This window comes from Streptomyces sp. NPDC003327 (assembly GCF_053589515.1).
Genome location: NZ_JBSFSA010000008.1, coordinates 1 through 57671 on the forward strand (window position 1 = coordinate 1; position 57671 = coordinate 57671).

General features: G+C 73.2%; 42 protein-coding genes, 1 tRNA gene and 1 pseudogene (1 of these 44 running past the window's edge). 19 read left to right on the top strand and 25 right to left on the bottom strand.

Translation table 11 applies throughout. The features are described from left to right. The 7 genes from ACWDVG_RS09625 to ACWDVG_RS09655 all read right to left on the bottom strand — a co-directional run. A partial coding sequence (locus tag ACWDVG_RS09625; protein WP_451697852.1) for an AMP-binding protein occupies nucleotides 1–474 on the bottom strand: 474 nt, incomplete at its 3' end. Nucleotides 475–611: 137 nt separating this feature from the next. Further along, on the bottom strand, nucleotides 612–1169 hold the full coding sequence (locus ACWDVG_RS09630; protein WP_451697853.1) for a SigE family RNA polymerase sigma factor: 558 nt from the start codon (nucleotides 1167–1169) through the stop codon (nucleotides 612–614). Between the two features lie 328 nt (nucleotides 1170–1497). Continuing rightward, a complete protein-coding gene (locus ACWDVG_RS09635) occupies nucleotides 1498–1803 on the bottom strand; it encodes a hypothetical protein (RefSeq protein WP_451697855.1) in 306 nt (101 codons plus the stop codon). 241 nt (nucleotides 1804–2044) lie between these two features. Beyond that, a complete protein-coding gene (locus ACWDVG_RS09640; RefSeq protein WP_451697857.1) occupies nucleotides 2045–2581 on the bottom strand; it encodes an O-acetyl-ADP-ribose deacetylase in 537 nt (178 codons plus the stop codon). Between the two features lie 156 nt (nucleotides 2582–2737). Next, the gene (locus ACWDVG_RS09645; RefSeq protein WP_451697859.1) at nucleotides 2738–2953 is read right to left on the bottom strand and encodes an antitoxin; all 216 of its coding nucleotides are present in this window, start codon (nucleotides 2951–2953) and stop codon (nucleotides 2738–2740) included. 157 nt (nucleotides 2954–3110) lie between these two features. After that, nucleotides 3111–3195: transfer RNA gene (locus ACWDVG_RS09650), tRNA-Ser, on the bottom strand. Nucleotides 3196–3250: 55 nt separating this feature from the next. Beyond that, entirely contained in the window at nucleotides 3251–4684 is a 1434-nt protein-coding gene (locus ACWDVG_RS09655; protein WP_451697860.1) for a S1C family serine protease, read from the bottom strand. Nucleotides 4685–4903: 219 nt separating this feature from the next. Here ACWDVG_RS09655 and ACWDVG_RS09660 point away from each other — a divergent pair, with 219 nt between their 5' ends. The 3 genes from ACWDVG_RS09660 (at nucleotide 4904) to ACWDVG_RS09670 (ending at nucleotide 7575) form a co-directional block, all read left to right on the top strand. Next, nucleotides 4904–5722 (top strand): glycerophosphodiester phosphodiesterase, encoded by an 819-nt coding sequence (locus tag ACWDVG_RS09660; RefSeq protein WP_451697862.1) that lies wholly within the window; start codon nucleotides 4904–4906, stop codon nucleotides 5720–5722. Nucleotides 5723–5923: 201 nt separating this feature from the next. Then, a complete protein-coding gene (locus ACWDVG_RS09665) occupies nucleotides 5924–6445 on the top strand; it encodes an ATP-binding protein (RefSeq protein WP_451697864.1) in 522 nt (173 codons plus the stop codon). Between the two features lie 152 nt (nucleotides 6446–6597). Continuing rightward, entirely contained in the window at nucleotides 6598–7575 is a 978-nt protein-coding gene (locus tag ACWDVG_RS09670) for a DUF5926 family protein (protein WP_451697865.1), read from the top strand. 220 nt (nucleotides 7576–7795) lie between these two features. On the opposite strand, the gene ACWDVG_RS09675 is transcribed toward ACWDVG_RS09670, so the two are convergent. Then, nucleotides 7796–8164 carry a hypothetical protein gene (locus ACWDVG_RS09675; RefSeq protein ID WP_451697866.1) on the bottom strand — a complete coding sequence of 123 codons (369 nt, stop codon included), beginning with the start codon at nucleotides 8162–8164 and terminating at the stop codon, nucleotides 7796–7798. Nucleotides 8165–8674: 510 nt separating this feature from the next. Next, on the bottom strand, nucleotides 8675–9400 hold the full coding sequence (locus tag ACWDVG_RS09680; RefSeq protein ID WP_451697868.1) for a bifunctional DNA primase/polymerase: 726 nt from the start codon (nucleotides 9398–9400) through the stop codon (nucleotides 8675–8677). A 503-nt stretch (nucleotides 9401–9903) separates the two neighbouring features. Here ACWDVG_RS09680 and ACWDVG_RS09685 point away from each other — a divergent pair. Together ACWDVG_RS09685 and ACWDVG_RS09690 are read left to right on the top strand one after the other, a co-directional pair. Further along, nucleotides 9904–11496 (top strand): PP2C family protein-serine/threonine phosphatase, encoded by a 1593-nt coding sequence (locus ACWDVG_RS09685; RefSeq protein WP_451697870.1) that lies wholly within the window; start codon nucleotides 9904–9906, stop codon nucleotides 11494–11496. Between the two features lie 249 nt (nucleotides 11497–11745). Beyond that, nucleotides 11746–13218, top strand: a complete 1473-nt coding sequence (locus tag ACWDVG_RS09690) for an aminopeptidase P family protein (RefSeq protein ID WP_451697872.1) — start codon at nucleotides 11746–11748, stop codon at nucleotides 13216–13218. Between the two features lie 113 nt (nucleotides 13219–13331). Here ACWDVG_RS09690 and ACWDVG_RS09695 read toward each other — a convergent pair whose 3' ends face one another. Continuing rightward, the gene (locus ACWDVG_RS09695) at nucleotides 13332–13805 is read right to left on the bottom strand and encodes an ATP-binding protein (RefSeq protein ID WP_451697874.1); all 474 of its coding nucleotides are present in this window, start codon (nucleotides 13803–13805) and stop codon (nucleotides 13332–13334) included. A gap of 273 nt (nucleotides 13806–14078) precedes the next feature. Between ACWDVG_RS09695 and ACWDVG_RS09700 the strand changes: the two genes are divergently transcribed. The 9 genes from ACWDVG_RS09700 (at nucleotide 14079) to ACWDVG_RS09740 (ending at nucleotide 23950) form a co-directional block, all read left to right on the top strand. Next, complete coding sequence (locus ACWDVG_RS09700; RefSeq protein ID WP_451697876.1) at nucleotides 14079–14885, top strand: hypothetical protein; 807 nt, start codon at nucleotides 14079–14081, stop codon at nucleotides 14883–14885. A gap of 117 nt (nucleotides 14886–15002) precedes the next feature. After that, nucleotides 15003–15815, top strand: coding sequence for a YcnI family copper-binding membrane protein (locus tag ACWDVG_RS09705; protein WP_451697878.1), 813 nt, complete (start codon nucleotides 15003–15005; stop codon nucleotides 15813–15815). A 39-nt stretch (nucleotides 15816–15854) separates the two neighbouring features. Then, nucleotides 15855–16610 carry an SCO family protein gene (locus tag ACWDVG_RS09710; RefSeq protein ID WP_451697880.1) on the top strand — a complete coding sequence of 252 codons (756 nt, stop codon included), beginning with the start codon at nucleotides 15855–15857 and terminating at the stop codon, nucleotides 16608–16610. After that, nucleotides 16607–17074, top strand: a complete 468-nt coding sequence (locus ACWDVG_RS09715) for a copper chaperone PCu(A)C (RefSeq protein WP_451697882.1) — start codon at nucleotides 16607–16609, stop codon at nucleotides 17072–17074. The genes ACWDVG_RS09710 and ACWDVG_RS09715 overlap by 4 nt, the downstream gene beginning before the upstream one ends. A 24-nt stretch (nucleotides 17075–17098) precedes the next feature. After that, entirely contained in the window at nucleotides 17099–19117 is a 2019-nt protein-coding gene (locus tag ACWDVG_RS09720; protein WP_451697884.1) for a copper resistance CopC/CopD family protein, read from the top strand. 4 nt (nucleotides 19118–19121) lie between these two features. Further along, nucleotides 19122–20405 (top strand): iron uptake transporter deferrochelatase/peroxidase subunit, encoded by a 1284-nt coding sequence (gene efeB, locus ACWDVG_RS09725; protein WP_451697886.1) that lies wholly within the window; start codon nucleotides 19122–19124, stop codon nucleotides 20403–20405. A 30-nt stretch (nucleotides 20406–20435) separates the two neighbouring features. Further along, nucleotides 20436–21371, top strand: coding sequence for a prephenate dehydratase (gene pheA, locus ACWDVG_RS09730; RefSeq protein WP_451697888.1), 936 nt, complete (start codon nucleotides 20436–20438; stop codon nucleotides 21369–21371). 486 nt (nucleotides 21372–21857) lie between these two features. Beyond that, nucleotides 21858–23147: a serine--tRNA ligase gene (gene serS, locus ACWDVG_RS09735; RefSeq protein WP_451697890.1), complete on the top strand. Its 1290-nt coding sequence runs from the start codon at nucleotides 21858–21860 to the stop codon at nucleotides 23145–23147. Next, nucleotides 23144–23950: an HAD family hydrolase gene (locus ACWDVG_RS09740; protein WP_451697892.1), complete on the top strand. Its 807-nt coding sequence runs from the start codon at nucleotides 23144–23146 to the stop codon at nucleotides 23948–23950. The genes serS and ACWDVG_RS09740 overlap by 4 nt, the downstream gene beginning before the upstream one ends. 179 nt (nucleotides 23951–24129) lie before the next feature. On the opposite strand, the gene ACWDVG_RS09745 is transcribed toward ACWDVG_RS09740, so the two are convergent. From ACWDVG_RS09745 to ACWDVG_RS09770, 6 genes are all read right to left on the bottom strand, one after another. After that, nucleotides 24130–24837 (bottom strand): rhomboid-like protein, encoded by a 708-nt coding sequence (locus ACWDVG_RS09745; RefSeq protein ID WP_451697894.1) that lies wholly within the window; start codon nucleotides 24835–24837, stop codon nucleotides 24130–24132. A 99-nt stretch (nucleotides 24838–24936) separates the two neighbouring features. Further along, nucleotides 24937–26340: a dihydrolipoyl dehydrogenase gene (lpdA, locus tag ACWDVG_RS09750; protein ID WP_451697896.1), complete on the bottom strand. Its 1404-nt coding sequence runs from the start codon at nucleotides 26338–26340 to the stop codon at nucleotides 24937–24939. Nucleotides 26341–26507: 167 nt separating this feature from the next. Beyond that, nucleotides 26508–27227 (bottom strand): ABC transporter permease, encoded by a 720-nt coding sequence (locus ACWDVG_RS09755; RefSeq protein WP_451697897.1) that lies wholly within the window; start codon nucleotides 27225–27227, stop codon nucleotides 26508–26510. A 14-nt stretch (nucleotides 27228–27241) separates the two neighbouring features. After that, nucleotides 27242–28153, bottom strand: coding sequence for an ABC transporter ATP-binding protein (locus ACWDVG_RS09760; RefSeq protein ID WP_451697899.1), 912 nt, complete (start codon nucleotides 28151–28153; stop codon nucleotides 27242–27244). Then, nucleotides 28150–29052 carry an ABC transporter permease gene (locus ACWDVG_RS09765; protein WP_451697901.1) on the bottom strand — a complete coding sequence of 301 codons (903 nt, stop codon included), beginning with the start codon at nucleotides 29050–29052 and terminating at the stop codon, nucleotides 28150–28152. The genes ACWDVG_RS09760 and ACWDVG_RS09765 overlap by 4 nt, the downstream gene beginning before the upstream one ends. After that, complete coding sequence (locus ACWDVG_RS09770; protein WP_451698201.1) at nucleotides 29049–30014, bottom strand: ABC transporter ATP-binding protein; 966 nt, start codon at nucleotides 30012–30014, stop codon at nucleotides 29049–29051. The genes ACWDVG_RS09765 and ACWDVG_RS09770 overlap by 4 nt, the downstream gene beginning before the upstream one ends. Before the next feature lie 252 nt (nucleotides 30015–30266). Between ACWDVG_RS09770 and ACWDVG_RS09775 the strand changes: the two are divergent. The 5 genes and pseudogenes from ACWDVG_RS09775 to ACWDVG_RS09795 all read left to right on the top strand — a co-directional run bounded on the left by ACWDVG_RS09775 (nucleotide 30267) and on the right by ACWDVG_RS09795 (nucleotide 36354). Further along, a pseudogene (locus ACWDVG_RS09775) lies at nucleotides 30267–31112 on the top strand (M24 family metallopeptidase). Beyond that, nucleotides 31112–32935 carry an SDR family oxidoreductase gene (locus ACWDVG_RS09780; RefSeq protein ID WP_451697903.1) on the top strand — a complete coding sequence of 608 codons (1824 nt, stop codon included), beginning with the start codon at nucleotides 31112–31114 and terminating at the stop codon, nucleotides 32933–32935. The pseudogene ACWDVG_RS09775 and the gene ACWDVG_RS09780 overlap by 1 nt, the downstream one beginning before the upstream one ends. Nucleotides 32936–33071: 136 nt before the next feature. Continuing rightward, nucleotides 33072–34022, top strand: coding sequence for a MerR family transcriptional regulator (locus ACWDVG_RS09785; RefSeq protein ID WP_451697905.1), 951 nt, complete (start codon nucleotides 33072–33074; stop codon nucleotides 34020–34022). Between the two features lie 138 nt (nucleotides 34023–34160). Continuing rightward, nucleotides 34161–34703 carry an RNA 2'-phosphotransferase gene (locus tag ACWDVG_RS09790; RefSeq protein ID WP_451698203.1) on the top strand — a complete coding sequence of 181 codons (543 nt, stop codon included), beginning with the start codon at nucleotides 34161–34163 and terminating at the stop codon, nucleotides 34701–34703. Nucleotides 34704–34776: 73 nt separating this feature from the next. Further along, complete coding sequence (locus ACWDVG_RS09795; protein ID WP_451697907.1) at nucleotides 34777–36354, top strand: aldehyde dehydrogenase family protein; 1578 nt, start codon at nucleotides 34777–34779, stop codon at nucleotides 36352–36354. Nucleotides 36355–36503: 149 nt separating this feature from the next. On the opposite strand, the gene ACWDVG_RS09800 is transcribed toward ACWDVG_RS09795, so the two are convergent. The 9 genes from ACWDVG_RS09800 to ACWDVG_RS09840 form a co-directional block, all read right to left on the bottom strand. Further along, nucleotides 36504–38846, bottom strand: coding sequence for a M28 family peptidase (locus ACWDVG_RS09800; protein WP_451697908.1), 2343 nt, complete (start codon nucleotides 38844–38846; stop codon nucleotides 36504–36506). A gap of 24 nt (nucleotides 38847–38870) precedes the next feature. Beyond that, nucleotides 38871–39758 (bottom strand): alpha/beta fold hydrolase, encoded by an 888-nt coding sequence (locus ACWDVG_RS09805; RefSeq protein ID WP_451697910.1) that lies wholly within the window; start codon nucleotides 39756–39758, stop codon nucleotides 38871–38873. Then, nucleotides 39755–40501 (bottom strand): thioesterase II family protein, encoded by a 747-nt coding sequence (locus ACWDVG_RS09810; protein ID WP_451697911.1) that lies wholly within the window; start codon nucleotides 40499–40501, stop codon nucleotides 39755–39757. The genes ACWDVG_RS09805 and ACWDVG_RS09810 overlap by 4 nt, the downstream gene beginning before the upstream one ends. 9 nt (nucleotides 40502–40510) lie before the next feature. Next, nucleotides 40511–40711, bottom strand: coding sequence for an MbtH family protein (locus ACWDVG_RS09815; RefSeq protein WP_451697913.1), 201 nt, complete (start codon nucleotides 40709–40711; stop codon nucleotides 40511–40513). Then, nucleotides 40708–42075: an MFS transporter gene (locus tag ACWDVG_RS09820; RefSeq protein WP_451697914.1), complete on the bottom strand. Its 1368-nt coding sequence runs from the start codon at nucleotides 42073–42075 to the stop codon at nucleotides 40708–40710. Before ACWDVG_RS09820 ends, ACWDVG_RS09815 begins: the two co-directional genes overlap by 4 nt. 2 nt (nucleotides 42076–42077) lie before the next feature. After that, nucleotides 42078–43127 carry a cupin-like domain-containing protein gene (locus ACWDVG_RS09825; RefSeq protein ID WP_451697916.1) on the bottom strand — a complete coding sequence of 350 codons (1050 nt, stop codon included), beginning with the start codon at nucleotides 43125–43127 and terminating at the stop codon, nucleotides 42078–42080. A 104-nt stretch (nucleotides 43128–43231) separates the two neighbouring features. Further along, entirely contained in the window at nucleotides 43232–44500 is a 1269-nt protein-coding gene (locus ACWDVG_RS09830; RefSeq protein WP_451697918.1) for a diaminobutyrate--2-oxoglutarate transaminase, read from the bottom strand. A gap of 5 nt (nucleotides 44501–44505) precedes the next feature. Next, the gene (locus ACWDVG_RS09835; protein WP_451697920.1) at nucleotides 44506–49332 is read right to left on the bottom strand and encodes a non-ribosomal peptide synthetase; all 4827 of its coding nucleotides are present in this window, start codon (nucleotides 49330–49332) and stop codon (nucleotides 44506–44508) included. Continuing rightward, nucleotides 49329–57671, bottom strand: partial view of an amino acid adenylation domain-containing protein gene (locus tag ACWDVG_RS09840; RefSeq protein WP_451697921.1) — the 3' portion only. 6540 nt of this gene lie beyond the right edge of the window; only the last 8343 of its 14883 coding nucleotides appear in the window; its start codon lies off the right edge, out of view — the gene reads right to left on this strand; the stop codon is at nucleotides 49329–49331. The genes ACWDVG_RS09835 and ACWDVG_RS09840 overlap by 4 nt, the downstream gene beginning before the upstream one ends.

Sequence of the window (57671 nt, forward strand, 5' to 3'; positions counted from 1 at the left end):
CAAATACCAACACCCCCGCGCCGTCCGGGGGGGAGGGCGCCCGGCCCCGGCGACGACGACGTGCTCCACCGTCGGCAGGTGCGGGAGCAGCGGGGCGAGGAGCGGCAGCAGGGAGCCGTTGACGAGGACGACCCGGTCGGCGGCGTGGTTGACGATCCACACCAGCTGCTCGGGGGGAAGGCGCAGGTTGAGGGTGTGCAGGACGGCGCCCATGGAGGGGATCGCGAAGTACGCCTCGACGTGCTCGGCGTTGTTCCACATGAGGGTCGCGACACGCTGGTCGCCGGTCACGCCGAGTTCGTCGCGCAGGGCGTTGGCCAGCTGGTGCGCGCGGGCTCCCGCCTCCGCGAAGGTGCGGCGCTGCGGCTCGGCCTCCCCCGTCCAGGTGGTGATGGTGGACTTCCCGTGGATCGTCATCCCGTGCTTGAGAATCCGGCTCACGGTCAGCTGTACGTCCTGCATGGTGCTGTACACGGGGCGTCCTCCCGGTGGGCGCTACGTGGCAGTAGGGGTGTGGAGATTCTGCGCACATACCAAGCGGTATGTCACTACCCGGGAGTACGTGAATTGCCGGTGATCGCCGGCGGAGGCACCGGTCCTTCCGCCGCCGGTCAGCGGACGGGCGTCAGCTCGGGGTCCTCGCGCAGCTTCCCGAGCGCCCGGGAGACCGCGCTCTTCACCGTGCCGACCGACACCCCGAGCACCTCGGCCGTCTGCGCCTCACTGAGGTCCTCGTAGTACCTGAGGACGACCATCTGCCGCTGCCGCTCGGGCAGCTTCATCACGGCCCGCCACATCGCGTCGTGCAGCACCTCGCGCTCGGCCGGGTCAGGTACGGGCAGGCCGACGGGCTCCGGCAGCTCCTCGCACGCGAACTCGTCGACCTTGCGCTTGCGCCACTGCGACGTTCGGGTGTTCAGCAGCGCGCGGCGGACGTACCCGTCCAGGGCGCGGTGGTCCTCGATCCGTTCCCAGGCGACGAAGGTCTTGGCGAGGGCGGTCTGGAGCAGGTCCTCGGCGTCGCACGGGTTCGCGGTCAGGGAGCGGGCCGTGCGCAGCAGCACCGGACCGCGCGCCCGGACGTAGGAGGAGAACGACGGGTACGGCGCGGGGCCGGTGGCGGCCGTCGAGGCGGCGGCGCAGACGGGGCCAGAGGGTGGCGGAGTCATGACTCCACGCTAGGAGCGGCCGGCACCGGGCGGATCGGCCCCAGGTCCCGACCCGCGCTCCCCCTCAGGTTGTACGCGCGGCGGCGTCTCCACCTCCTGTGGGTGGAGCCGCCCCCACGCCCGCCCTCAGGGTCGGCCCCGGCCCGGTCGGTCCCGGCCGTCCGCGCCCGGGACCGGCCCGGGCCCCGCACGCCAGGGCCGGCGCGAGGGGTGCGCGGCGGGTCCTGGACGCGCGAAGGCCCGCGCGAGGCACCGAAGTACCGTCGCGCGGGCCGTCGTTCACACCGCGGTCACGCCCCCCGTCGGGCCGGTCGCTCCCGTGGGGGCGTCACCACCACGGGTGGAAGTTGAGGACGTTGTTCGACTGGGCGACGTGGGTGAAGGCGGAGCCGTTCACGCTCGCCGTGTTGTTCTGGTTGGAGGCACCGGTGCCGGTCGCGACCTGCTGGGTGGTGGTCGCGTTGCCGAAGTTGTCCCCGCCCACGCCGCTGCCCGCGATCGAGGCGACGCTCGTGTTCGATCCGTCGTCCGCGAAGCCGCCGTTGTCGGCCTGGGCCACCCCCGCGAAGAGCGTTGCGGCGAGGGGGAGGGCCGCGGCGACGGCGGCGATGCGGGCGGTACGGATGCTTGCCATGTGTGTTCCTCCGGGAACGTCATCTGCTGCTTGTGCTGCACGGAACTGCTGTGAACAAGGGCCGTCTCCCGGGCGGTTGGCCGACCGCCCGGGTCTTCGTGCTCGACGTCGCGCAACCAGAGTTGCCCACCGAATCCCCGTCGAACCACCCCGGAGCGGCTGTTTCCCCCGCAAGCGTGAGGACAAGCAGATAAACCCTCCCAGCCCGAGAAAGACGCAGCTCACGGGCGGGGAGGAACTTTCAGTCGGTCCGCCCCGACGGCGGGGCGGCCGCCAGAGCCGCCTCGAAGGCCGCGTACGCCTCCCCGTCGAAGAGCACGAACCGCACCTCCTCGACCTCGGTCACGGCGGACCGCACGGTCTCCACCGCGATCCGCGCCCCGTCGTCCATCGGCCAGCCGTAGACGCCGGTCGAGATCGCGGGGAAGGCGACCGTACGGTCACCCCACTCGTCCGCCACCCGCAGCGCTTCGCGGTAGCAGGACGCCAGCAGCTCCGAGCGGTCCTCGTCCCGCGACCAGACCGGGCCGACCGTGTGGATCACGTGCCGGGCCGGCAGCCGTCCCGCCGTGGTCGCCACCGCCCGCCCGGTCGGCAGGCCCTTGCCGTAGTGGGAGCGGCGCAGGTCCTGGCAGGCGGCGAGGATCTCGGGGCCGCCCCTGCGGTGGATGGCCCCGTCGACTCCCCCGCCGCCGAGCAGCGAGGAGTTCGCGGCGTTGACCACCGCGTCCACCGCCTCCGCGGTGATGTCCCCCTGCACGAGCAGGATGCGCGCCATCCCGTCACTCCTCCCGTCGCCGTACGATGCCGGGCCGCGGCTCGGGCTCTCGTCGCCGGCCGGCCCGTCCCGGACCTCATGGCCGCAGGGGCGTGGCCCCGAACCCCTTTCGGGTCCGGGGCCACGCGCACGCTCCTCGCGGCGGACGCCGCCGGGTCACTGCTGGGGCGGGCGGTGCGGCTGGGGCGGCGGCGGCTGCTCCGTCGTCCCCCCGCCCATCTGGCGCTTCAGCCTGTCCTGAGCGGTGTCGACGTGCCTGCTGTACTTGCCCTGGGTCTTCTCGTCGACGACGTCACCGGCCTTGTCGACGGCCTGCCCGGCCTTGTCCTCGTGGCCCTTGAGCATGCCCTTGAGCTTGTCCATCATCGACATGTCGTGCCCTCCTTGCGGCGGTTTCCAGCCCTTCCAGCATCCGACCGCCCGCCGCATCCCGCATCCGCTGCCCCACGCGGAAGGGGCGCCCCGTTCCGGGACGCCCCTTCCGACCAGCACGTTCAACGCTTCGCCGGCTCTTCGAAAAAACCGCACGCGGTGGGTGTGGGATTTGAACCCACGGTGACTCGCGCCACGACGGTTTTCAAGACCGTTCCCTTAGGCCGCTCGGGCAACCCACCCTCGCCCCGGACCGCCTGGAACGGAGCGGGCTCCAGCGTACCGGCTGGGGAGGGGTCAGTTGTCTCCGGTGCGTTCGCCGAGGACGACCGTGGCCGTGCGGGTCTTGCCGTCCCGCTCGTACGTGATCGAGACCGAGTCGCCGGGCTTGTGGGTCCAGATCTCGCTGATGAGGGTCGGGCCGCTGTCGATCTGGTGGCCTCCGAAGCCGGTGATCACGTCGCCGGCCTTCAGACCGGCCTTCGCCGCCGGGCCGTTCGGGGTGACGGACGGGGTGCCGCCCGTGCCCTGCGCGGCGATCGTTGCGCCCCCGGTCTGATCCGTCATGTTGACCGTCGCGCCGATCACCGGGTAGACCGGCTTGCCGGTCTTGATCAGCTGCTGCGCGACGTTCTTCGCCTGGTTGACCGGGATCGCGAAGCCGAGCCCGATCGAGCCCGCCTGGGACTGGCCGAAGCCGTTCCCGGTGGACTGGATCGCCGAGTTGATGCCGATCACCGCGCCGCTCGCGTCGAGCAGCGGGCCGCCGGAGTTGCCCGGGTTGATCGAGGCGTCGGTCTGCAGCGCGCTCATGTACGAGTTGCCGCCGCCCGCTCCGTCGCCGGAGGCCACCGGGCGGTTCTTGGCGCTGATGATGCCGGTCGTCACGGTGTTCGACAGGCCGAAGGGCGCGCCGATGGCGATCGTCGAGTCGCCGACGGCCACCTTGTCGGAGTCGCCGAGCGGCAGCGGCTTCAGGCCCTTGGGCGCGCTCTTGAGCTTGAGCACGGCCACGTCGTAGCCCTCGGCGCGGCCGACGACCTCCGCGTCGTACGTCTTGCCGTCGGAGAAGGTCACGGAGAGCGCGCCGCCGTCGGCCGCGGAGGCCACCACGTGGTTGTTGGTGACGATGTGGCCTTCCTGGTCGTAGACGAACCCGGTGCCCGTGCCGCCCTCGCCCTGGGGGCTGCTGGACTCCGCGCTGATGGTGACCACGCTCGGCAGCGCCTTCGCGGCGACCGCCGCGACCGTGCCGGGGTCGCGCTTGAAGGAGGCGGGGGCCTCGCCCGAGGAGACGGTCGTGGACGTGGTGCCGACGTCACCGCGCTCGGCGGCCCAGTAGCCGATCCCTCCGCCGACGCCACCCGCGACGAGCGCGGCGACGAGGACGGCCGCGACCATGCCGCCCGCTCTTCTGCGGGGCGCCGCAGGGGCGGCGGGCGGGTGCGGCTGCCCCCAGGCCGGGACGGTCGGCGGGGGCGGCGGCCAGCCACCCGCGGCGGCCGGGGCGGGCGCGGGAGCGGGGGTCGGGGGCTGGGAAGCGTGGGCCGCGGGCTGGGCGGGGGCCGCGGGCTCGGTCGGCGCCGGGGCCGGGGCCGAGGGCGGTACCGGGGGCGCGGCGGGGGCGGCGGCGGGGGGCGTCGCGGGGGAGGGTGGGGCGGACGGGGCGGACGGGCCGGACGGGACAGTCGGGTCCGCCGGAACCTCCGCGCCCTCGTTCTCGGTGCTCACAGCTCGCTCTCCTCGTTCGCCGCTCGTTGGCGTTCGTTGACGTTCGTTGACGTTCGTTGACTGAAGGGTGGTGACCTGCTCAGGGTGGGTGCGATCAGTTTTTCCCACAGGTCGTCAGACCACCGTAAGGCGGAGCTGTGCATCCCCGCCCCATTCTTTATATAGGGACGGAACAGACACGTCCCCGTGCGGCCGCCCCGCCAATGGGACCATGACGCGGTGACTCACGCACGGCAGCAATCGAACAGCGTCCCCGTCCAGGTCGTCGCCCACCGCGGAGCCTCCGAGGACGTACCGGAACACACCCTGGCCGCCTATGTGAAGGCCATCGAGGACGGCGCCGACGCCCTGGAGTGCGACGTCCGGCTCACCGCCGACGGCCACCTCGTCTGTGTCCACGACCGTCGTGTCGACCGTACCTCCAACGGCCGGGGCGCCGTCTCGGCCTTCGAGCTCGCCGATCTCGCCGCGCTCGACTTCGGGGCCTGGCGGGCGTGGGAGGACTCCGGCGAGGGCCCGGACCGCAAGGAACTCGGCTCCACCTCGGTGCTGACCCTGGAGCGGCTGCTCGAACTGGTCGCGGACGCGGGGCGCCGGGTCGAGCTGGCCATCGAGACGAAGCACCCCACGCGCTGGGCGGGCCAGGTCGAGGAGCGGCTGCTCCACCTCCTGAAGCGGTTCGGGCTCGCGGAACCCGCGTCCCCCGCCGAGTCCCCGGTGCGGATCATGAGCTTCTCGGCGCGCTCCCTGGGCCGGATCGCCGCCGCGTCGCCGACCCTGCCGACCGTCTCGCTGACGCAGTTCGTCACCCCGCGCCTGCGCGACGGTCGCCTCCCTGCGGGGGCGCGCATCGCCGGTCCTTCGATCCGGATCGTCCGGCACCATCCGGCCGTGATCCTGCGCCTCCAGAAGGCCGGACACCAGGTCCACGTCTGGACGGTGGACGAGCCGGAGGACGTCGAGCTGTGCGAGCGCCTGGGTGTCGACGCGATCATCACCAACCGGCCCCGGCAGGTCCTCACCCAGCTGGGCCGCTAGCGGGCCGCCGCCGAGGCCATCGCCCCGCGCGTCCCTCCCGTCACGCTCGTCCCCCTCGTCACCTTGCTTACGGGGTGTGCACCGGCGCGTTCGGGGCGTACGCGATCGTCACGAGTGCCCCATCCCACGCGGAACAGTCGGTTTCCGGTCCAGGTCATCGGGGCATCCACTCGGTGGCGTGGGGCAAAGGAGGTCTCGGGGGTGGCGTTGGTGGTGGCACAGGAGGTGCCCACGTCGTCGAGCATGGCCGTACCCCATGGCCCTGCGGGCGTGGGTGTGGCGCGACACCGTATGCGGGACGAGCTGTACCGCAGTGGGGTGTCCGAATCGGTCGTCGACGACGCGGTCCTGATCCTTTCCGAACTGCTCAGCAACGCCTATCGGCACGGCAGGCCGCTGGGGCGGGCGGAGCGGGGGGACGGCGACGTCCTCGCCGCCTGGCGGTTCGAACCGTCCGGTGGCCTGACCGTCGAGGTGACCGACGGCGGGGGTCCGACCAGACCCGTGCCCTCGACGCCCTCGATCACCGCGCGCGGAGGCCGCGGGCTCAACATCATCAGCGCCCTGTCCCAGGACTGGGGCGTGCGCGACAGCGCGGCGGGCGAGGTCACCGTCTGGGCGCGCGTCACCGGCGGCCACCGGCGCGAGGACTTCGCGTCGCGCGTCGTCGCGGGCGGCAGCTCGGGCTTCGACTTCCTGGACGCCTACGAGGACGTGGACTGAAGCGCGCGGGGGTACGGCTGCGGGGCCGCCGCGCCGGGCCGTGCGTACCCCTCGGCCGTGGACCCGCCACCGGCGGATGAGGGGTCACGGCGGCCGGGGCGACTAGGCTCGCGCCCGACACAGCACCGCCGCGATCGGGAGAAAGCCACACCATGGCCAAGAAGCGCCCCCAGACGAAGGCCGGCAAGACCGGCCAGGCACAGGTCACGAACGGGGAGGTCCCGGTCGTCGGCGCCCGCGAGCCGTGCCCGTGCGGTTCGGGCCGCCGCTACAAGGCGTGTCACGGCCGGGCCGCCTCGCACGCCGTGACCGAACACGTCCAGCGCCCCTTCGAGGGTCTGCCCGGCGAGTGCGACTGGGTCGCGCTGCGCGAGCTGGTGCCGGCCGCCACCGTGCCGCTCACCCTGAAGGGCGGGCTGCCCGACGGCGTGCCGTCCGTGACGCTCGCGACCGTGCTGCCCATGGCCTGGCCCGCGCTGCGCCGCGACGACGGTTCGGTCCTCCTCGGCCTGCAGAACGAGTCGTCCTCCGGCGACCTCGCGCGCGACCTGGCCGACACGCTCCAGCGCGCCCTGGAGACCGAGCCGGGCAACCCCGTGCCCGCGCATCGCGTGTCGGCCGAGGGCCCGCGCCTGCAGGACCTGCTCGACCCGGAGGCCGAGTTCGCGCCCGAGGTCCACTCGGGCTTCGAGTTCTGGATCCCGCAGTCCGCGGACGGCGCGGACCCGGAGGTCGCCGCCTCCCTGGAGCGGGCCAACGCCGCCGCGATCCCGACCGTCAAGCTGACGAGCGTGGACTCCTCGTACTGGTGCGAGACGCCGGACAAGAACCACCTGCGCTGGGTCATGCCGTACCCGGAGGAGAAGCTCCTCGACGCGCTCGCCCGCCTGCAGGCCGCCGGGGCCACCTCGCTCGGGCAGGACACCCGGCTCGTGGGCTCGTTCCGCGCCCACGGCCTGATGGTGCCGGTCTGGGACCTGCCGTCCTCGATGACGGCGGACGACTGCGAGAAGCCCGCCGCGGAGTTCGCCGAGCGGCTGACCGAGGCGCTCGCCGTCGACACCCCGCTGACGGCGGAGGAGCGCCGGGCGCGCGGCGGCCTCACGAACCGTCAGGTGACTCTCAGCTGATACCCCAGGTGGTATCGGTGACTGACAGACCGACCAGTCGGTGACGTGCACCACAACCCGGTCTACGGACGGGTAAATCCCTGTCCGAATAACCGAGATCGAATTTGCGAACAGCAGATCTCTTGTTACCGTTCTGGAAGCCCGGTCGCTGGTGCATCCCCCGTCGCCAGCGACCGGGCCTTTCCATGTCCGCGGCCAGGTCGGACGACCGGTGCGGCGCTCAACTTCCTTGGCTGTCCGCCGTGTTGCTTCCGGAGCGGAGCAGCAGCGGGGTGGCGCCCCCTTCGCCCGCTCCCGCGAATTCCGCCACCGCCGAGTACTCCGCTTCGCCCGTTCCACGGGCGCGCTCCCTGGGCGTGTCACAGCTGCCGGGCTCGTCCTGGACGCCCACGGAACACCGCACCTGCACGGTCCGCCCACCGGGCGCCAGCAGGGTGAGGTACGCGTCGAGCTCCCGTCCCGTGGCGTTCCGGTAGTACGTACGCGCCCAGACGTCGGGGCCCTCGGCCAGGACGCAGGTCTGCGCCTCGATCCCGTCCGGTGAGTCGAGTTCGGGGCCGCACCGCGTGATCCGCTCCGCCCGTTCCACCCGTTCCGTCGCCGTGCGCCGGGTCCCGGATGACGGGGAGGGCGGGGACGGGGAGGGGGGAGCGGGAGGGGCGGTCGAGGGGGCCGAGGAGGGGGTACGGGGCCCGGGGTCGTCGAGGCCCGGACCGCCCAGCAGGCCCCGCTCCGGCCCACCCGACCCACCCGAATCGGCCAAAGCGCCGACCGGGCTCCCCGGCCTCGCCGAATGCGCCGGGCCGGAGGGGTCCGCCGGCCCGGAGGGGCCCGCCGGACCCGCGACCGCGACGAGCGGGATCAGGACCGCGGCCGCGACGGCGGCGCCGAGTCCGATCACACGGGGGTTCACCGGACGCATGCGGCCCACCTGCTCCTGGTTTCGTACGGCGCTGGAGATCTCGGACGGTGCGCCGAAGATAGCCGCGGCCGACGGGCGTCCGGCCGGCCGCGCGCCCGTTTCCCGGAGAAGTCGGCCCCGCACGCACCCGTTCGGATGAACGCCCGCCGCCCCGCCCCCCGCGCCCGGGCCGGCCCCCTAGTACGCGAGTCGGCTGCCGCCGCCCGGGGTGCTCGTGCTCGCCTCGACCAGCGCGTCGACGACCGCCTCGACGTCGGGCAGCCACGGCCGCGCCGAGCCCGTGAGCGGGGCCCGTTCCCAGCGCACCTGGCCGGTGCCGGCGACCGAGGGCGGCAGCAGCAGATAGCCGCCCTCGCCGTGGAACCGCAGCGAGCTGGGCACGCTGTCCTTCGCGTACAGCAGCTCGCCGAGCCGTTCGAGGCCGTACGGGGCGACGAGGATCGACCACCGGGTCGGTGTCGCCACCACGGGGCCGAGCCGGATGCCCATCGCGTCGAGCGCGGTCAGCGCCCGCGCGCCGGCCACGGCGGGCAGGCTCACGGCGCAGGGCGCGCGGTCCCCGGTCGCGAGGACCACCGGCGCGTCCGGGCGCCGGGTCCACCACCAGCGGATCATGCGCTCGTCGGTGGTGGCCGCGAGCAATCCGGGGTCGTAGGGGTGGGCGCCCGGCACCACGCATGCGGGGTCGGGGCAGGCGCAGACCGGGCCCGCGGCCGGGCGGGACCCCGTGCGGGTCGCCGCGCCGGCCGCCGTGCGGGGCGCCGCGCCCAGCCCGACGCTGGGCAGGACGGGCCAGCCCCACTCGACAGCGAAGGTGACCGCCGCGTCGAGCCGGGCCGTCCTCGTCCTGCGCCGGAACCGGAGCCCGCGTCGCCTGCCGAGGATTCCGAGGATCTCGCGCATGAGCGCTCGTTCCTTTCCGTTGAACGCCGAATCCACATCACACCACGTGCGGATCACTTCACCGTGCGTATCAGCGCGTACAAGATCAACGGTGCTTTTGGCCCGCCGTCGCAGCGGGGCCGGTATCAGAGTGGAGCCAGGTCGAAGCCGGTTCGGAACACGTTCCCCGCCACGCGGGGACGGGCTGCGGCCTGCGGCGGAAAAGGTCACCGGGGTTCCGCGTCACGCTCCGGGGCACGTCCAACTGCCCCTGCCTGTCACCGATTACGTACCCAACACGTTCGGAATGACGCGCTTTCAAACGACGCCAGTCGACCGCAAAAGGTGCACTCCGGGGGCAATTTTCGGCCAACTTACCGCCCACTTCAACCCTTCTGCACAAGCCCGCGGAAACGCGCCGGACACCACAAGTCCCATGGGGACAATGCTGGACATCGCCTCTCGGGTGCGTGTACATGTGGAGACATCGAGCGGCGCTAAATCACATGGGGGTTTGCGATGCTATGGCGTCAAACGCACCGGTCGGAAAGCCGACCGGGATGAGCGCCCCACACATGCCGAAAGTGGCCGGAATCGATTCCACGGTTCCCGCTTCCCCGCACACTACGGCGCCCCTCCCCGGCGTTCCCGCGGCGGCGACACCCGCCGACGCCCCCACCGCGCCCGGCGCACTGATCCAGGACCGGCTGGCCGGCTGGGTCTCCGACCTCACCACGCTCCACGAACTCACCGAGCGCCTGATCAGGACCTCCTCCCTCGACGAGGCCCTCCGGGAGACCCTCACCGCGGGCGCCGCACTCGTCGGGGCACGCCGCGGGATGGCCGTCCTGGAGCCCGCCGACGGCCTCGGCCCCACCAGCACCATCGGGCTCGGCCTCGCCCACGCCGACCTCGGCACGATCGAGACCGTCCCGCGGAGCGTCACCAGTTACGGGCGCCTCCTCGACGGCCTCCCCGGCGGACTCACCCCTGGCCTTTCCAGTGACCTTTCCGGTGGCGTTTCCCGCGACCTTCCCGACGACCGCCCCGACGACGTCCGCCGCTCGGGGCCCGGTTCCGGTCCTGGTCCCGGGCCGGGCACCGCCCCGGGAGGCCCCGGCCCCGGCCCCGCACGCGTACCCGACCCGATCGCCATCCGGGACGTCCGCACGGAGGAGGGCCTCGACCCGCGCCACCGCGAGGTCGCCGCGCGGCTCGGCTACGCCGCCAGCTACGCCCTCCCCCTCGCCACCGAGGAGGCGGGCCGCATCGGCGCCACCGTCTGGCTCTACGACGAGCCGGCCGAGCCGAACGAGCGCCAGCGGCACCTCATCGGCCTCTACGGCCGCTTCGCCACCGAGCACCTCGCCCGCCTCCTCCAGGTCGAGCGCGCCCGCGTCCAGGTCACCACCGTCGCCGAGGAGCTGCTGCCCAGCCGCCTCCCGCGCGTCCCCGGCGTCCAGCTCGCCGCCCGCCACCGCACCGGACCGCGGGGCGGCGGCGACTGGTACGACGCGCTGCCGCTGCCCGAGGGGGCCCTCGGCCTCGCGGTCGGCTCCGTCACCGGCTCCGGGCCCGGCGCGCTGGCCGCCATGGGGCGGCTGCGCGCCTCGCTGCGGGCGTACGCGGTGATGGAGGGCGAGGACCCGGTCGCCGTCCTCTCCGACCTGGAGCTGCTGCTGCGGGTCACCGAGCCCGCCCGCTCCGCGACCGCGCTCTTCGCGTACGTCGAGCCGGACCGGCGCAGGCTGGTCCTGGCCGGGGCCGGGCACGCGCCGCCGCTGGTCGTCGGCGAGCGCAGGACCGAGTTCGTGGAGACCACGCTCTCCGCCCCGCTCGGGATGCTCTCCTGCTGGGAGGCGCCCAGCGTGGAGCTCGCCCCCGCACCGGGAGAAACGGTGCTGCTGTACACGGACGGGCTGCTGCGCCGCACCGGCGACGCGACCGACCGCGCCTTCGCCCGGCTGCACGCCGCGGCCGCCGGCGTACCGAAGGCGGACCGGGCGGACCCGGGCGCCGTCGCCGACCACGTGCTGCGGACGCTGCTGCCCGAGGGCCTCGACGCGGGGCCGGACGACGGTGAGGACGTGGTGCTGCTCGCGGCCCGCTTCGAGTGAGCGGGGCGCCTTCACCGCCGAGCCGTTCGGCGCCGGGGCCGCCCTCACCGCCGAAGGGCCGCTTCGTCCCCGGCACCGGGCCGCGGCCCCCGATGCCGGAATCCAAGGCTCCGTTTTCGTGAGACGCGCCACGCCCCGGGCGCCCGGACCCCGGTAACCCGCCGGTAATGGGCCTTCTCGGCCTGGGCCCCCTTCCGTACGACCGTACGATGGTGGGGGTTCAGTGTCGTACCAAGAGGAGGCAGACCCGTGGCCGAGGAGCTCACCCCGGAGACCCCGGAAGAGACCGAAGAGACCACCGAAGAGCAGCCGATCAAGCAGCGCAAGAACGGTCTGTACCCCGGCGTCTCCGACGAGCTCGCCGAGAGCATGAAGTCGGGCTGGGCCGACACCGAGCTGCACGACCTCGCGCCCATCGCGCAGGCCGACCGGACCGCCGCCCGCCGCGCCGCGCTCTCCGCCCGCTTCCCGGGCGAGCGCCTGGTCGTCCCCGCCGGCAACCTCAAGACCCGGTCGAACGACACCGAGTACGCCTTCCGCGCCTCCACCGAGTACGCGTACCTCACCGGCGACCAGACGCAGGACGGCGTCCTCGTCCTGGAGCCCACGGCCGACGGGCACGACGCCACGATCTACCTGCTGCCCCGCTCCGACCGCGAGAACGGCGAGTTCTGGCTCGACGGCCAGGGCGAGCTGTGGGTCGGCCGCCGCCACTCCCTCACCGAGGCCGAGCAGCTCCTCGGCATCCCTGCCAAGGACGTGCGCGAGCTCGCCGCCGCGCTCAAGGAGGCCACCGGCCCGGTCCGCGTCGTCCGCGGCCACGACCGCGGCATCGAGGCCGCGCTGACCGACAAGGTCACCGCCGAGCGCGACGAGGAACTGCGTGTCTTCCTCTCCGAGGCCCGCCTGATCAAGGACCACTTCGAGGTCGCCGAGCTGGAGAAGGCCTGCGCCGCCACCGCGCGGGGCTTCGAGGACGTCGTCAAGGTCCTCGACAAGGCCGAGGCCACCAGCGAGCGCTACATCGAGGGCACCTTCTTCCTGCGCGCCCGCGTCGAGGGCAACGACGTCGGCTACGGCACCATCGCCGCCGCCGGCCCGCACGCCTGCACCCTCCACTGGGTCCGCAACGACGGTGCCGTCCGCTCCGGCGACCTGCTCCTCCTCGACGCCGGCGTCGAGACCACCGAGCTCTACACCGCCGACGTCACCCGCACCCTGCCGATCAACGGCCGGTACACCGACATCCAGCGCAAGATCTACGACGCCGTGTACGAGGCGCAGGAGGCCGGCATCGCCGCGGTGAAGCCCGGCGCCGCCTACCGCGACTTCCACGACGCCGCCCAGCGCGTCCTCGCCGAGAAGCTGGTCGAGTGGGGCCTCGTCGAGGGCCCGGTCGAGCGCGTCCTCGAGCTGGGGCTCCAGCGCCGCTGGACCCTGCACGGCACCGGCCACATGCTCGGCATGGACGTCCACGACTGCGCCGCCGCGCGCACCGAGGCGTACGTCGACACCACGCTCGCGCCGGGCATGTGCCTGACCGTCGAGCCCGGCCTCTACTTCCAGGCCGACGACCTGACCGTGCCGGAGGAGTACCGGGGCATCGGCGTCCGGATCGAGGACGACATCCTCGTCACGGAGGACGGCAACCGGAACCTCTCCGACCAGCTGCCGCGCCGGTCCGACGAGGTCGAGGCGTGGATGGCCGGCCTGAAGGGCTGACCTCCGCTCCTGTCACCGCGTACGTACGAGGGGCCCCGCCGGGTGACCGGTGGGGCCCCTCGGCATGCGGGCCCGGGCTCCCGTCGGCATGCGGGCCCGGGCTCCCGGCTCGCTCAGGCCAGCAGCAGCGAGGGGCTGTCCTTCCACTTCAGGAGCTTGTCGAAGCTGACGACGGCGCCGCCGCGGACCGATCGGTTGCCGAACTGCACGTGGTCGGCGAGCTCCTCGATGAGGCGCAGCCCGCGCCCGCTCTCGGCGGTGCTCACCACGGTCACGGCGGGGGGCGCGCTCGCCCGGGCGGCGGGGGCGGCGAACCCCGGGCCCGAGTCGGCGACCTCGATGCGACAGGTCTCGCCGTCCAGATAGGCCGTCACGCGGTAGGCCTCCGAGGCCGCGGCCCGGCCGTCCGCGCCCGGCCGCCCGCCGTGCTCGACGGCGTTCGCACAGGCCTCGGTCAGCGCGACCGACAGTTCGAACGACACGTCGGGATCGACACCCGCCGTCTCCATCGTGCCCAGGAACAGCCGTCGGGCGAGGGGCACGCTCGCGGCCTCGCGCCGCAGATGGAGTGACCACCAGATGCTCATGCTCCAGCCTCCCGGCAGCGGCTCGACATACCGATACGTATTGCCGGGGGACGCGCTCCGTAAGCGCGGGAACCGGTCAAGAGCGCTCGTTCGGCGGATGCGACCTTCGAGGGGCGCGGTGTATGCGCAGGTGTACGCGGGGGAGTGCGCGCGGGGGCACACGCGGGGGCGTGCGCAGTGGATCTCGGTTCGAAGAGGAGCAAGCCCGCCGAGAAGCGACCTTCCGGACCTGCCGCTCGGGGGTGGGGCGCGTGGTGCGATGATGGGCCCGCCATGTCTGCCCCCGCGCTCGCTCCACGGCTGCTGAGGGCCGCGGTGTTCGCCGCGGTCTGCGTCGTGCTGTCCGGGCTCGGACACGCGCTCGCCGCCTGTGCGGGCATCGCCCTGTGGACCCTCGCCGCCGGTTTCCTCGGCGTCTTCGGGACCGTCCTCCTCTTCACCGACCGCGACCGCTCCCTCGGTTTCGTCGTGGGCGCCCTCGCGGGCGGACAGCTCGGCCTGCACGTCCTCTTCGGCTTCGGCCAGCGGCACCTCGCCCTGGGCGAGCAGGCCGACGAGGCGCTCGTACGGTTCGCCGCCCGGCTCGTCTGCGGGGCGGGCGGCGCGGCCCTCAGCCCGGCCGACGCCGCCAGGATCGTCACGGACGCCGGACTCGACCCGGCCGACGCGGTCGCCGCGTCCCACGCGGGGCACTCGGCGGTCGCGGCCGGGACGGGCGGCGCCGCGGGCGCCCCGGTCGGAGAGCTGCTGCCGAGCCTGCCCATGATCCTGGGTCACCTGCTCGCGGCCCTCGTCACCGGCTGGCTGCTGCGGCGCGGCGACCGCGCCCTGGTCCGTCTCGTCCGGCTCTCCGAGCAGGGCGCGGCGGAGCTGGCCGAGTGCGCCACCGTCCGGTCGTTGCGGGGCGCGCTCCGTCTCGTACGGGCGTTGCTCGCCGGACTGGCGACGGCGCCGGGCACGGGGCCGGGCACCCGCGCGCGTACGGCCTTCGACTCCTCGCCGCCTCCGGTGGCCGAGGCCCTCCAGCACGTGGTGATCCGGCGCGGTCCGCCCGCCGCCGACTGCGTCCTCGCAGCCTGACGCGGTCCGCTCACCGGGAGCGGGGCCGCGCCCGTGCGCGTGCCCGGCCGGACTCCGTCCGGCGGTGCGGCGCGCCGGACCCCCTCGTCACCTCTCCGAGCTGGAGTGTCTTCTGCCATGACCGTTTCCCGTATCGCCACTTCCCGTGCCGCCGCCTCCCGTGTCGCCACGCGCGTCGCCCTCGCCGCGGGGGTCGCCGCCTCCTCGGTGGTCCTCCTCTCCGGTCCGGCGTTCGCGCACGTCAGCGTGCAGCCGCAGGGCGAGGCCGCCAAGGGCGGCTACGCGACCGTCAACGTCAAGGTCCCGAACGAGCGCGACAGCGCCTCCACCGTGAAGGTCGAGGTCAACTTCCCGCTCGACCACCCGCTGGCCTCCGTCATGCCGCAGCCCGTGCCCGGCTGGAAGGCCGAGGTGACGAAGACCAAGCTCGACAAGCCGCTGAAGCTGCACGGCAAGGAGATCAACGAGGCCGTCTCCAAGGTGACCTGGACCGCCGACGGCTCGAAGATCGGTCCCGGTCAGTTCCAGCAGTTCCCGCTCTCGCTCGGCCAGCTGCCCGAGGACGCCGACCAGCTCGTCCTCAAGGCGATCCAGACGTACGACAACAAGGAGGTCGTGCGCTGGATCGAGGAGCAGAAGGAGGGCGCGGAGGAGCCGCAGAACCCGGCCCCCGTCCTCAAGCTCTCCGCCGCGTCCGACGACCACCACGGTGGCGGCTCCGCCACCGCCGCGCCGACCGCCACCGCCACCACGGAGGCGGAGGACGGGCACGACGACGCCACGGGCGGCCACGGCGAGACGGCGTCCGCCGACGCCTCGTCCGCCTCCTCCACCGACACCACGGCCCGGGTCCTCGGCGTCGTCGGCATCGTCGTCGGCGTCGCCGGTGTCGCCTTCGGCGTGCTCGCCGGCCGTCGCCGCTCGGCCTGACGGCCCCACCCCCTCCCGAAGAACTCGGAAAGAACCACCATGTCCGAAATGAAGACGTCCCCTTCGTCGGCCGACGGCAACGGAACCGGCAACCGAACCGGTAACGGAACCGGCCGGCCCGGCCGACGCACCCCGCTGATCGTCGCGGCCGTCGCGATCGTCGCCGCCGTCGGCATCACGGCGGCCGTCGGCCTCGGCGGCGAGGACGGCACGAAGCCGTCCTCCGGCGCCGTCGCCGAGGTCTCCGGCGGCACCGACCCGACCAAGGCGGCCACGGTCCTCGACCGGCCGTTCACCAAGCCCGACCTCGTCCTCACCGACACCAAGGGCGAGGCGTACGACCTCCGCGAGCGCACCAAGGGCAAGCCGACGCTGATCTACTTCGGCTACACGCACTGCCCCGACGTGTGCCCGCTGACGATGAGCAACATCGCCGTCGCCAAGAAGCAGCTCCCCAAGGCCGACCAGGACAAGCTCCAGGTCGTCTTCGTCACCACCGACCCCGAGCGGGACACCTCCGCCGAGCTGGCCAAGTGGCTGCCCGCCGCGGGCGACCCCTCCTTCACCGGTCTCACCGGCGACTTCGCGACGATCCAGGCCGGCGCCCGCCAGCTCGGCATCGGCATCGACCCGCCGAAGAAGGAGAAGGGCGGCAAGGTCGTCTCCATGCACGGGGCCCAGGTGATCGCGTTCTCCCCCACCACCGACCAGGGCTACGTCCTGTACGGCGAGGGCGCGACCGTCGACGACTACGCCAAGGACCTGCCGAAGCTCATCAAGGGGGAGAACCCGTGACCCGCCGCACCACCACCCTGGCCGCCGCGGTGGCCCTCGCCACCGCGCTCACGCTGACCGGCTGCTCCTCGGACGGCGGGGACGGCGACGGCGACGGGCCGGCGCTGAAGGTCAGCGGCGCGTTCATGCCGCAGCCCGTGAGGGACATGGCGGGCGGGTTCCTCACCATCACGAACAACAGCGACACGGCGGACAAGCTCACCTCCGTCACCAGCCCGCTCTCGGACGACGTGCAGATCCACGAGACCAAGAACCAGAAGATGCGGCAGGTGACGTCCTTCGACATCCCCGCCCACGGCGAGCTGAACCTCGAACGCGGCGGCAGCCACATCATGTTCATGGACATCAAGCAGAAGCCGAAGCAGGGCGACAAGGTCCGCATCGCGCTGCACTTCGAGAAGTCCGACCCCATCGAGGTCGAGCTCCCCGTCGAAGCCGCCACCCACAACCCTCGGCAGCACTGAGTCCGTTGACGGAGTGACCCAGAGATGACAACCACCGCCCCGCGCCTCGGTGCCGCACTCGCCCGGCTGCTGCTCGTCGCGGCCGCGCTCCTCGGCACGCTCCTCGCCGGCGCCGTCCCCGCCTCCGCGCACGCGGCGCTCACCGGGAGCGACCCCAAGGACGGGGCGGTGGTCGCCACCGCCCCCAAGGAGGTCAACCTCACCTTCTCCGAGCAGGTCGCCATGAGCGCCGACTCCATCCGGGTCCTCGACCCGGCGGGGCGCCGCGTCGACACCGGCGAGATCCGCGACCTGTGCAGCGGCGCGATCGTCCGGTACGGCGTGGGCCTGCGCGCCGGACTGCCCGACGGCACCTACACCGTGGCCTGGCAGACCGTCTCCGCCGACAGCCACCCCATCGCCGGGGCCTTCACCTTCTCCGTCGGCGCGCCCTCGCAGACCGCCGTCGCCCTGCCGGAGCAGTCGGCCGGCGGGGGGACCGTCGGCGTCCTCTACGGCATCGCGCGCTACGTCTCGTACGCCGCCTTCGCCGTCCTCGCCGGCGGCTGCGCCTTCGTCCTGGTCTGCTGGCCGCGCGGCGCCCGGGTCCGGGCGGTGCAGCAGACCGTATCCCGCGCCTGGCTGACGCTCACCTGCGCCACCCTGGCCCTGCTGCTGCTGCGCAACCCGTACACCGGTTCCGGCCGACTCGCCGACGTCTTCGACCTGGCCGGTCTCAAGGCCGTCCTGGAGACGAAGACGGGCGCCGCGCTCACCTCCCGTCTGCTGCTCCTCGGCGCGGCCGCGCTGTTCGTGGCCGTCCTCTTCGGCGCGTACGCCCGCCGGACCGACCCGAAGGAGAAGAAGGACCTCGCCTTCGGTCTGGGCCTGGGCGGCACCGTCGTCGCCGCCGGCATCGCCGGCACCTGGGCGCTGGCCGAGCACGCCTCCACCGGTCTCCAGCCCGGCATCGCGATGCCGGTCGACATCCTGCACCTCCTCGCCGTCGCCGCCTGGCTCGGCGGACTGACCGTCCTGCTCGTCTCGCTGTACCGTGCCCCGGCCCCGTCCGTGGACCGCGCGGCCGTCGAACGGTTCTCGAAGCTGGCGTTCGGCTCCGTCGCCGTCCTCGTCGCCACCGGGCTCTACCAGGCCTGGCGCCAGGTCGGCTCCTGGTCCGCCCTCACCGGCACCCGGTACGGCCAGCTCCTCCTGGTCAAGGTGGGCCTCATGGCCGTCCTGGTGGGCATCGCCTGGATCTCCCGCCGCTGGACCCAGCGCCTGACCGCGTCGGCCCCGACCGAGGCCGAGCCCGAGCCCGACGCCGGCCCCGACGCCGAGGTCGAGCCCACGGATGGTCCCGAGGCCGGGCTCACAGGCGAACCCGAGGCTGAGCGCGAGCCCGAGCCCACCGAGGAGGGCGAGCCCGAGCCCGAGCCCCACGCGGAGGGCGGCACCCCCGAGGTGGACGCCCCCGAGGTGGACGCCCGGCGGGCGGCCCAGCTCGCCCGGCAGCGGGCCGCCGTCGCCACCGCCCGCCGCAAGCGGGAGCGGGACGCCGATCCCGAACGGACGGGACTGCGCCGCTCGGTGCTGACCGAGGCCGCCGTCGCCGTCGTCCTCCTCGCCGTGACCACCGTCCTCACCTCCACCGAGCCCGGCCGCACCGTGGAGGAGGCCGGTCGGACCGGCACCGCCGCGGGACCCGCCGCCGTGCCCGACCGGCCCGTCGACATCCGGCTGCCCTTCGACACCGGCGGCGTCGACGGCAAGGGCGTCGTACGGCTCAGCCTCGACCCAGGCCGCACCGGCGCCAACGCGCTCCACCTCTACGTCGAGCGGCCCAACGGCAAGCCCCTCGACGTCCCGGAGATCAAGGTCGCCCTGACCCTGGAGGCCAAGGACATCGGCCCGCTGCCCGTCTCCCCCGACCGGATCCAGACCGGACACTGGAGCGCGAGCGGCGTCCAGATCCCGATGCCGGGCGAGTGGAAGATCCAGGTGACCGTGCGGACCTCCGACATCGACCAGACCACCATCGACAAGAACGTGAAGATCGGCTGACCTCGTGACCGAGACCGAGAGCGACACCCCCGAGATCTCCCGCCGCCGTCTGCTCGGCACCGTCGGCGCTGCCGGTGCGGCCGGCCTGGTCGTCGGCGCGGCCGGCGGCGCCGGGATCTCCGCGGCACTGTCGGGCGACGACGCCGGGAACGGCTCGGGCACCGGCGGCTCCCCGACCCTGACCAGCGTCGGTGCGACCCGGGTGATGTTTCACGGGAAACATCAGGCGGGCATCACCACCCCCTCCCAGTCACGCGGCCATCTGATCGCCTTCGACCTCGCCCCCGGCGCGGGACGCAAGGAGGCCGCCGCCCTGCTGCGCCGCTGGTCCGCCACGGCGAAGGCGCTCATGGCGGGTGAGGCCCCGGTGGACGACACCGGTGTCGCACTCGACGCGGGTCCCTCCTCTCTCACGGTGACCTTCGGCTTCGGCCGTACCTTCTTCGACCGCACCGGCCTCGTCTCCCGGCGGCCCGAGCGGCTCGAACCGCTGCCTCCCTTCTCCTCCGACGCGCTCGACCCGCGCCGCTCGGACGGCGACCTCTGGGTGCAGATCGGCGCCGACGACGCCCTCGTCGCCTTCCACGCGCTGCGGGCGGTGCAGAAGGACGCCGGGGACGCCGCCCGGGTCCGCTGGCAGATGAACGGCTTCAACCGCTCGGCCGGGGCGACGGCGAAGCCGATGACCGCGCGCAATCTGATGGGGCAGATCGACGGCACGGGCAACCCGAAGCCCACCGATCCCGACTTCGACCGCCGGATCTTCGTCCCCGCCGGAGGCCCCGGCGGGGACGGCCAGGAGTGGATGGCCGGCGGCTCCTACGCGGTGGTGCGCCGCATCCGCATGCTGCTCGACAACTGGGAGAAGCTCTCCCTGGACACGCAGGAGAAGGTCATCGGGCGACGGAAGTCCGACGGGGCCCCGCTGACCGGCGGGACGGAGACGACCGAGCTCGACCTGAACAAGCTCGGCCCGGACGGTGAGCTCGTCATCCCCGACAACGCCCACGCCCGGATCTCCGCCCCCGAACAGAACGGCGGGGCGGCGATGCTCCGCAGGCCCTTCTCCTTCCACGACGGGATCGGCCAGGACGGCACCCCGGACGCCGGTCTCCTCTTCGTCTGCTGGCAGGCCGACCCGCTCAGGGGCTTCGTGCCGGTGCAGCGCAAGCTCGACCGGGGCGACGCTCTCTCCGCGTTCATCCGGCACGAGGCGAGCGGTCTCTTCGCCGTACCCGGCGGCCCCGCCGAGGGCGAGTACGTGGGACAGCGGCTGCTGGAGGGGTGAGCGGGGGGCCGGGCCCATTAGGGTGACGGTATGTCCGCCACCCGGTATACGTATCTCGGTCCCGAAGGCACCTTCACGGAGGCCGCGCTGCGGACGCTGCCCGAGGCGGCGACGCGCGAGCTCGTCCCGATGGTCTCCGTCCCGGCCGCGCTCGACGCCGTCCGGAACGGGGAGGCCGCCGCCGCGCTCGTACCGATCGAGAACTCGGTCGAGGGCGGCGTGACCGCGACCCTGGACGAGCTGGCCTCCGGCGAGCCGCTGATGATCTACCGCGAGGTGCTGCTGCCGATCGCCTTCGCGCTGCTCGTCCGGCCCGGGACCAAGCTGTCGGACATCAAGACGGTCACCGGTCACCCGGTGGCCCAGCCGCAGGTGCGGAACTGGCTGCGGGCCCACCTCCCCGACGCGCTGTGGGAGTCCGCCGCCTCCAACGCGGACGGCGCCCGGCTGGTCCAGGAGGGCCGCTTCGACGCTGCCTTCGCGGGCGAGTTCGCTGCGGCGACGTACGGCCTGGAAGCGCTGGTCACCGAGATCCACGACGCGGAGAACGCCGAGACGCGTTTCGTGCTCGTGGGCCGTCCGGCCCGGCCGGCGGCGCCGACGGGAGCGGACAAGACCTCGGTGGTGCTGTGGCTGGGTGACGATCATCCGGGTGCCCTCCTCGAACTGCTCCAGGAATTCGCGGTGCGCGGGGTGAACCTGATGCTGATCCAGTCCCGGCCCACGGGCGCGGGGATCGGCAACTACTGCTTCGCGGTCGACGCGGAGGGCCATATCTCGGACCGCCGGGTGGGCGAGGCGCTGATGGGGCTGAAGCGGATCTGCCCCAAGGTGCGGTTCCTCGGGTCGTACCCGAGGGCGGGCGTCGCGGCGAAGGACGTGCGGCCGCTGCGGCGCGGGACGTCGGACGAGGAGTTCACGGCGGCCTCCGATTGGCTGGCGAGGGCCCAGGACGGTCGGGCCTGACGCCATACTGACCGACCGCTCCGGCCGCCGGGCCCGGTCGTCCACAGGTACGCATCAATAGTCCTACCTGCATACTTTTCGGTTACCCACAGAGGTTATCCACAGCCTCCGGGTCCGCCCTGGGGACAAGTCGACACCGCACCCCGACAAGGTCGACAAATCGCCCTGACCACCTCACCACCGCTTCGCGCCCGTCCACAGCGGCCGGCCGCCCACCACGTCAGCGATCCCCGCAGGACCCACTCGTTGGAGCGAGCAATTCCCACCTGAATGAGTGGGTCCATGGTGTTTGATCACGGAATTCCCAGGAGTGGCGAGCGAAATCCCCGTAACCTTCCTCGTAATCCACAGAACATCCGCACAGCCTGTGGATAACTGAATGGAGGGCCCCCGATCCCGGCATTCCCAAGGATCTCAATTCGGGCAAAACAACACGCTCGACCTTATCCGGCGAGGTCGGCGGAGCACGCCCGGTAGCCTGGTGGGGTGATTGACCTTCGCCTGCTCCGTGAGGACCCCGACCGTGTTCGCGCCTCCCAGCGCGCCCGTGGAGAGGACGTCGAGCTCGTCGACGCCCTGCTCTCCGCCGATGAGCGGCGCAGGTCGTCCGGCGTCCGCTTCGACGAGCTCCGATCCGAGCAGAAGGCGCTCGGCAAGCTGATCCCCAAGGCCTCCCCGGAGGAGCGCGCCACGCTCCTGCAGAAGGCCGAGCAGCTCAAGACCGACGTCAAGGCCGCCGAGGCCGAGCAGAACGAGGCCGACGAGACCGCCAAGCGGCTCCTCCTCCAGCTCGGCAACCTCGTCCACGAGGACGTTCCCGTCGGTGGCGAGGAGGACTTCGTCGTCCTCGAGACGCACGGCACCATCCGCGACTTCGCGGCCGAGGGCTTCGAGCCCAGGGACCACCTGGAGCTGGGCGAGGCGCTCGGCGCCATCGACGTCGAGCGGGGCGCCAAGGTCTCCGGCTCGCGCTTCTACTACCTGACCGGCGTCGGCGCCCTCCTGGAGCTGGCGCTCGTCAACGCGGCGATCGCCCAGGCCACCGAGGCCGGCTTCATCCCCATGCTGACCCCCGCGCTGGTCCGCCCGCGCGCCATGGAGGGCACCGGCTTCCTCGGCCAGGCCGCCGAGAACGTGTACCACCTGGAGAAGGACGACTACTACCTCGTCGGCACCTCCGAGGTCCCCCTCGCCGCGTACCACATGGACGAGATCATCGACGCCGACAAGCTGCCGCTGCGGTACGCGGGCTTCTCGCCCTGCTTCCGCCGCGAGGCCGGCACGTACGGCAAGGACACCCGGGGCATCTTCCGCGTCCACCAGTTCGACAAGGTCGAGATGTTCTCGTACGTCGCGCCCGAGGACGCGGAGAACGAGCACAAGCGGCTCCTGGAGTGGGAGAAGCAGTGGCTCACCTCGCTGGAGCTGCCGTTCCAGGTCATCGACGTCGCCACCGGTGACCTCGGCGCATCCGCCTCCCGCAAGTTCGACTGCGAGGCCTGGATCCCGACCCAGGGCAAGTACCGCGAGCTGACCTCGGCCTCCAACTGCGACAGCTTCCAGGCCCGCCGCCTCTCCGTCCGCATGCGCGACGAGCAGGGCGGCAAGAAGACGGTGCAGCCGCTGGCCACCCTGAACGGCACGCTCTGCGCCGTACCGCGCACGATCGTCGCGATCCTGGAGAACCACCAGCTCGCCGACGGTTCGGTGCGCGTCCCCGAGGTGCTGCGCCCCTACCTGGGCGGTCGTGAGGTCCTGGAGCCGATCGCCAAGTGAGCCGCTTCCCCTACCGCCTGGTCGCGACGGACCTCGACGGCACGCTGCTGCGGGCCGACGGGTCCGTCTCGGACCGCACCCGGGCCGCGCTCGCCGCCGCGACGGCCGCGGGCGCCGCGCACATCGTGGTCACCGGCCGGGCGGTGCCCTGGACGCGGCACATCCTCGACGACCTCGGCTACGAGGGGATCGCGGTGTGCGGCCAGGGCGCGCAGGTCTACCACGCCGGTGAGCACCGGCTGCTGACCTCGCTGACCCTGGACCGGCAGCTCGCCGGCCTCGCCCTGTCCAAGATCGAGGCGGAGGTCGGCCCGCTGGCCCTCGCCGCGAGCCGAGACGGCCTGGAGGGCGAGGTCCTGATGGGCCCCGGCTACCGGGCGCACGAGGGGCCGCTGCCGTACGTGCCGTACGAGGACCCGACGGAGATCTGGGCGGCGCCGCTCACCAAGCTGTACATCCAGCACCCGACGCTCTCGGACGACGAGCTGACCGGGCTCGCGCGCGAGACGGTCGGCGGGCTGGTGGACGTCGTCATGGCGGGCCCGGGGATCGTGGAGATCCTCCCGCTCGGCCTCAGCAAGGCGACCGGTCTCTCGCTCGCGGCGCGCCGGCTCGGCGTGAAGGCGGCGGAGACCATCGCCTTCGGCGACATGCCGAACGACATCCCGATGTTCGGCTGGGCGGCGCGGGGCGTGGCCATGGCCAACGCCCACGCGGAGCTGCGGGCGGTGGCCGACGAGGTGACCGCCTCCAACGAGGAGGACGGCATCGCGCTCGTCCTGGAACGCCTGCTGGCTCCCTGATCCCGGGCGCCCGCGCCGACGGCACACGCCCCCGGCGTACGCCCCTGCTGTACCCCTGCTGTACGTGCGAAGGCCCGCTCCCCCAGGGAGCGGGCCTTCGTCGGTCGCGGCCCGCGCGGACCGTGATCCGCGCGCTCGAAGCGGCCGCCACCGGGGGATCCCCCGTGTCCCCCGCACAACTAGTCTGCGCCCGGCCCCTGTTCGGGAGCGAACGGTTTTTCCCGTCCCGGAGGCCCCGGAGGCCCCGGAGGTCCCGGAGGTCCCGGAGGCACCGGCGGTCCCACGCGCCCCGGGGGCCCCGCGAGCCCCGGCGGCCCCGCACCCCGGGTCAGCGGAAAGCAGGCCAGGCCGATCGCGAGCGAGATCGCGTGCCCGAGGTCCGTGTACGTACGGTCGGCGAGCAGCGGTACGAGGAAGAGGGCCACCGCCCCGGCGAGGTAGAGCCACCGCCACGGCCGCGCGATCCGGTAGGTGAGGACGCCGGCGGAGGCGGCGAGCCCGTAGCTGACCCCGATGTCGACGACGTGGGTCATGCTGCGCGGCACGTCGTGGTCGCGGATCGCCAGGAGGACCACCTGCTGGCTGACGAGGGTCGCCGCGATGTGCGCGACGGCGACGGTGAAGAGCCACCGCAGGGTGCCGAGCCAGCGCTCCACGGGCGCGTGAAGGAGCTCGAAGAGCGCCGCGTAGAGCAGCAGGTCCGCCGGGTCCTCGATCCAGAAGGCGCTGCCCAGCAGGGCACGGACGGGATGGTGGGCGAGCTGGTGGAGATTGCTGCTGTTGCGGTGGAGGAGGTAGGAGTCCAGGCCGGCCGGTGCCAGCGCGAGGGCGAGGCTCGTGACCGCGATGACGGCGAGCCAGAGATGCGTACCGGGTGACGAACGCACCCACGACCTGATCGGTCGGGACGGTTCGCCACCCGGGGAGATGTCGCTCGGCACCTTCCAGTGCCTATCACCCGGACCTGTCGGGGCCCGGGAGGCCCCTCAGAAATTGATCATGTGTCCGGCGATGCCGTGGATCGCTTCCTTGACGGCCTCGCCGAGGGTCGGGTGCGCGTGGACGTTCCGCGCGACCTCGTGGACCGTGAGGTCCCACTGCTGGGCCAGGGTCAGCTCGGGCAGCAGCTCGGTGACGTCCGGGCCGATCAGGTGGGCGCCGACGATCTCGCCGTACTTCGCGTCGGCGACGATCTTCACGAAGCCGGTGGAGTCGCCGAGGCCGTGCGCCTTGCCGTTCGCCATGAACGGGAACTTGGCGACCTTGACGTCGTACCCCTTCTCGCGGGCCTGCGCCTCCGTGTAGCCGAAGCTGGCGATCTGCGGCTGGCAGTAGGTGGCGCGCGGGATCATCGCGTAGTCGAGCTCCATGGTCTCGGCGTCCGCGATGGTCTCGGCGGCGATGACGCCCATGGCCTCGGCGGTGTGCGCGAGCATGAGCTTCGCGGTGACGTCGCCGATGGCGTAGATGTGCGGGACCGAGGTGCGGGCGCGGCCGTCGACCTCGATGGCGCCGCGATCGGTGAGGGCGACGCCGGTGTTCTCCAGGCCGTAGCCCGAGACGTTCGGGGCGAAGCCGATGGCCTGCAGGACCTTGTCGGCCTCCAGGACCTTGCTCGCGCCGTCCTTGCCGGTGACGGTGACGCGGACCTGCGGGCCGGACTCGTCGATGGCCTCGACGCGGGTCGAGGTGAGGACGTCGATGCCGAGCTTGCGGTACTGCTTGGCGAGCTCCTTCGAGACCTCCTCGTCCTCCAGCGGGGCCATCCGGTCGAGGAACTCGACGATGGTGACCTTGGTGCCGTAGTTGTTCAGCACGTACGCGAACTCGATGCCGATCGCGCCGGCGCCCGCGATGACGATCGACTTCGGGGCGTCCTCGGCGAGGATCTGCTGCTCGTACGAGACGACGCGGTCGCTCAGGGAGGTGCCGGGGAGCAGGCGCGGGGAGGCGCCGGTGGCGATGATGCAGTTGTCGAAGGTGATCGTCTGCGTCGTGCCGTCCGACTTCGCCACCTGGAGGGTGTTCGCGTCGAGGAAGGTGCCCCGGCCGTCGAACTCGGTGATCCCGTTCTTCTTCATGAGGAAGTGGACGCCCTTGACGCGGCCGTCCGCGACCGTGCGGCTGCGACGGTAGGCGTCGCCGTAGTCGAAGGTGACCGTGCCGTCGACCTTGATGCCGAAGGTCTTGGCCTCGTGGTTGAAGATGTGGGCGAGCTCGGCGTTGCGCAGCAGCGCCTTGGTGGGGATGCAGCCGACGTTCAGGCAGACACCGCCCCAGTACTTCTCCTCGACGACCGCGACCCGCTTGCCCAGCTGGGCGGCGCGGATGGCGGCGACGTAGCCGCCGGGGCCAGCTCCGAGTACGACGACGTCGAAGCGGTCTGACATGACTGACTCCCGAGGTGGTGAGGGTGTTCGGTCCACGTACGAGTCCACGTACGGCCCCACAGTAGTCCCGTGTCCCTCCGGGGCCCGGCGTCGGCCGCCCGTGACCGGACCGTCCGGGACGGTCCGGTCACGGTGACGGGCGACGGCGGGCGGAACCCCCCGGGCCGCTACTCCTCGCCGGCGAGCGTGAGGGTCCGGAGCTTGTGGCCGGCGAACCAGGTGGCCGCGACCGTGACGGCGACGAGCAGCACCGAGGCCGTCGGAAGGGCCACGTCCGAGCTGATCAGGCCCTCTCCGGTGACCTTCTCCGCGAGGGCGAGCGCCCACTGCTGCACGCTCAGGGTCCGGGCGCCCGCGATGAGGGAGCCGAACAGGGTCTCCCAGACGAGGGCGTAGACCAGACCGATGACCACCGCGTGCCGGCTGACCGTGCCCAGCAGCAGGAACAGCGCGCTGTACGCGATGGAGGCCACCAGGGCGGCGACGGTGTAGGCGACGGCGACCTGCTGGCCGTTGCCGTTGAGGATGAACCCGGCGATCAGCGTCGGGACGGCGGAGAAGACCATCGTCACCGCGATCGCGACGATCAGCTTGGTGAGGATGATCGTGGGCCGCTTCACCGGCTTCGACAGCAGGTAGACGATCGAGCCGTCGTCGATCTCGGGGCCGATGGCGCCCGTGCCGGCGATGACGCCGATCAGCGGCACCATCGTGGCGAGCGCGAAGCCGCCCAGGACGTCGGCGGCGACCTGGTCGTCGGCGCCGTTGAGGAAACGGATGGCGGCGGCGATGACCAGCAGCATCGCGGGCAGCAGGAAGAGGATCGCGGCCCTGCGGCGGCCCAGGAGGGCCCGGTAGGTGAGCCGGGCGACGGTGGGGTTGTACATCGGTCAGGCTCCTTTCAGGCCGCGACGAGGTACGAGAAGACCGATTCGAGGGACTCGTCGGAGGGCGAGACCGTGAGCAGGCGGATGCCCCGCTCGCGCGCGACCTTCGGCAGCAGCTCCGTGAAGCGCCCGAAGTCGACGGCCTGGATGCGCAGTCCGCCCTCCACGTGGTCGACCTCGATGCCGGCCGTGGACGGGTCGGCGATCAGTGCGGCGGCCAGCGCCCGGTCGTCGCTGGAGCGGACGAGGTAGCGGTGCGGCCGGTCCGTCATGAGACGGCGGATCCGGCGGAAGTCGCCGGAGGCCGCGTGGCGGCCGGCCACGATCACCTCGATGTGCGAGGCGAGCTGCTCGACCTCCTCCAGGATGTGCGAGGAGAACAGGACCGTGCGTCCCTCGGCGCCCATCCGCCGCAGCAGGTCCATGAGCTGCATGCGCTGCCGCGGGTCCATGCCGTTGAACGGCTCGTCGAGCAGGAGCACGGACGGCTCGTGGACGAGGGCCGAGGCCATCTTCACGCGCTGCCGCATGCCCTTGCTGTACGTGGAGATGCGCCGGTCCTGGGCGTACTCCATCTCCACCGTGGCGAGCGCCCGTTGCGCCTCCGCGTCGCCGAGGCCCTGCAGCTCGGCGTTGGCGACGACGAACTCCCGGCCGGTGAGGAAGTCGTACATGGCCTCCCGCTCGGGGACGACGCCGATCTGCCGGTAGACCGACTCGTTCCGCCAGATCGTCTGCCCGTCGAGGGTGACGGTGCCGGTGGAGGGGTCGAGGAAGCCGCCCAGCATGTTGATGAGCGTGGACTTGCCCGCGCCGTTGGGGCCGAGGAGGCCGGTGACGCCCGGGCCGATGGACATCGTGACGTCGTTGACCGCGACGACGTTGCCGAACCAGCGCGAGACGTGGTCGATGTGGAGCGTGGTCACAGCCCGACCTTTCGGTAGCGGCGCATCAGGACGCCGTACGAACCGGCGATCAGCGCGAGGACGACGAGGAGGTAGACCACGCCGACACCGGCGCCCGGGCCGCCGAGCTCGGGGAACATGGGCGGTGCACCGAGGAACGCGGTCTGCACGCCGTCGACGAGGGTGATCGGCGAGAACAGGCCGATCCACTCGATGGCGCCCGTGTTCTCCGTGGCGTAGGCGATGCCCATGAGGGTGGAGACCGCGCCGTACGAGATGGTGAGGACCGCGATCACGGCGGCGACGCCGAAGCCGCGGCGCGGGGTGAGGGCCGCCATGACGAGACCGATGCCGCCGAAGAGCAGCGACAGCAGCAGTACGGAGACGAGTCCCTGCCCGAGCATCTTGGTCTGCTCGGCGAAGTCCATCTTGGCGAGCAGCGAGCCGATCCACATGATCAGCAGCGGAGCGGCGGTGAGGACGAAGAGCGCCGAGGCCATCGCGCCGTACTTGGCGAGGACGTAGTCCCCGCGCTCGATCGGACGTGAGAAGTACAGCGGCACCGTCCGGAACCTCAGGTCGCGCGAGACGGACTGCGGCGCCTGGGAGGCGAGGTAGATGCCGATGACGACCTGGAGGTAGATCGCGTACTGGGTGTACTCGATCGACAGCTTGGACTGCTTTCCGACGACCGCGACGGCGACGATGATCAGCGCCGGGACGCACATCACCGCGAAGAGCAGCATCGGCAGCACCTTGGACTTGGCGCTGCGGCCGAGGCCGTAGGCCCCGCGCAGGGACTGCGAGAAGAGCGAGCGGCGCGCGTAGGCGCGGCCCAGGCGGGGGCCTTCGTAGGAGCGGTAGCCGATGTTGTGGATGCGGCTGGTGTCCGGAGCGGCCTTGGGGGTGTGGGTGCTCATCGGGCCGGCACCTCCTCGTGCTGCGGGGCGCCCTCGGGGCGGAAGACCTCGGCGATGTGGTGGCGGCGCTGCTCCATGCGGACGAGACCGAGGCCGAGTCCGGCGACGGTGTCCCGCACGATGTCGTACGTCTCCTCGCCCGCCGCCTCCAGGAGCAAGATGTGGCCGGCGCCGGGGAGTCCCTCCTCCAGGCCCTCGTGGAGCGTGACACCGGCCTCGGTGAGGGCGGCGCGGAGCGCCGCGGTGCCGTCGGGGTGGGTGTCGGAGTCGGTGACCTCGACCGCCACCGTGGTGGTGGTGCGGGTGAAGTCGCTGGTGGAGCTGGAGCGGAGCAGCCGCCCGCCGTCGATGACGACGACGTGGTCGCAGGTGCGCTCCAGCTCGCCGAGGAGGTGCGAGGTGACGAGGACGGAGATGCCGAAGTCGGTCCAGACCCGGCGGATCAGGCCGAGCATCTCGTCGCGGCCGACGGGGTCGAGGCCGTTCGTCGGCTCGTCGAGGAGGACCAGCTGGGGGTCGTGGACGAGGGCCTGCGCGAGCTTCACGCGCTGCTTCATGCCGGTGGAGTAGCCGCCGATGGGGCGGTAGCGCTCCTCGTACAGACCGACGTGGCGCAGGGTGTCGGCGGTCCGCTCCCGGGCGGCGGTCGCGGGCAGCCCGGACATCCGCGCCATGTGCACGACGAACTCGGTCGCCGAGACGTCCGGCGGGAGGCAGTCGTGCTCCGGCATGTAGCCGACGCGCTCGCGGATCCGGGCGCCGGAGGTGGAGACGTCGAGGCCGAGGACCTCGGCGCGTCCCTCCGTGGCGGGGGCCAGTCCGAGCAGGATTTTGATCATCGTGGACTTGCCGGCTCCGTTGGCACCCACCAGTCCGGTCACACCGGGCCCGATGTCCAGGGAGAGCCGGTCGAGAGCGGTCACCCGGGGGAACCGCTTGCTGAGGCTTTCGGTGGCGATCACAGTCACGCTTCGACGGTAGTGGTGTGCGCCACAGCGGTCGTCAGCCCAACGGCTCGTCCCTTCTCCGACTTCCGGAGTACAAGCCCGTAGGGGCGCCACGACCGAAGTCGTTTTCCACAGGCCGGTTCGCGGGCCGTTGTCCACAGGTCCGCGTCCGACCCCTTGACGCAGCCTCCGGTCATTGTCACATTCATCAGTGTCAGGTTACGGACGCGTAGGGCGACCGGACGCTCACACGGGACGGCGGGTGGCATGGCCTCAGCAGTGACGGGTGAACTCTCGGCGGAGCTGCGGGGGTTCAGTGAAGTACAGCGGCTCTCCTACGCCTGCGCGGAGGCCGTCGCGGCCCGGCTCAGGCCGGGCGTGACCGAGCGCGAGGCCGCCCGGATGCAGCGGGAGTGGCTGTACGAGCGGGGGGTCAGGGACTGGTTCCACCGGCCCTTCGCGTGGTTCGGGGACCGCACCGCCTTCGTCGACTTCAGGATCCCCCTGCAGTTCTTCCCGACGAACCGGCGCCTGGAGGCGGGGATGCCCTTCATCCTCGACATGGCCCCGGTGCACAAGGGCTTCACGGCGGACATCGGCTACAGCGGCTGCCTCGGCCTCAACCCGGTGCACGACAAGCTGCTCGCCGACCTGAGGGAGCACCGCGAGCTGATCCTGCGCGCGGTGCGCGAGCGCCGCACCCTGCGCGAGATATACGAGGACGTGGACCGGCTCATGGTCCGCCAGGGGTACGCCAACCGGCACCGGGCCTACCCCTTCGGCGTCATCGCCCACAAGATCGACCGGGTGAAGGAGCGCCGCTGGTCGCCGACCCTGTTCGGGTTCGGCACCCAGTCCCTGAAGGGCCTGGCGAGCGACGCCCTGCACGGTCACCGGGACGGCTGGTCACCGCTGTGGTCCCCGTACCGTTTCTCCGACCACCCGCCCGTGCCGGGGCTGTGAGCGGTCGAGCCGCACCTCGGTTTCCGGGGGACGGGCGCGAAGTTCGAGGAGATCCTGGTGGTCACCGACTCGAAGGACCCCGAGCAGAGCGCGTTCTGGCTGGACGACGACCTGCCGCACGTGCGGCGGTGGAACGAAGGAGCGGTCTGATGGCGGGCGTGGGAAGCGACAGGCGCGGCACAGCCGGGCTCGGCGAGGTGCGGGAGCGCTGGGTCCGCACGGGCGGGATCGAGCTGTGCGTCGCCGAGCTGGGCGACGCGGACCGGCCGACGGTGGTGCTCGTCCACGGCTACCCGGACTCCAAGGAGGTCTGGTCGGAGGTCGCGACCCGGCTCGCCGAGGAGTTCCACGTCGTGCTGTACGACGTCCGGGGCCACGGCCGGTCGACGGCGCCCGCCCCGCTGCGCGGCGGGTTCACCCTGGAGAAGCTGACCGACGACTTCCTGGCGGTCGCCGACGCGGTCAGCCCGGACCGGCCCGTCCACCTCGTCGGCCACGACTGGGGCTCCGTGCAGTCCTGGGAGTTCGTCACCGTGGCCCGCACCGAGGGCCGGATCGCCTCCTTCACCTCGATGTCGGGGCCGTCCCTCGACCACTTCGGGCACTGGATCAAACAGCGGATGACGCGGCCCACCCCCCGCCGGGTCGGCCAGCTCCTCGGTCAGGGCGCCAAGTCCTGGTACGTGTACCTGCTGCACACGCCCGTGCTGCCCGAGCTGGCCTGGCGGGGCCCGCTGGGCAAGCGCTGGCCGAAGATCCTGGAGCGGGTCGAGGGGGTCCCGGCCGGCGACTACCCGACGCCGTCGCTCCCGAGTGACGCGTCGCACGGCGCCTGGCTCTACCGGGACAACGTCCGGGCCCGACTCCGCAGGCCGCGGCCCGACGCGTACGCGCACGCGCCCGTGCAGCTGATCACGCCGACCGGGGACGCGTTCCTCTCCGAGCGGCTCTACGACGACCTGGGCGGCTGGGTGCCGGAGCTGACCCGGCGGACGCTGCCGGCCAAGCACTGGGTGCCGCGGACCCGCCCGGACCAGCTGTCGGCCTGGATCACCGAGTTCGTCAGGACGCACGAGGACCCGGCGACGCGCGCGCCGAAGCCGGTCGTGGCGACGGCGGCGAAGAGCGGCGTGAAGCCGGAGTACGCGGAGCGGTTCGGCGGCCAGCTGGTTCTGGTGACGGGGGCGGCGAGCGGCATCGGGCGGGCCACCGCCTTCGCCTTCGCGGAGGCCGGCGCCCGGGTCGTGGCGGTGGACCGGGACGCCGACGGCGCGGCCCGTACGGCGGAGATGGCCCGGCTGATCGGTGCGCCGGAGGCCTGGGGCGAGACCGTCGACGTCTCCGACGAGCAGGCGATGGAGAAGCTGGCGGCGAAGGTGGCCGCCGACTACGGGATCGTCGACGTCCTGGTCAACAACGCGGGCATCGGGCTCACCGGCTCCTTCTTCGACACGACGAGCGAGGAGTGGAAGCGGCTCCTGGACGTGAACCTGTGGGGTGTGATCCACGGGTGCCGGGTGTTCGGCGGGCAGATGGCGGAGCGCGGCCAGGGCGGGCACATCGTGAACACGGCGTCGGCGGCGGCCTTCCAGCCCTCCCGGGCACTGCCCGCGTACAGCACGTCGAAGGCGGCGGTGCTGATGCTCAGCGAGTGCCTGCGGGCCGAACTGGCGGGGCGGGGCATCGGTGTCTCCGCGATATGCCCCGGCATCGTCAACACCAACATCACCGCGACCACGCGGTTCGCCGGGGTCACGGACACGGCCGAGGAGAAGCGGCGCCAGAAGAAGGCCACGCGCCTCTACGGCCTGCGGAACTATCCGCCGGAGAAGGTGGCGGACGCGATCCTGGCCGCGGTGCTGCACGACCGGGCCGTGGTCCCGGTGACACCGGAGGCCCGGGGCGTCCACCTCCTGTCACGGCTCAGCCCGGGGGCGCTGCGGGCGTTCGCACGCTGGCAGCCGCCGGCGTAGGGCGTGGGAGGCCCGAGGGGGCGGGCCCGCCGGGGGCGGTCGTACGATCGCTTTCCAGACACCCCCGGAGGGCCCCGACACCCCCGGAGGGCCCCGGGCGCCGCGGGGTGAGGGAAGCGGTCGGGTGGGAGCGGTTTTGTCCGAGCAGTCAGCAGCGCAGCCGGAGTACCGGATCGAGGATCTCGCCCATCACAGCGGGGCCACGGTCCGGACGATCCGCGCCTACCAGGACCGCGGTCTGCTGCCCCGCCCGGAGCGCCGGGGCCGGTCCAACGTGTACGGGGACGCGCACCTGGCACGGCTGCGGCAGATCGCCGACCTCCTCGACCGGGGCTACACGCTGGCGTCGATCAAGGAGCTGCTGGAGGCCTGGGACACGGGCCGAGGACTCGGGGGGGTCCTCGGTCTGGTCGCGGAGGTCCACGGTCCGTGGACGGACGAGCAGGCGGACCGGATCTCCCGGGCCGAGCTGGACGCCCGCTTCGGCGGCACGCCCGACGACGACGCGATCCGGGAGGCGGTGGAGCTCGGGGTGCTGGAGCGGCTCCCCGGGCGGGAGACGGAGGAGTACCTCGTACCGAGTCCCCAGGAGCTGGCGGTGGCGGCCGAGTTGTACGCGGCCGGGGTTCCGCTTCCCGCAATCACCGGACACCTGAGGGAACTTCGGGAGCAGGTGGAGCACATCGCTTCGCGGTTCCTGGAGTTCACGACCGAGCACGTCTTCGTGCGCTACCTGGAGCACCGGCCGCCGACGGACGACGACGCCGCCGAGGCAGCGACCATGGTCCGGCGGCTGCGGCCGCTCGCCCAGCAGACGGTCGACGCGGAACTGGCCCGCGCGATGCGCTTGTTGGCGACCCGGCACCTCCAGTCGCACCTGTCGCCCGACGGGCCCCCGGCGAGGGAGGACGAGCCACGCCCGGTGCCCCTCCCGGCCGCGACGATTCGCGCCGTGCAGAGCCTGGTTGGAGCGGAAGGCGTGGCCGCGTTCGTCACCGCGGCAACGGAACGAGAGCTCAACAAAAGGACATTGGACACCCTCGCGTCAAACCACATGAAGGAGCGCAATATTGATCAAATGCCCTGACCGGCACGGCCAGTTGTCCACAGAAAAGCCAACGCGCTTGTGGATAACTCCACTTGGTTGTGGATCAAACATCAGGGCCGCAATTCGTTGGACCGGGCCTGCGGGCTCCGCCATCCTGAGCACATGAGCCGCGAACCGATGGACGAGCGCCGCACGGTGAAGGTCTCGAAGTACCTCTCCAAGCACCTGCGCCACCAGCCCGAGCGCATCGGCCTGGTCCTCGACCCGCAGGGCTGGACCGAGATCGACGCGCTCCTGCGCGCCATGGCCGCGCACGGGTTCCCGATCACCCGCGCCGAACTCGACCACGTCGTCGCGTCCAACGACAAGAAGCGGTTCGCCGTCGACGGGACCCGCATCCGGGCCAGCCAGGGCCACACCGTGGCCGTGGACCTCGACCTGCCCGCCGCGGAGCCACCCGCGTACCTCTACCACGGGACGGTCGCCGACCGGCTTCCCGCGATCCGGGCGGAGGGACTGCGGCCCATGACCCGCCACGACGTGCACCTCTCCCCCGACCGGGAGACCGCGACCCGGGTCGGCGCGCGCCGAGGGCGGCCGGTCGTGCTGAGCGTCGACGCCGGCGCCATGCACCGGGCCGGACACGTCTTCCGCGTCAGCGCCAACGGGGTGTGGCTGACCGCCGCCGTGCCACCGGAGTTCATCCGCTTCCCCGCCTGACGCTCCGGCCGGGTCCGCCGAAGGCCGACGGTTATACTCGCGCCCGCATTCGACATGGTGAGAGGAATTCCAGGTGGCGGGCACGACTGCGCTGAACTCGGTGATCGACGGCAAGGAGATCGACGGGGGCGGCGTCACCCACACGTCCCGCAACCCGGCCCGCCTGAGCGACGTCGTCGCCGAGGTCCGGCTGGCCGAAGCGGAAACCTTCCAGCAGGCCTGCGCGGCGGCCCGCGAGGCCCAGCGCGCCTGGGCCCGGGTGCCCGCCCCCGTGCGCGGCCAGGTCGTCGGCGCCTTCGGCCGCCTCGTCCAGGCCAACAAGGAGAGCCTCGCCCGGCTCGTCACCCGCGAGGTGGGCAAGACGTACGCCGAGGCCCTGGGCGAGGTCCAGGAGATCATCGACACCTGCGAGTTCTTCCTCGGCGAGGGCCGACGGCTCTACGGCCACACCGTGCCGTCGGAGATGCCCGACAAGCAGCTCTTCACCTTCCGCGAGCCGGTCGGCGTCGCCGTCATCGTGACCGCGGGCAACTTCCCGGTGGCCGTGCCGTCCTGGTACCTGGCCCCCGCGCTGCTGTGCGGCAACGCCGTGGTGTGGAAGCCCGCCGAGTACGCGGCGGCGACCGCGCGCGCCCTGGCGGAGCTCGCCTGGCGGGCGGGCGTCCCGGCCGGCGTCCTCAACCTGGTCTACGCCGACGGCGAGACCGCCTTCGAGGGCCTGGACGCCGCGCTCTCCCGCGGCCTCGTCGACAAGGTCGGCTTCACCGGCTCGACCGAGGTCGGCCGACGGATCGGCGAGCTGTGCGGCCGCCACCTCCAGACGCCGTGCCTGGAGCTCGGCGGCAAGAACCCCATGGTCATCGCGCCGGACGCGGACCTCGACCTGGCCGTGCAGGCCGCGCTCTTCTCCGGCTTCGGCACGGCGGGCCAGCGCTGCACCTCGCTCGGCACCGTGATCGCGCACGAGGACGTGCACGCGGAGTTCGTGCGCCGCTTCGCCGAGGCGGTGCGGACCGCGCCGGTGGGCGAGCCGTCCGGGGACGTCGTCTACGGCCCGCTGCTCGACGAGAAGTTCGCGCGCGGCTACGAGGCCACGCTGGGCTGGATCGAGGACCACCACACGGTGCTCGGTTCGAGCGCCGTCGGCCGGATCACGGCCGAGTCGCCCAGGGAGGGCTTCGTCGGCGACCCGTCGGACGGCCTGTACTACCACCCCGTGCTGGTGGACGGCGTCCGTCCCACCGACCGGATCTTCCTGGAGGAGACCTTCGGGCCGATCGTCGGCGTGACCACGTACCGGACGCTCGACGAGGCCGTCGAGCTGGCCAACACCCCGGGGTACGGGCTCTCCGCCGCCGTCTGGACCAGCGACCCGGCCACCGCGTTCCGCTTCCGGCAGGGCGTCGGCGCGGGCATGGTCAGCGTCAACAACTCCACCTCGGGCGCGGAGGCGCACCTGCCGTTCGGCGGCAACGGCAAGTCCGGCAACGGCAGCCGCCAGTCCGGCGTGTGGGTGCTCGACCAGTTCACCCGCTGGCAGTCGATGAACTGGGACTTCTCCGGTTCGCTGCAGAAGGCCCAGATGGACGTGACGACCGTCGAGGCGGACCTGGAGTACAGGCTGCCGGAGTCGTGGACCGAGGGCGTCTGACCCGACGGGACCGACCCGACGGACCTGACCCGACGGATCCGACCCGACGGACCCGACCGACGGACCCGACCCGACGGACCCGACCCGACGGAGCAAGCCGGGGGCGGTGGTCCCGTTCCACCGCCCCCCGGCAGCCCGCGGTCTCCCCGTCAGGACCGGGGATCGGCGTACGTCCGGGTGACGAGCGTCCGGGCGTGGCCCACCGTCCACTCCGGCAGGGCCGCGAGGGCCCGTCCTGCGTCCTCGCCGGCCGTCAGGAACACCTGGTCGACCTGGATCTCGACCGGCCCCGTGCGCTCGACGGTCACCGTGTGGCCGTCGAAGCGGCCGACGACGTCGATCACCGCCTCGTCGGAGGCGAACGGCCGGCCGCCGACGGAGAGGCCGGGGCCCTTCACCGTGACCCTGATCAGCTGGGCGCGGTTCGCGCCGATCGTGATCGTGACGGGGGCCCGCGGACCGGCGGTGCCGAAGGCGACGGTCCCCTCCGGCACGGTCACCCTCCGCGCCGACAGGGCGCCGTCCCGGACCCGGAGACCGGTGTCCGCCGCGACCCGGTCCACGAGCCCCAGGGCCTCGGGCGTGAGGTGGTCGCGCGCCTCCAGGACGATCCGCGGCTCCTTCCCGTCGGTCTGCTCCTGGAAGAGGCTGACCATCTTGGGGTGCGCGGCGTCGTACGGCGAGGCGAACCCGGTGACGAGGAGTCCGCAGGCGGCGTACGCGGCGAGGCCGAGGAACGACCGGCGCGGCGGCCGCCCGGCGTGGGCCGCGAACGGCGCGAGGAGCAGCGCCAGCGGTACGGCGACCAGCACGGCGGCCACCGCGAGGAACGCGTCCGCCGGGATCGCGGTGGGCAGCCGGCCCATCATCGGCACCGCCAGCTCGAAGAGGTTCCGGGTGAACTGGGCGATCAGCACGAACGACACGAACGTGCCCGCCAGGAGCGGTACGGCCCGCCAAAGACCCGGCAGGAGCAGGCAGCCGGCGATCGAGACGGCCAGCAGGGCGGCGGCGACCCACAGCAGGTAGCCGGGCCCGACGCCCAGCCAGGCCGTGACCGCGCCGAGCAGGCCGATGGCGAGGGCGTTGCCGAGCAGGGCGGTGCGCGCCGCCGCCCGCCGGGCCCCCTCGGCGTCCCCGTACGGTGACTGTCCGGCCGCCGCCTCCCGGCGGCGGCGCCTGCGGGCGAGCAGCAGCTGGGGGGCGAGCGCGCCGAGGACGACGAGCGGCAGGGTGAACCCGTACACCAGCCACGGGTGCGCGAACCAGGCGTGCGGGCCGGCGAGCGACTGGGCGGCCCCCACCAGGACGCCCGTGAGCAGCGCGGCGGGCAGGGCGAGCAGGGCGGCGCCGACGGTGGCGGCCACCCGGGCGGCCCGGATGCCCCAGACCCGGCAGGCCCGGTGGGTGAGCGCGGCCAGGGCGAGCAGCACCGCGAGGGTGCCGATCTCGACGAACAGCGGGTCGAGGGTCACCCACCAGCGGGACAGGACGTCGAAGTAGTAGGGGGCGGGCGTCCGGTCGTCGAGGTCGGCGGTCCCCGCGACGTCGGAGGCGAAGCGGACGGTCAGGTCGGTGACCGCCTGCGCGGAGCCGGACTCGATCCCGGCGACCCGGTCGTTCGGCGTGTGGTAGCGGTAGCCGTCCTCGAAGAGGGCGAAGTCGAGGCCCGACCAGCCCTGGGCCCGCCACACCCGGCTGTCGGTGTCGGAGTTGATCAGACCCGCCTGGAACAGCCACTGGCCGAGGACGGAGCCGTACGGCCGCTCGGTGTTGCCGGCCAGCTCGATCAGCCGGCCGTCTTCCTCGCCCGCCTGGAAGAGGACGGGCAGACCGCCCGAGCCGACGGCCTCCAGGTTCAGGAACCAGCGGACGTCCGCGGCCCAGGGGTGGCGGGTGAACGCGTCGGCCCCGGTGAGACCGACCTCCTCACCGCCGTTGAACAGGTAGATCACCGTGCGCCCGTGGTCCTGTCCGGCCAGCTGCCGCGCGGCCTGGATCGCCGCGCCGACGTTGACGCCGTCGTCGGCGGCGCCGGGGCCCTCCATCGCCGAGTCCACGTGGACGTTCACCAGGAGGGCGTCGCGCGAGGCGCCGGGCTGCCGGGCGATCACGTTCTCGACGGCGTAGTCGACGGCCCGGTCGTGGAAGCGGTACGAGCCGGTGGCCCGCTGCCGTTCCACCTCCAGGCCCTCGATCGCCTCCAGGTCGCGGGCGACGATGTCGAGGCCGGCCGCCACCTCGGGGCTCGCGGCGACGTGCGGGCCGAGGTCCTCCAGCCGCTGGGCGGTGGCCAGCGCGCCGATGCCGGCCTCCCCGTCCGGTGCCGGGCGGGTCGCTCCGTACGCCAGGACGAAGGAGACGACCAGGAGCAGGCCAAGGGCCCCCCACGTCGCGACGAACCGCCCCGCACCGGTCCGGGACGCCGGGGCGTCCGTCGGGCGCGGGCGGGGCGGCGGCGCGTCCACCGCGCGCGGCCGGGTCTTCAGCATGCTCACCTCAGGGCCTCTCTCTCGTCATTCCGCCGTCTGCGGGTGCTGCCGCAACCCGGTCCACCAGGCGCGCAGTTCACGGGCGACCGTGTCGCCGCGCTCCAGGGTGAGCGCGTGTGCCGCGTCCGGGACCGTCACCAGCGCGGCCTGCGGGCAGTCGCTCTCGACCGCCCGCGCCATGGCCCGCATGCCGACGGTGTCGGCCTCGCCGACCAGGACCCGCACCGGGCAGCGCAGCTCCGCCAGCCGGTCGGCCGCGGGCTCGGCCTTCACGAAGCCCGGGGTGTCCTTCTGCTGCACGTAGTTGAGGCGCGTCATCTCGGCGACCGCCTCGCGGATCGCGGCCCGCTCCCGCGCGGGCTCGCGGCCCGGGCCGTCGACGAACAGCCGCAGCTCGTGCCCGATCAGCTCCTCGACCGCACGGGCGGTGTCGGCCGGCTCGGACGCGTCCCAGGCCTCCTCGGCCGCCTCGACGGCGTCGTACAGCGGCCGCTCCTCGTCCGCGACCGGAGTGTCGTAGCCGGAGACGTCGGGGGCGAGCAGGAAGAGGCCGCGGACCCGCTCGGGATGGGCGAGCGCGAAGTCGATCGCGAGGCGGGCGCCCCGGGACTCGCCCACGAGCACCGCGGACTCCAGGCCGTAGGCGTCGAGGACGGAGCCGAGGTCGTCGAGGTCGGAGAACTCGCCGTCCAGCTCGGTCGTGGACCGGCCGAAGCAGCGGCAGTCGTAGGCGACACCGAACACCTCGTCGTCGAGCTCCCGCATCAGCGGGGCCCACATGTCGGCGTGGGCGATGCCGGAGTGGATCAGGACGGCGGCGGGGCGGTCGGGCGCACCGGTGCTCAGGGTGCGGAGCGTTCCGCCGGGCACGGTGATGTGACGGGTTTCGATGGTGGGCGTTTCCATGGTCATACTCCGATGGGGTGCGGGTGGTCGTCGAGCGACCGTTCATGGCAGCTGATCACGAACTCCGCGACGTCCCGGGCGTGCCGCAGCAGGTACATGTGACCGCCGTGCCACGTCCGGACCGGGCAGTCGCCCTCCACGAGGGACGCCCAGGCCGCGAGGCCCTCGACGGGCACGCCGGGGTCGTCGGTGCCGCCGAGGGCGGCCGTCCGCGCCGAGAGCGGGCCGCCGTCCTCGTACCGGTAGCCCATGGCCATCCGGTAGTCGGCGCGCAGGCCGGGCAGGACGAGTTCGAGCAGGTCGGGCTGGTCGAAGAACTCCGGTGGCGCCACCCCGTGCGAGCGGAGGTTGGCGAGGATCTCGGCGTCCGTGGGCGCGGTGCGCGGGGGCAGCGCGTGCGGCGCGACCATCCCGGACACGACCAGGCAGCGGACGGGGAGCAGCCGTTCCTGGAGCCGTCGGGCGACGTCGTACGCGACGAGCGAGCCGAAGCTGTGCCCGAACAGCGTGGTGGGCCGCGGGTCCGCGGAGAGTTCGTCGACGAGGGTGCCGACGAGCAGCTCCAGGTCCTCGATGGGCTCCTCCAGCATGCGGTGTTCGCGTGCGGGCAGGTCGGGCGCCCACAGTTCCACCTCGGCGGGGAGCCACCCGGTCCAGCTCTCGTAGACCGTCCCGTTGCCGCCCGCGTAGGGCAGACAGACGATCCTGCTGGTTCCTTCACCGGCGCTGAGCCTTCTGAGCAGGGTCATGGCGGGCGGTCAGCTCCGGACGCAGCGCGGACGCATGTCGGTCCACGCCTTCTCGATGTAGTCGAGGCACTCGTCCCTGGTGCCGGCCGGGCCGTCGGCCGCCCAGCCGGCCGGCAGCGGGCGGTCGCCGCGCCAGAGCGAGTACTGCTCCTCTTCGTTGACCACGACGACGTATCCCGTCTCCGCGGTCTCGGTGGTGGTCGTGGTCATGGTGCTACCTCTTCGCGTGTCGGGGTGGGGGAAGGGGAGGTGGGGGAAGGGGCCGGAGCCGGGGAGGGGACCGGCGTCGGGGAGGGGGCCGGGGAGGGGACCGGCGTCGGGGAGGGGGCCGGGGAGGGGGCCGGGGCCGGGGCGGCGGTGAGACGGCGGGTGCGGCTGAGGAAGGCGATGCTGATCGCGATGCAGGAGAGCGCGATCACCGCCAGGGTCGCGGCGCCGGAGGTCGCCTCCAGGGCGATGCCGGCCACCAGGACGGACAGGGGCTTCAGGCTGAACGCGGCGACCTGCGCGGTCGTGGACACCCGGCCGAGGAGCGCGTCCGGGGTGAGCCGGGCGCGCAGGGTGCTGTAGAGGATGGCCGAGAACGACTCCCCCGCGCCCGCCAGGAGGACGACGCCGAGGGCCAGGGGCAGCGAGCGGGTGCCGCTCAGGACGAGCAGGGCGACGCTGCCGAGGACCGTTCCCGCGCACAGCCCCGCCACCGAGGGCGCCTTGACCCGTGAGGCGAACACCGCGCCGGCGATCGCCCCGAAGGCGTAGACCGCGATGATCGCCCCGAGCACGCCGGGCGACCAGCCGAGGTCCTCGCGGATGAAGTACGTGGCGCAGATGACGATCGGGGCGGTGAGGAAGGTGATCGCCGCCCAGTAGAGCAGCGCCGCCCGCAGCAGCCGGTGCCCGGCGATGAACCGGAAGCCCTCCAGGACCTGCCGCCGCATCGTGGCCGGCGGCTGCTCCCGCGCCGTCTGGAGCGGCCGGCGGATCAGCATCAGGGAGACCGCCGACACCGCGAACGTCAGCGCGTCGACCCCCAGCGTGGCGGCCCCGCCGACGCCCGTCACCAGCAGGCCGGCGAGCGCGGGCCCGGCGATGTAGCCGAGCGCGTTCCCGATCGACAGCAGCGAGTTGGCCTCGCCGATCCGGTCGCGGCCCACCAGGGACGGCACGCAGGACAGGCAGGCCGCCTCGAAGACGGCGTACAGCGCGCCGACCGGCAGGGCCACCGCGTACAGCACCGGCAGCACCGGCAGGCCGAGCACCGCCGCCAGCGGCACCGCGCCGACGAGGAGCGCGCGCCCCACGTCCGACCAGAGCATCATCCGCCGCCGGTCGAAGCGGTCCGCCCAGGCCCCCGCCGGGACCCCGAGCAGCATCATGGGCAGCGCCGTCAGCATGGCGATCAGGCCCATGTGCAGCCCGGAGCCGGTGAGGGCCAGGACCAGCAGCGGCAGGGCGGTCTTGCTCAGCGCGTCGCCGAGCGCGGAGGCGCCCTGGCCGCCCGCGAACAGCAGGAAGTCGCGGTCCCGCAGCAGGTTCCGGCCGGCGGGGCCGGCCGTGGTCGCTGGTGTGCTCACCGTCAGGCCCAGTCGTCCCAGTCCTTGGCGCCGGTCACGTTGCGCAGACCGCCCTGGGACTTGAAGTACAGCTGCGCCAGGTAGCGCTCCGGGATGCAGGTGAGCCAGCCGAGGGCGTTGTCGTCGCCGACGATCTGGTGGCTGTACGAGATCGAGGTGTCCAGGGCCTCGATGGCGTGCCAGTAGCCGCTGGGGACGTACAGCGTCTCGCCCGGGTTGAGGACGGTCTCCTCGACCACCACGTCCTTGAAGCGCGGGTGGCGGGTGAGGTCGGGGCGCCGGTAGTCGACCTGAGCCATGCCGAACTGGCGGCGGAACGGCCGCGGGTACAGCTTCTCGTGCTGGTCGGGGGAGACGAAGTAGCAGCGCTTGCGGCCCACGACCTGGCTCAGGTACGCCGCGGTCTGCATGCCGTCGCTGTGGAACGGGGTGACCGTGCCCTTGCTGCCGATGAACATCACCGACGCGACGCGGGAGGAGACCGTGGTGCGCGGGGCCCCCTTGCCGCCGCCGCGGTTGAGGAAGCCCTTGGCGAGGAACAGGCCGAGCAGCTTGGCGGGGTTGACGGTGTTGACGCTCCACTCCGCCTTGAAGCGGATGTCGGCCCAGTTCGGCGCCAGGTCCGGCAGGTCGTAGTCGTCGGCGAGCCGCGGGTAGTGCTCGATCATCCGGTGGACCGGGTAGGCGCGCAGGTAGTACGCCTTGTTCGGGTCGTCGTTCTTCTCGATCTCGTCGAGCAGGGCGGACAGCTTCATGCCGCGGAAGCCACCGACGTTGCCGAGGATGAGCTCGTTCTCCAGCCGCTGGAGGTTGGCATGGATGTCCAGGTCGCCGAAGTGCTCGCGGAAGTAGTCCAGGCTCCAGCGCTCCATGGCCGGCCAGTCGTCCATCAGGCCGGTGATGACGGCGGGCTTGCGCTTGTAGACGTAGTCGCGCCGGAACTCCTCCGGGGAGGGGTTGTGGAGCCGGTCGATCGCGTCGGTCTTCACCGTGGCCTCGGGGAAGAACGTTCCGGCGACGGTCTCGTCCTGCTCGGGGGCGTTGATGGTCATGACGGTTCCTGTTCTCAGGTCTGGGGGGATGCGGAGGTGGGGAGCTGGGGAGGTCGGGGGCCGGGTCAGCGGCCGGGGGCCGGGTCAGCGGCCCCGGCGCCGGGTCAGCGGCCGAGCACCGTGCGCAGCGCCTCGTGGATCAGCGCGCAGCCGTACCGGAGCACGTCGGGCTCCATCGTCAGGGCGGGCAGCAGCTTCAGGACCGCCTTGTCCCGTCCGGTCGACTCGACGATCAGGCCGCGCTCGAAGCACCAGGCGACGACGGCGTCCGCGGCCCGGCGGCCGCCCGCGTGGGTCAGGTCGATGCCGATCGCGTGGCCCTCGCAGCGCACCTCGACGCCCGGCAGCGGGTTCTCCTCCCAGAACGCGCGCAGCAGCGCGGCGCCGTCGCGCGCCCGCTCCAGGAAGGCCGGGCTCCGCCACAGGTCGAGGGCGCCGCAGGCGGCGACGAACGCCAGCTGGTTGCCGCGGAAGGTGCCCGGGTGGTCACCCGCCTGCCAGGAGTCGAGGCCCTCGCGGATGAGGAGGATCGACATCGGCAGGCCCAGGCCGCCGATCGACTTGGAGACGGTGATGAGGTCGGGGACGACCCCGGCCTGCTCGAAGGAGAAGAAGCCGCCGGTGCGCCCGCAGCCCGCCTGGATCTCGTCGACGATCAGCACGATGCCGTACCGGTCGCAGATGTCGCGCAGCCGGCGCAGGTCCGCGTCGGGGATGCGGTAGACGCCGCCCTCCATCTGGACGACCTCCAGGATCACCGCGGCGGGCAGGTCGAAGCCCGACAGGTCGTCCGAGAGGTACTGCTCCAGCAGGTCCATGGTCGGGAACGGGCCGCGCGGGCCGACCGGGAACGGCAGGTGGGTGACCTCGCCGAGGGCCGTCCCCGCCACCTTGCGCAGCGACAGGTCGGCGGTCGCCGCGAGGCTGCCGCGGCTGACGCCGTGGTACGCGCCGGAGAAGGCGACGACCTGGCTGCGGCCGGTGTGCTTGCGGGCCAGCTTCAGCGCGGCCTCCACGGCGTCGGTGCCGGTGCTGCCGCAGAACTGGACCCGGTGGCGCAGCCCGCGCGGCTCCAGGATCTCCCGGCCGAAGCGCTCCAGGAACTCGCGCTTGGCGGCCGTGTGGAAGTCCAGGGCGTGCAGCAGACCGTCGCCCTGGAGGTACTCGACGACCTGGCGCTTGATGTGGTCGTGGTTGTGCCCGTAGTTGAGGGCGCCGGCGCCGGAGAAGAAGTCGATGTACTCGGTGCCGTCCTCGGCGACCAGCGTGGTGCCGTGGCCCGAGGCGAGCAGCGTCGGGAAGGCGCGGCAGTACGAGCGGACCGCGGACTCCCGGGTCTCGAACACCTCGGTGGCCGTGCTGAGATCTGCCATGACCGTCATCGGGGGTCTCCATTCGGGTGGGATGCGAGGGGGAGCACCTGGCCGACGGTGGCGGCAGGTGTGCGGGCGACGCCGACGAGCAGGGCGAGGTAGTCGTCGAGGAGCCGCCGGGCTTCGGTGTCGGTGACGCGGTCGCCGTAGTACGACAGGGCGATGCGCGGCTCGGCGTCGTCGGTGACGTCGAGGCGGAGCGAGAACTCGGTCTGGTTGCGGGTGCCGTCGCTCTCGGCGCCCTCCCGGACGCTCGCGGACTGCTGGGCGCGCAGGGCGGAGGACACCGGGTAGTTGGCGACGACGACGACCGAGTCGAAGAGCGGGCCGTCCCCGGCGCCCATCCTCTGGAGCGCCCCGGTGGGCACCGAGGTGTGCTCGGCGCCCTCGACGCGGGCCAGCTGGAAACGGTCGAAGAGGGCGGTCAGGGACTCGTCCGGGTCCACCTCCACCCGTACGGGAAGGGCGGCGATGAACAGGCCGACCGCGCGCTCCAGGCCGTCGACGGCCCGGTCGCGGCCCGCCGAGACCACGCCGACCGTGACGTCGGCGCGCTCCAGGCGCCGGGAGGCGAGGAGCGCCCAGCCGGCGCAGGCGAGGGTCGAGAAGGTGTGCCCGTGGGCGGCGGCCCGCTCGCGCAGCGCCTCGGCGACGGCGGGGTCGACGCGGTCCGCCACCCGGCTGAAGCGGGACGGGCCCAGCCGGCCCGGCTCGGCGGCCAGGCGGGACGGGGGCGCCCCGGCGAGCCTGCGCTGCCAGAAGGCGCGGTCGGCCTCGGGGTCGGCGTCCTCGACGGCGTCGAGCACGGGCACGGGCGGCAGGGCGGCCTCGCGGCCTTCGAGCGCGGCGAGGTAGAGCGCGAGGAGTTCGTCGAGCAGCACGAGGTTCGACCAGCCGTCGGCCAGCAGATAGCTCTGGACCTGGCCCAGCCACCAGCTGTCCGGGCCGCGCACCAGCCACACCCGCCAGAGCGGCGGCTCGGCCGGGTCGAAGGGCGTGGCGCGGGCGTCCTCCAGGAGGGCGACCAGTCCGTCGGCGACGGCCTGCGGCGTCTCGTCGCTCCGGTCGAGGACCTCGATCACGGGGGCGAGCCGGTCGGCGACGACCGGGGTCCAGGTGCCGTCGCCGTCGCGCCGGAAGCCGGTGCGCAGGGCGGGGTGGCGGTCGGTGAGCCGCTGCCAGGCAACTCGGAAGAGGTCGGGGTCGACGGCGAACGGCAGCTCGGTGGTGGACTGCATCTGGTAGAGGCCGGGCACCGGGGCGGAGTCGAGGACCTCCAGCATGTGCTGCTGCGAGGGGGTCACGGCGGGCTCACCGGACCGGGCACGTGCCGCGGGCTCACCGGACCGGGCACGGGCCGCGTCACCCACGGCGTCACCCACCGCGTCACCCCCCGAAGCCGCTCCGGAGGCCTCCTGCTCGTCGATGGCCTTCGCGAGGGCCTCGATCGTCTGGTGGGCGAAGACCATGCGCGGGGTCATCTCCAGACCCGCGCGGCGGGCCGCGCCGACCATCCGGATGACCGCGATGGAGTTGCCGCCGAGGGCGAAGAAGCCGATGTCGACCGGGACGTCCTCGCGGTCCAGCGCCTCGCGCCACAGCGTCACCAGGGCCCGCTCGGTGTCGGTGTCCGCGGCGCGCCCGGTGAGGGCGGTGACCGTGGGCGCCGGCAGCTCGCGGCGGTTGATCTTACCGTTGTGGGTGAGCGGGAAGGCGTCCATGCGGACGTACGAGGCGGGCACCATGTGCCGGGGCAGGCGGCCCGCCAGCTGCCGCTTGAGCTCGGCGTCGTCGGGGATCCGCCCGCCGGGCGGCGCCACCAGGTAGGCGACCAGCGTCTTCGCGCCGTCGCGCGGGCCGTGCGCCGCGACGAGGCAGGAACCGCCGCCGATCACCTCCCGCAGGGCCGCCTCGATCTCGCCGGTCTCGACCCGGTAGCCGTTGATCTTGATCTGGAAGTCGATGCGGCCGAGCAGTTCGAGGTTGCCGTCCGGCATCCAGCGGGCGCGGTCCCCGGTGCGGTACATCCGGGCCCCGGGCACCGGGCTGAACGGGTCCGGCAGGAACTTCTCGCCGGTCAGCCGGGGCCGGTTGTGGTAGCCCCAGCCGACGCCGACGCCGCCGAGGTACAGCTCGCCGGGGACGCCGACGGGCAGCGGGGAGAGCGAGGCGTCGAGGACGTACGAGGTCTGGTTGGCCATCGGGGCGCCGTAGGGGATGCTGCGGTGCTCCGGCCGGACCTCGTCGATCAGGTGGATCGTGGAGTCCATGGAGACCTCGGTGGCGCCGCCCATGCTGACCAGCTGCGCCGACTCGGTCAGCTGCGCGGCGCCGCGCTGCGGGAGCGCGAGCGGGATCCAGTCGCCGCCGAGGAGCACGAGCCGGATCGGCAGCCGCTGCCCGCCCCGGATCTCGGCCTCCTCGACCAGGAGGCCGAACAGCGCCGGGACGGAGTGCCACACGGTGACGCCCTCGCGCTCGATCGTCTCGATCCAGCGGTGCGGGGAGCGCTCGTCCTCGGGCGTCGGGAAGACCACGGTCGCACCGGCCATGAGCGTGCCGAACACGTCGTACGCGCTCATGTCGAAGGCGAGCGCCGAGACGCCGAAGACCTTGTCGCCGGGGCCGACCAGGAAGCGCCGGTTGAAGTCGGTGAAGTTGTTGACGCGGCCCCGGTGGTCGAGCAGCACGCCCTTGGGCAGGCCGGTCGAGCCCGAGGTGTAGATGAGGTAGAGCAGGTCGTCCGGGCGGACGTCCCGCTCGGGGCGGGTCGCGGGGAAGGCCCCGGCGGAGGCGGGGTCGAGGACGGTCACGCCGTGGTCAGCCGTCGCCCCGTCGCCGCCCGTGCCCCCGTCGTCGCCCGTGCCCCCGTCGCCGGCGAGCCGCTCGTCGCGGGTGACGACCAGGCGGGCGCCGGAGTCCGCCAGCATCCACCGGAGGCGCTCGACCGGGTAGCCGGGGTCGAGCGGGACGTAGCCCGCGCCCGTCTTGGCGATGGCGAGCTGGGTGACGACCAGGTCGATGCCGCGCTCCAGGCAGACGCCGACCCGCTCGTGCCGGCCGCAGCCCCGCTCGATCAGCAGGTGGGCCAGGCGGTTGGCCCGCGCGTCGAGTTCGGCGTAGGTCACCGCCTCCCCGCCGCAGACCACGGCCGCCGCGTCCGGCTCCGCGTCCGCCCACTCCTCGAAGAGACCGTGCGCGGTGGCGTCCGCGGGGAACTCCGCGCCCGTACGGTTCCACTCGTCGACGACCAGTTCCCGCTCGGCCGGTGTGAGCAGCTCCGCGTTGTCGACGTGGACGTCCGGGGTCTCGCACAGGGCGGTGAGCAGCCGCCGGTAGTGGCCGAGCAGGCGTTCGGCGGCGGCGGTGTCCAGCACCGACTCGTCGAACTCCAGGGACACCATGACCCCGTCGTCCGTCACCGCGCAGGACAGGTCCAGCGGGAACTTGGCCGTGCCGGAGTGCAGCGGGGTGGGGGCCAGCGACAGGTCGCGCAGCCGCATCTCGTGGCCGGGCCCGTTGTTGAAGACAAACATCGCCTCGAAGAGCGGGCTCTCGGCCAGCGTCCGCTGCGGCGCGACCTTGTCGACCAGGACGTCGAAGGGGATCTGGTGCTCGCGCGCCCACAGCGACTCACGGGAGACCCCGGCCAGCACGTCGCCGAGGGTGCCGCCCCCGGCGGCCAGGTCGGCCACCACGGGGACGGTGTTCGCGAAGTAGCCGACCAGGCGCTCGGTCTGCCGGTTCCGGTTGGCCATGACCGTGCCGACGGCGAACCGGGAGGTGCCCGTGTAGCGGTGGAGCAGCACCGCGAACGCGGTCAGCATCACGTTGAACACGGTCGTCCGGTGCGTCTCGGCGGCGCGCTGGAGCTCCCGGCCGAACGACCCGTCCCACTCGGCGCGGATGCGGCGGCCGGTACGGGCCGTGCCGCGGTCCCCGTGCGGCGAGAGGCCCAGCGGCTGGGCCCAGGCCAGCTGCTCGCGCCACTGGGCGACCAGCCAGTTGTGGTCCGCGGGCTCCTGCGCCCGCTCGTGCGCCGCCGCGTCGGCGTAGTCGATGTCCAGCTCGGGCAGCCGGGGCGAGCGGCCCTCGCGGGCCGCGTCGTACAGCTCCGCCAGGTCTTCGAGCAGGACGCCCACCGACCAGGCGTCGGTCGCGATGTGGTGCACGACCAGCACCAGGAGGTGGTCGTCGGCGGCGATCCGGAACAGCCGCCCGTGGATCACGGGGCCGGCCGCCAGGTCGATCGGCCGGGCCGCCTCGCGCTGCGCGGCGGCCAGGGCGGCCGCCTCGTCGGCGGCCTCCTCGACCGGCAGGGCCACCGGCTCGGTCGGCCGGAGCAGCTGCTCGAGGCGGCCGTCCGGGCGCTGCCGGTAGACGGTGCGCAGGACGGCGTGGCGGTCGACGAGCCCGTCGAGCGCGGCGCGCAGCGCGGTGACGTCGAGCGCGCCGCGCAGCCGCACGCCGTAGGGCACGTTGTACAGCGGCCGGCCGTCCGCGAGGGACTCGGCCACCCACAGCTGCTCCTGCCCCCGGGAGAGCGGGCCGGGTCCCGCGGGGTCGCGGCGGCGGATGGTCCGCGCCGCGGCCCGCTGCCTGCCGCGGGCCAGCAGGAGCTTGGCCATCAGCTCCCGCTTGGCCCCGGACAGGCCCTCGAAGGTCTCCCGCGTGGCCCCGGACAGGCCCTCGGAAGTCCCCGGAGTGGCCCCGGACAGGCCCTCCAAGGTCCCCCGCTGGACCCCGGACAGGCCCTCGGGAGTCCCCCGCTTGGCCCCGGACGGGCCCTCGAAGGCAGCCTCCCGCCCGGTGGCGGTCGCTTCCACGGTCATGCGTCCCTCTCCTCGCCGGCCGCGAGCAGCTCGCGGGCCTGGTCGTCGGTCACGCCGTCGAGCAGCACCTCGAGTTCGAGGAGCTCGGCCTCGCTGAGCCCGGCCAGCTGGAGTTCCTCCAGGGCCTGTGCGACTCCGCGCACGGTGGGCTGCTCGAAGACGGTGCGCAGCGGCAGTTCGATGTCCGTCCGGGCGGCCAGTTCGGCGACCAGACGGGTGGCGAGCAGCGAGTGGCCGCCCAGGGTGAAGAAGTCGTCGAGCGCGCCGACCGCCGCGGTGCCGAGGAGTTCCTCGTACACCGAGGCCACGAGCCGCTCGGTCGGACCGGACAGCTCCTCGAAGCGCCGGCGGACCCGCTCGACGGTGACGTCGCCGCGCTGGAGCGCGGCCCGGTCGACCTTGCCGTTGGGCGTGCGCGGCAGCCGGTCGGCGAAGACGTAACCGGTGGGGACCATGTAGCGCGGGAGCCGGGTGCCGACCGCGGCGGCCAGCACGGCCGGGTCGCGTTCGGTGCCGGCCACGCAGGCCACCAGGGTCGGCTCGCCGTCGCAGTCGCGCAGGACGACCGCCGCCTCCCGTACCGCCGGAAGCTCGCACAGGGCCGTCTCGACCTCGCCGGCCTCGATGCGGAAGCCGCGGATCTTCAGCTGGTCGTCGAGCCGGCCGAGGAACTCCAGCCGGCCGTCGGCGCCCAGCCGCACCCGGTCGCCGGTGCGGTACAGCCGGCCGCCGGGGACGGTCCCGTACGGGTCGGGCACGAACCGGTCGGCGGTCGCCCTCGGGTCCCCGAGGTAGCCGCGCCCCACCACGGGCCCGCCGATGGCGAGCTCGCCCGGCACGCCGAACGGCAGGCGCCGTCCCTGCGCGTCGAGGACGTACGAGGTCACGCCGGCGACGGGGCTGCCGAGCGGGACAGCGCGGTCCGTCGGCGGCGGGGTGGTCAGCACCGCGAGGTGGGTGTCGTCCGAGCACTCCGCCGGGCCGTACGCGTTGACCAGCGGGATCCCGGGGAAGCGGCGGAGCCAGTCCGCGGCCAGGTCCGGCGGCAGCGCCTCACCGGTCGCGATGAGGAACCGCAGGCTCGCCAGGTCCTCGTCCCGCGCGTGGTCGAGGAGGGCCCTGATCATGCCGGGCACCAGCTGCAGCACGGTGACCCCGCGCTCCCGGACGAGGGCGAGCAGCGCCTCGGCGTCCCGGCTGGTGCGGTCGTCGCCGACCACGGTGGTGGCGCCGCGGGTCACCGCGACGAGCATCTGCCAGACCGAGATGTCGAACGACTGGGAGGCGGTCTGGGCGACGACGTCGTCCGCGGACAGCTCCAGGTCGTGGGCCATCAGCTCCAGGTGGTTGAGGAGACCGGCCTGTTCGATCTCCACGCCCTTGGGTTCGCCGGTGGTGCCGGAGGTGAAGATGACGTACGCGCGCCGCGCCGGGTGGCTGCCCGCGGCGGTGAGCGGACGGTCCGCCGCGGCGGAGTCGTCGAGCACGAGCCGGCTGCCGCGTCCCTCGCCGAGCAGGGCGGCGAGACGGCCCGCCTGCTCGTCGTCGGTGACCGCGACGACCTCGCCGAGCCGGTCGAGCACCGAGGCGATCCGCCGGTCGGGGACGGCGGGGCTGACCGGCACGTAGGTCGCGCCGGCCGCGCCGCAGGCGAGGGCGGCGGCGATGTGCCGGTTCGATCGCCCGGCGCACACCACCACGGCGGGCTCGGGACCCGTGGCGGCGGTGGAGATCCGTTCGGCGAGCGCCGCCACCCGGTCGCGCAGTTCGCGGTACGTCCAGACGGTGTCGCCGTCGACGACGGCGGGGGCGTCCGGGGTGTGCCGCGCCCAGTGCTCCAGGGCCTCGGAGGTGGTCCGCGGGGTGAGGGCGGGCGGCCCGGCGCTGAAGGCGTCCTGGGCGGCGGCCTCGGTGTCCGAGCGCAGTTCCAGGTCGCCGACGGCGGCCGCCGGGGTGGTGGCGATGCTGTCGAGCAGGGCCTCGAAGTGGTCGAGGATCCGCTCGCCGGTCTCCGCGTCGAACAGGTCGGCGTTGAGCTCCAGCGTCGCGTGCAGGCCGTCCCGCTCCTCGGCCAGGTCCAGGCTGAGGTCGAACTTGGCGGTGCCGACCGGGGCGTGGAGCCGCTCCAGGCGAAGGTCGCCGAGGTCGATCTCCGAGTAGGGCGCGTTGTGCAGGGTGAACATGACCTGGAACAGCGGGCTCAGGCTCATGTCGCGGCTCGGCTGGAGCGCGTCCACCACGCGGTCGAAGGGGACGTCCTGGTGGGCGTAGGCCGCCAGGGTCGTGGACCGGACGCGTGAGAGCAGCTCGGTGAAGGACTCCTCCGCGGAGAGCGTGTTGCGGAAGACGATCGTGTTCACGAAGAACCCGACGACGTCCTCGATCTCGACCGAGCGGGTCGACACCGGGGTGGCGACCGCGATGTCCGCGGCGCCGCTGTACCGGTGCAGCTGGCTGTTGAACGCCGCGAGCAGCGTCATGAACAGGGTCGCGTTGTGCTCCCGTCCCACGTGCCGGACGCCGTTGACCAGGTCGCCGTCGATGACCCGGCGGACCGTGAGGCCGCGGTTGGTCATCGCGGCGGGCCGCGGCCGCTGGCCGGGGAACTCGATCAGCGGGGCGGGCCGGGCGAGGGTCTCGCACCAGAAGTCGAGCTGACCCCGGTAGTCGCCGCCCTCGACGCGGTCGCGCTGCCAGCCCGACCAGTCCGCGTACTGCACTTCGAGCTCGGGCAGCGGGGACGCCGCGCCCCGGCGGCGCGCCTGGTAGAGGGCCGCGAAGTCGCGGACCACGATCTGCAGGCCCCAGCCGTCGGCGACGACGTGGTGCACGGCGAGGACGAAGACGTGGTCCTCGGCGGAGAGCCGGATCAGGGTGGCCTGCTCCAGCGGCGCCTCGGCCAGGTCGAAGCGGTGCCGCGCGGCCTCCTCGACGAGCTGCGGCCAGAGCTGCTCGGCGCGGTCGGCCGGTTCGCCGCTGAGGTCGACGAACGCGAGCGGCATGGTGACCTCGCCGGCCGGCTCGACGATCTGGCTCACCCGGCCGTCGTCCATGACCAGCCGGGTGCGGAGCACCTCGTGCCGGGCGACCAGCTCGTCGAGCGTCGCGGCCAGCGCCCCGGTGTCCAGCGGGCCGCGCATGCGGACGACGGTGGCGCTGTTGTACGCGCCGGTGTCGCCCTCCAGCTGGTCGAGGACCCAGAGACGCTCCTGGCCGTACGAGGCGGGCAGCGCTCCGGTGCGGGGCAGGGGCACGACGGGTGCCGTGGTGCCGCCGCCGGCGAAGCCGTCGATGTGGGCGGCGAGTTCCCGCACGGTCTGCTTCTCGAACAGGGTGCGCAGGGCGATCTCGCAGCCGAAGACCCGGCGGATGCGGGAGACGACCTGGGTCGCCATCAGGGAGTGGCCGCCGAGGTTGAAGAAGTTGTCCTCGGGACCCACCCTCGGCGCGCCGAGCACGTCCTGCCACAGGCCCGCCACCAGTTCCTCGGTGGGCGTCAGCGGCGTGCGCGGTCCGTCCTCGTGCGCTCCGCCGACCGCGGAGGGCTCGGGGAGCGCCGCCCGGTCGATCTTGCGGTTCGGGGTGAGCGGGAAGGCGTCGAGGGGGACGACGAACGCCGGCACCATGTAGTCGGGGAGCGCCTTGCGGACGAAGGCCCTCACCTCGTTGGCGACCGCCCTCGTGCCGGGCTTCGACACCACGTACGCGACGAGCGCGTTCTCGCCGCCGGCGTCGGCGCGCGCCATGACCAGGGCGTCCTGGACGTCGGGCGCGGCGCAGATGACGTGCTGGACCTCGTCGGTCTCGACGCGGTAGCCGCGGATCTTGACCTGGTTGTCGGCGCGGCCGAGCGGGATGACGGAGCCGTCGGGCAGATGGCGGCCGAGGTCGCCGGTGCGGTACATGCGGTCGTCGTCGGAGTCGCCGAACGGGTTGCGCACGAACTTGGCGGCGGTCAGCCGCTCGTCGTGGGCGTAGCCCAGCGACAGGTGCGGGGAGCGGATGACGATCTCGCCCGGTTCGCCGACACCGGCCTGCCGGCCGGCCTCGTCGAGCACGAGCAGCTGGACGTCCTTCATGCCGCGGCCCAGCGGGTAGGTGACGCCCGGGTCGGCCTCGGCGACGCCGTGGGCCGCGGGGACCACGTAGTAGCCGACGGCGCGCTGCGTCTCGGTGGAGCCGTAGAGGTTGACGCAGGTCGCCGAGCCCGCCATGCGGGTGATGGCCCGTACGTCCCTGCTGGTCAGCGTGTCGCCGAGGAAGAACACCCGCTCCAGGAGCGGCAGCGTGCCCGGGGCGACCGACAGCTGGTCGAAGAGCCGTGCCATCGGGGGCGTCATGTGGCTGACCGACACCTGGGCGGTGCGGAACCACTGGGCGAGGCGGCCCGGGGTCTCGACGTCCAGGCGGTCGGGCACGCAGATCGTGGCGCCGGTGACCAGCGGCGTGAACACCTCGCGGTGCAGCGGGTCGTGGCTGATGCCCGAGAGCAGGCTGTAGCGGTCGGTCTCGCGCAGCCCGAAGGTCTCCACCATCCACGGCACGAAGTGCGTCAGGGAGCCGTGCGAGCCGCGGATGCCCTTCGGCTTGCCGGTGGAACCGGAGGTGAACGCGATGTACGCGCAGTCCCGCGGGCCGACCGTGACGGCCGGGGCCGGCTCCGTGCCCTGCGGCACCATGTGGCGGGCGGCCTCCAGGCGGGACGGCAGCTCGAAGCGGCAGCGCAGCGGGAACCCCTGGAGCGCGGTGTCGACCGCGAGCGGCACGGCTCCTGCCCCCTCCAGCTGGAGGAAGGCGCTCGGCCGGGCCACCGCGAGGCAGTCGGCGATGCGGTCGGCGGGGTAGCTCGGGTCGAGGATCGCGAACGACGCCCCGGCGCGCATCACGGACAGGATCGCCCAGACCAGCGACGCACCGCGCTCGCCGTAGATGGCGACCACGTCGCCCTTGGCGACGCCCTGCCGGGACAGCAGGCCCGACATCGCGGCCGTCGCCTCGGCCAGGTCGCCGTAGGTCAGCTCCTGGCCCGGCTCGCTGATCGCGATCCGACGCGGCTCGCGGGCGGCCCGCCGCTCGAACTGCTCGACGACGGAGCCGTACCAGCCGGCGTCCAGCGGGGCGGACGGGTCGGGCAGCTCGCGGCGCGACAGCGGCGTGTCGAGGCGCAGCGCGTCGATCGGGCTGCCGCTGTCGGCGACGGCCTGCTCGATGACCCTGATCCACTGGGCGAGCAGCTCCTCCATCGTCGCCGCGTCGAACTTCTCGCCGGCGTACATCAGGTCGAGCGAGAGGCCCGGCCGGGCGGGGTCGACGTAGAAGGTCAGGTCGAACTTGGCGCCCAGGTCGGGGACGGCGAAGGTCTCGACGTCGAGGCCCGGCAGCTCGGCCCGGTGCGGCGGGATGTTGAGCAGGTTCAGATAGACCTGGAAGAGCGGTGTGGTGCTCAGGTCGCGCTCGGGGGCGAGCGTGCCGACCAGCGTCTCGAACGGCACGTCCTGGTGCTCGTACGCGTCGAGCGTGGTGGCGCGGACCCGGTCGAGCAGCTCGCCGAAGGTCGGGTCGCCGGAGAGGTCGGCCCGCAGCACCAGCGAGTTGATGAAGAAGCCGATCAGGTCCTCCACCTCGCGGTGGCGGCGGCCCGCGATGGGCACGCCGATCGCGAAGTCCCGCTGGCCGGCGAGGCGGCCGAGGGTGAGCTGGAGGGTCGCCGCGAGCACCATGAACAGGGTCGCGCCGGACTCGGCCGCGAGCCGCTCCATCGCCTCGCGCAGCTCCGGCGTGACCGTCGCCCCGACCCGGTGGCCCGCGCCGTCGGCGGCCGGGGAGGCGCCGCGGGAGACCGGCAGGGTGAGCGAGGGCAGCGCGTCGAGCTGCTCGGTCCAGTACGCGACGGAACGGTCGAGGGCGCCGGAGTCGAGCTGGTGGCGCTGCCAGCGGGCGAACTGCTCGTACGTGACCGGGAGCGGGGGCAGCGGGGTGCTCGGCTCGTGGCCGGTCTCCTCCGCGTAGAAGTGCGTGAGGTCCCGCTTCAGGATCTCCATCGACCAGCCGTCGCCGACGATGTGGTGCAGCGTCAGCACGAGCACCGCGTCGTCGCGGCCGAGGTCCAGCAGCCGGACCCGCAGCAGCGGGCCGCCGGCCAGGTCCATCGGCTCCGCCGCCTCGCGGGCCACCAGGGCGAGGGCCTCGGAGGCGCGCTCCTCGGCGGTGACGCCGGCCAGTGCGGTGCGGCGCAGGGTGACGTCGGCGGCGTCCAGGACGACCTGGGTGAGGACGCCGTCGTGGTGGGCGACGACCGTGCGGAGCGTGCTGTGTCGGTCCACCAGGCGGGTGACGGCCCGCTGGAGTGCGGCCTCGTCGAGTGCGCCGGTCAGCCGGATCGCGCCGGCCAGGTGGTAGCGGCCGGTGAAGGCGCCGCGGCCGGAGCCGCTCTCGATCTCCTCCAGGAGCCAGAGGCGTTCCTGCATCACCGAGAGCGGCGCGTCGTCGCCGCCGGTGACGTGGGAGGCGAGTCCGCCGGAGGTGTCGCGGGCGGCCGCGGCGTCGCACAGCGCGGCGTACTCACGGAGCACGGGCGCCTCGAACAGGGCCCGCAGCGGGACCTCCTTGCCGAGCTCCTCGCTCACCTGCGAGGTGATCACGGTCGCGAGCAGGGAGTGGCCGCCGATGGTGAAGAAGTCGTCACCCGCGCCGACCACGTCGACGTCGAGGACCCGTGCCCAGACGCGGCCGACGGTCCGCTCGGTCTCCGTCTCCGGCTCGGCGAAGTCGGCGTGCGCGAAGTCCGCGCGGCGCGGGCGGCCGAGCCGGCTCGCGTCGACCTTGCCGCCGGGCAGCCGGGGCAGTGCGGGCCGGACCACGAAGGCGGCGGGCACCATGTGCGGCGGCAGCTCGGCCGCGCACCGCCCGGCCAGCTCCTTCGGGGTCAGCTTCGCGTCCGGCGCCTCGACGTGGGCCACCAGGACCCCGTCGCTGCTCGTGACCACGGCGAGCGTCACCCCGTCCTGGGCGAGCAGCACCGACTCGATCTCGGCGGGCTCGACGCGGTAGCCGCGCAGCTTGATCTGGCTGTCGCGACGGCCGCAGTAGTCCAGCGTCCCGTCGGCGCGCAGCCGGACGAGGTCGCCCGTGCGGTACATGCGGGCGCCCGGGACCCCCGCGTACGGGTCGGGCAGGAAGTGGGCGGCGGTCAGGGCGGGCCTGCCGTGGTAGCCGAGGGCGAGGCCCGCGCCGCCGACGTACAGCTCGCCGACCGCTCCGGTGACCACCGGCCGCAGCTCGGCGTCGAGGACGTACGCCGTCCCGCCGGGCAGGACCGCGCCCAGCGAGGCGGGCCGCCCGGGCGCGCAGTCGGCGGCCGTGATGACGACGGTGCACTCGGTGGGGCCGTACGCGTTGACGAAGCGCCGGCCCGGCTGCCACCGCTCGACGAGTTCGGGGCGCAGGGCCTCGCCGCCGGACACCAGGGTGCGCAGCTCCGGCAGCTCGCGGGCGGGCAGGGAGGCGATCACCGACGGCGGCAGCAGGCAGACGCCGATGCGCCGCTCGGCGAGGACGTCGGCGAGGGCCTCGCCGACCAGGGCGTGCTCGCGCTCGACGACGCACAGGGTGCCGCCGGCGGCCAGCGTGGAGAAGATCTCCCAGACGGAGGCGTCGAAGCTCAGGCTCGCGAACTGGAGCATGCGGGACCCGGCCTCGATCCCGAAGGCCCGCGCCTGGGTGGCCGTGAGGTTGGCGAGCGCCCGGTGCGAGACCAGGACGCCCTTGGGGCGGCCGGTGGAGCCCGAGGTGTAGAGCAGGTACGCGGGGGCGTCCGGCTCGGCCTGCGGGAGCGCGGCCTCGGCCACGGCGTCCGGCCCGGCCTGCGGGAGCGCCGTCCCGGCGGGGGCCCCGCGCAGGGCGTCCTCGACGAGGTCGCGGGTCACCAGACCGCGCGCCCCCGAGTCGGCCAGCATGAAGTCCTTGCGCTCGGCCGGGTAGGCCGGGTCGATCGGCAGGTACGCCGCTCCGCAGCGCTGCGTGGCGAGGACGGCGACGACCGCCTCGACGGACGGCTCGACGGAGACGGCGACGACGTCCCCGGGGCGCACGGCGAACCGCTCCGCGATCACCCGGGCGACCCGGTCGACCCGGGTCCGCAGCTCGCCGTAGGTCAGCGTGCTGTCGGCGCCCTCCACGGCGACGGCGTCGGCGCGGACGTCGGCGACCTGCTCGAACCGCGCCCAGAAGGTGTCGGGCCGCCGCGCGTCGTCCGGCTCGGCCGGCCAGCGGTCGAGGGCGGTGGACGCCGCCGGGGTCTCGACGCGCTCGTCCGGCCGCTGCGCCATCGCGCGGGCCGT

Coding starts and splice junctions, on each gene's coding strand:
- ACWDVG_RS09630 (WP_451697853.1), bottom strand. CDS start 1,169: ATGACTCCGCCACCCTCTGGCCCCGTCTGCGCCGCCGCCTCGACGGCC.
- ACWDVG_RS09635 (WP_451697855.1), bottom strand. CDS start 1,803: ATGGCAAGCATCCGTACCGCCCGCATCGCCGCCGTCGCCGCGGCCCTC.
- ACWDVG_RS09640 (WP_451697857.1), bottom strand. CDS start 2,581: ATGGCGCGCATCCTGCTCGTGCAGGGGGACATCACCGCGGAGGCGGTG.
- ACWDVG_RS09645 (WP_451697859.1), bottom strand. CDS start 2,953: ATGTCGATGATGGACAAGCTCAAGGGCATGCTCAAGGGCCACGAGGAC.
- ACWDVG_RS09670 (WP_451697865.1), top strand. CDS start 6,598: ATGGCCAAGAAGCGCCCCCAGACGAAGGCCGGCAAGACCGGCCAGGCA.
- ACWDVG_RS09680 (WP_451697868.1), bottom strand. CDS start 9,400: ATGCGCGAGATCCTCGGAATCCTCGGCAGGCGACGCGGGCTCCGGTTC.
- ACWDVG_RS09685 (WP_451697870.1), top strand. CDS start 9,904: ATGGCGTCAAACGCACCGGTCGGAAAGCCGACCGGGATGAGCGCCCCA.
- ACWDVG_RS09695 (WP_451697874.1), bottom strand. CDS start 13,805: ATGAGCATCTGGTGGTCACTCCATCTGCGGCGCGAGGCCGCGAGCGTG.
- ACWDVG_RS09700 (WP_451697876.1), top strand. CDS start 14,079: ATGTCTGCCCCCGCGCTCGCTCCACGGCTGCTGAGGGCCGCGGTGTTC.
- ACWDVG_RS09705 (WP_451697878.1), top strand. CDS start 15,003: ATGACCGTTTCCCGTATCGCCACTTCCCGTGCCGCCGCCTCCCGTGTC.
- ACWDVG_RS09710 (WP_451697880.1), top strand. CDS start 15,855: ATGTCCGAAATGAAGACGTCCCCTTCGTCGGCCGACGGCAACGGAACC.
- ACWDVG_RS09720 (WP_451697884.1), top strand. CDS start 17,099: ATGACAACCACCGCCCCGCGCCTCGGTGCCGCACTCGCCCGGCTGCTG.
- pheA (WP_451697888.1), top strand. CDS start 20,436: ATGTCCGCCACCCGGTATACGTATCTCGGTCCCGAAGGCACCTTCACG.
- lpdA (WP_451697896.1), bottom strand. CDS start 26,340: ATGTCAGACCGCTTCGACGTCGTCGTACTCGGAGCTGGCCCCGGCGGC.
- ACWDVG_RS09755 (WP_451697897.1), bottom strand. CDS start 27,227: ATGTACAACCCCACCGTCGCCCGGCTCACCTACCGGGCCCTCCTGGGC.
- ACWDVG_RS09765 (WP_451697901.1), bottom strand. CDS start 29,052: ATGAGCACCCACACCCCCAAGGCCGCTCCGGACACCAGCCGCATCCAC.
- ACWDVG_RS09780 (WP_451697903.1), top strand. CDS start 31,112: ATGGCGGGCGTGGGAAGCGACAGGCGCGGCACAGCCGGGCTCGGCGAG.
- ACWDVG_RS09790 (WP_451698203.1), top strand. CDS start 34,161: ATGGACGAGCGCCGCACGGTGAAGGTCTCGAAGTACCTCTCCAAGCAC.
- ACWDVG_RS09800 (WP_451697908.1), bottom strand. CDS start 38,846: ATGCTGAAGACCCGGCCGCGCGCGGTGGACGCGCCGCCGCCCCGCCCG.
- ACWDVG_RS09805 (WP_451697910.1), bottom strand. CDS start 39,758: ATGACCATGGAAACGCCCACCATCGAAACCCGTCACATCACCGTGCCC.
- ACWDVG_RS09810 (WP_451697911.1), bottom strand. CDS start 40,501: ATGACCCTGCTCAGAAGGCTCAGCGCCGGTGAAGGAACCAGCAGGATC.
- ACWDVG_RS09815 (WP_451697913.1), bottom strand. CDS start 40,711: ATGACCACGACCACCACCGAGACCGCGGAGACGGGATACGTCGTCGTG.
- ACWDVG_RS09825 (WP_451697916.1), bottom strand. CDS start 43,127: ATGACCATCAACGCCCCCGAGCAGGACGAGACCGTCGCCGGAACGTTC.
- ACWDVG_RS09830 (WP_451697918.1), bottom strand. CDS start 44,500: ATGGCAGATCTCAGCACGGCCACCGAGGTGTTCGAGACCCGGGAGTCC.
- ACWDVG_RS09835 (WP_451697920.1), bottom strand. CDS start 49,332: ATGACCGTGGAAGCGACCGCCACCGGGCGGGAGGCTGCCTTCGAGGGC.